At 39.0% G+C, this 40542-nt stretch carries 29 protein-coding genes and 6 tRNA genes (1 of these 35 cut by a window edge); 29 read left to right on the forward strand and 6 right to left on the reverse strand.

Features of this window, described 5'->3' with window-relative positions; genetic code table 11:
* The 3 genes from H6A61_RS02295 to H6A61_RS02305 all read right to left on the reverse strand — a co-directional run.
* Nucleotides 1-1680, reverse strand: partial view of a SusC/RagA family TonB-linked outer membrane protein gene (locus H6A61_RS02295; RefSeq protein WP_239469073.1) — the 5' portion only. Its footprint begins 1608 nt before the window's first position; 1680 of the gene's 3288 nt are visible here — the first part of the coding sequence; its start codon is at nucleotides 1678-1680; its stop codon lies off the left edge, out of view.
* 320 nt (nucleotides 1681-2000) lie between these two features.
* Nucleotides 2001-2396, reverse strand: coding sequence for a LytR/AlgR family response regulator transcription factor (locus tag H6A61_RS02300; protein ID WP_239469068.1), 396 nt, complete (start codon nucleotides 2394-2396; stop codon nucleotides 2001-2003).
* A complete protein-coding gene (locus H6A61_RS02305; protein WP_204390618.1) occupies nucleotides 2383-3228 on the reverse strand; it encodes a sensor histidine kinase in 846 nt (281 codons plus the stop codon). The genes H6A61_RS02300 and H6A61_RS02305 overlap by 14 nt, the downstream gene beginning before the upstream one ends.
* 174 nt (nucleotides 3229-3402) lie before the next feature.
* On the opposite strand from H6A61_RS02305, the gene H6A61_RS02310 reads away from it, so the two are divergent.
* The 3 genes from H6A61_RS02310 to H6A61_RS02320 are packed head-to-tail and all read left to right on the forward strand — an operon-like array spanning nucleotide 3403 to nucleotide 9052.
* Entirely contained in the window at nucleotides 3403-4512 is a 1110-nt protein-coding gene (locus tag H6A61_RS02310; RefSeq protein ID WP_204390620.1) for an efflux RND transporter periplasmic adaptor subunit, read from the forward strand.
* Nucleotides 4513-4523: 11 nt separating this feature from the next.
* Complete coding sequence (locus H6A61_RS02315; RefSeq protein WP_204390621.1) at nucleotides 4524-7679, forward strand: efflux RND transporter permease subunit; 3156 nt, start codon at nucleotides 4524-4526, stop codon at nucleotides 7677-7679.
* Between the two features lie 5 nt (nucleotides 7680-7684).
* On the forward strand, nucleotides 7685-9052 hold the full coding sequence (locus tag H6A61_RS02320) for an efflux transporter outer membrane subunit (RefSeq protein WP_204390622.1): 1368 nt from the start codon (nucleotides 7685-7687) through the stop codon (nucleotides 9050-9052).
* 61 nt (nucleotides 9053-9113) lie between these two features.
* Here H6A61_RS02320 and H6A61_RS02325 read toward each other — a convergent pair whose 3' ends face one another.
* Nucleotides 9114-10157 carry a mannose-1-phosphate guanylyltransferase gene (locus H6A61_RS02325; protein ID WP_204390623.1) on the reverse strand — a complete coding sequence of 348 codons (1044 nt, stop codon included), beginning with the start codon at nucleotides 10155-10157 and terminating at the stop codon, nucleotides 9114-9116.
* Nucleotides 10158-10325: 168 nt separating this feature from the next.
* Here H6A61_RS02325 and H6A61_RS02330 point away from each other — a divergent pair.
* A tRNA-Leu gene (locus H6A61_RS02330) sits at nucleotides 10326-10409 on the forward strand.
* Nucleotides 10410-10672: 263 nt separating this feature from the next.
* Complete coding sequence (locus tag H6A61_RS02335) at nucleotides 10673-11455, forward strand: 4Fe-4S binding protein (RefSeq protein WP_204390624.1); 783 nt, start codon at nucleotides 10673-10675, stop codon at nucleotides 11453-11455.
* 247 nt (nucleotides 11456-11702) lie between these two features.
* Here the strand turns inward: H6A61_RS02335 and H6A61_RS02340 are convergent, their stop codons facing one another.
* Nucleotides 11703-13481 (reverse strand): aminopeptidase P family protein, encoded by a 1779-nt coding sequence (locus tag H6A61_RS02340; protein WP_204390625.1) that lies wholly within the window; start codon nucleotides 13479-13481, stop codon nucleotides 11703-11705.
* Nucleotides 13482-13651: 170 nt separating this feature from the next.
* Between H6A61_RS02340 and rpsU the strand changes: the two genes are divergently transcribed.
* From rpsU to rpoC, 17 genes are all read left to right on the forward strand, one after another.
* A complete protein-coding gene (gene rpsU, locus H6A61_RS02345; RefSeq protein WP_154043738.1) occupies nucleotides 13652-13843 on the forward strand; it encodes a 30S ribosomal protein S21 in 192 nt (63 codons plus the stop codon).
* A 75-nt stretch (nucleotides 13844-13918) separates the two neighbouring features.
* Nucleotides 13919-14800 (forward strand): tyrosine-type recombinase/integrase, encoded by an 882-nt coding sequence (locus H6A61_RS02350; protein ID WP_204390626.1) that lies wholly within the window; start codon nucleotides 13919-13921, stop codon nucleotides 14798-14800.
* A gap of 16 nt (nucleotides 14801-14816) precedes the next feature.
* Nucleotides 14817-15116 (forward strand): ribosome hibernation-promoting factor, HPF/YfiA family, encoded by a 300-nt coding sequence (gene hpf, locus H6A61_RS02355; RefSeq protein WP_154043740.1) that lies wholly within the window; start codon nucleotides 14817-14819, stop codon nucleotides 15114-15116.
* A gap of 93 nt (nucleotides 15117-15209) precedes the next feature.
* Nucleotides 15210-15283: transfer RNA gene (locus H6A61_RS02360), tRNA-Thr, on the forward strand.
* 8 nt (nucleotides 15284-15291) lie between these two features.
* Nucleotides 15292-15374, forward strand: a tRNA-Tyr gene (locus H6A61_RS02365).
* Between the two features lie 11 nt (nucleotides 15375-15385).
* Nucleotides 15386-15458, forward strand: a tRNA-Gly gene (locus H6A61_RS02370).
* A 22-nt stretch (nucleotides 15459-15480) separates the two neighbouring features.
* Nucleotides 15481-15552: transfer RNA gene (locus tag H6A61_RS02375), tRNA-Thr, on the forward strand.
* Between the two features lie 51 nt (nucleotides 15553-15603).
* A complete protein-coding gene (tuf, locus tag H6A61_RS02380; protein ID WP_154043741.1) occupies nucleotides 15604-16788 on the forward strand; it encodes an elongation factor Tu in 1185 nt (394 codons plus the stop codon).
* A 59-nt stretch (nucleotides 16789-16847) separates the two neighbouring features.
* A tRNA-Trp gene (locus H6A61_RS02385) sits at nucleotides 16848-16920 on the forward strand.
* Nucleotides 16921-16936: 16 nt separating this feature from the next.
* On the forward strand, nucleotides 16937-17131 hold the full coding sequence (gene secE / locus H6A61_RS02390) for a preprotein translocase subunit SecE (protein ID WP_204390628.1): 195 nt from the start codon (nucleotides 16937-16939) through the stop codon (nucleotides 17129-17131).
* 12 nt (nucleotides 17132-17143) lie between these two features.
* Complete coding sequence (nusG, locus tag H6A61_RS02395) at nucleotides 17144-17686, forward strand: transcription termination/antitermination protein NusG (RefSeq protein ID WP_154043743.1); 543 nt, start codon at nucleotides 17144-17146, stop codon at nucleotides 17684-17686.
* A 59-nt stretch (nucleotides 17687-17745) separates the two neighbouring features.
* Complete coding sequence (rplK, locus tag H6A61_RS02400; protein ID WP_154043744.1) at nucleotides 17746-18189, forward strand: 50S ribosomal protein L11; 444 nt, start codon at nucleotides 17746-17748, stop codon at nucleotides 18187-18189.
* Nucleotides 18190-18205: 16 nt separating this feature from the next.
* Nucleotides 18206-18904: a 50S ribosomal protein L1 gene (gene rplA / locus H6A61_RS02405; protein ID WP_204390630.1), complete on the forward strand. Its 699-nt coding sequence runs from the start codon at nucleotides 18206-18208 to the stop codon at nucleotides 18902-18904.
* Between the two features lie 14 nt (nucleotides 18905-18918).
* Nucleotides 18919-19434 carry a 50S ribosomal protein L10 gene (rplJ, locus tag H6A61_RS02410; RefSeq protein ID WP_154043746.1) on the forward strand — a complete coding sequence of 172 codons (516 nt, stop codon included), beginning with the start codon at nucleotides 18919-18921 and terminating at the stop codon, nucleotides 19432-19434.
* Between the two features lie 78 nt (nucleotides 19435-19512).
* Nucleotides 19513-19890 carry a 50S ribosomal protein L7/L12 gene (gene rplL, locus H6A61_RS02415; RefSeq protein ID WP_007567329.1) on the forward strand — a complete coding sequence of 126 codons (378 nt, stop codon included), beginning with the start codon at nucleotides 19513-19515 and terminating at the stop codon, nucleotides 19888-19890.
* 135 nt (nucleotides 19891-20025) lie between these two features.
* Nucleotides 20026-23838: a DNA-directed RNA polymerase subunit beta gene (gene rpoB, locus H6A61_RS02420; RefSeq protein ID WP_204390632.1), complete on the forward strand. Its 3813-nt coding sequence runs from the start codon at nucleotides 20026-20028 to the stop codon at nucleotides 23836-23838.
* 20 nt (nucleotides 23839-23858) lie between these two features.
* Nucleotides 23859-28145, forward strand: a complete 4287-nt coding sequence (gene rpoC, locus H6A61_RS02425) for a DNA-directed RNA polymerase subunit beta' (RefSeq protein ID WP_204390635.1) — start codon at nucleotides 23859-23861, stop codon at nucleotides 28143-28145.
* A gap of 86 nt (nucleotides 28146-28231) precedes the next feature.
* On the opposite strand, the gene H6A61_RS02430 is transcribed toward rpoC, so the two are convergent.
* Complete coding sequence (locus tag H6A61_RS02430; RefSeq protein ID WP_154043749.1) at nucleotides 28232-29242, reverse strand: ATP-dependent 6-phosphofructokinase; 1011 nt, start codon at nucleotides 29240-29242, stop codon at nucleotides 28232-28234.
* Between the two features lie 145 nt (nucleotides 29243-29387).
* Between H6A61_RS02430 and H6A61_RS02435 the strand changes: the two genes are divergently transcribed.
* From H6A61_RS02435 to H6A61_RS02465, 7 genes are all read left to right on the forward strand, one after another.
* Nucleotides 29388-30893: a GH3 auxin-responsive promoter family protein gene (locus H6A61_RS02435; protein WP_204390637.1), complete on the forward strand. Its 1506-nt coding sequence runs from the start codon at nucleotides 29388-29390 to the stop codon at nucleotides 30891-30893.
* Between the two features lie 49 nt (nucleotides 30894-30942).
* Nucleotides 30943-32880: an Ig-like domain-containing domain gene (locus H6A61_RS02440; protein ID WP_204390640.1), complete on the forward strand. Its 1938-nt coding sequence runs from the start codon at nucleotides 30943-30945 to the stop codon at nucleotides 32878-32880.
* Nucleotides 32877-33683 (forward strand): DUF3108 domain-containing protein, encoded by an 807-nt coding sequence (locus H6A61_RS02445; protein WP_204390642.1) that lies wholly within the window; start codon nucleotides 32877-32879, stop codon nucleotides 33681-33683. The genes H6A61_RS02440 and H6A61_RS02445 overlap by 4 nt, the downstream gene beginning before the upstream one ends.
* A gap of 51 nt (nucleotides 33684-33734) precedes the next feature.
* Nucleotides 33735-34715, forward strand: coding sequence for a lytic transglycosylase domain-containing protein (locus H6A61_RS02450; protein ID WP_204390644.1), 981 nt, complete (start codon nucleotides 33735-33737; stop codon nucleotides 34713-34715).
* Between the two features lie 57 nt (nucleotides 34716-34772).
* Nucleotides 34773-37883, forward strand: coding sequence for a glycoside hydrolase family 2 TIM barrel-domain containing protein (locus H6A61_RS02455; RefSeq protein WP_204390646.1), 3111 nt, complete (start codon nucleotides 34773-34775; stop codon nucleotides 37881-37883).
* A 383-nt stretch (nucleotides 37884-38266) separates the two neighbouring features.
* Entirely contained in the window at nucleotides 38267-39397 is a 1131-nt protein-coding gene (glf, locus tag H6A61_RS02460; protein ID WP_204390648.1) for a UDP-galactopyranose mutase, read from the forward strand.
* A gap of 107 nt (nucleotides 39398-39504) precedes the next feature.
* Nucleotides 39505-40539, forward strand: coding sequence for a glycosyltransferase family 2 protein (locus H6A61_RS02465; protein WP_204390650.1), 1035 nt, complete (start codon nucleotides 39505-39507; stop codon nucleotides 40537-40539).
* Nucleotides 40540-40542: the final 3 nt, after the last annotated feature.

The following is a 40542-nucleotide window of genomic DNA, read 5'->3' on the forward strand; positions in this document are numbered from 1 at the left end:
ATAGTTGAAGTTTAACATCACATCACCATATACTATGTCATATCTTCTGTTTATGTTCTGGAAACTTCCGCTAGGATCATACAGGGAATTAGGACGTTCTGTACTCTTTTCCAATGTCTGTTTTACGTCGGTTATATCTGTTGCAATCTGTGCTCTCAAGTTCAGCCAGTTGGTAATCTGGAATGTCGGTCTTACCATTCCCAAAATTCTGTTTTCTGTTTCTTTACTGTTCTGATAGTACATATTCCACAGCATATCTCTTACTCCTGTAAGATAACTTGGGTCATAAGCCCAGGCTTCATCCGGTGTGAGAGTGGCATCACCGCCAACGAATGTATTTTTATATCCCAGACTTGTAGCGTATGTACTTTTTAGATACGGTATATCTAGGAAGGTTGAAAATGCATTACTGAAACTGCCATATAGTCCAAGTGAAGTTTGTGGCCTGTTTTCTATATCCTGTATAATGTAGTTCAATGAATATTCCACAGTAAGAGGCTTACCTATCTTATATGATCCGGTGAGCTTGAAGTTGTGCTTGTTGTATGAACCGGTCAAAGCATTTGGAATTTCATCAGTGAATGTATATGAAAATCTGTTGCTGGAATTTTCTGTACCTTGCGATATGGCAACAGAATAGTTTTGTGTCCAGCCTGTACGGAATAATTCGTTCCATGGATTATCAGTCTGTGGAAGATACGGTCTTACCTTGCCATCCCAATACAGTACTTCGCTTCCATCGTATTTAGGACCGAATGACTGGGTGGTACTTCTTAAACTTTTATAAGTCTGGCCGTTGTATGTCCTTTGATAGAACCCTCCTGTCTGCTTTTCATAATCACTATAGTTGATGTTATATGTTCCCGGTCCGTATTCTGTCTGCACTTTTGGAAGGTATGCAGGAAGATTAGCCATGACTTGGGCTGTAAAGTCAACTGTTACTTTTCCGGCTTTTGCTCGCTTGCTGGTTATGACTACTGCTCCATTGGCCGCTTCCGAACCGTATAAGGCTGTAGCCGATGCACCTTTCAGGATGGTGATACTTTCTATATCTTCCGGGTTTATATCTACAAGTCCGTTTGAGCGGATACGTCCGTCGTTCCCAAATTCCGCAAAGTCAGTACTTTTACCAGTACCACCATTTCTGATAGGAACACCGTCCATGATAATTATAGGTTGGTTGTTTCCTGTTATAGAGGTAAGTCCTCTGACGTTTATTGATACTGCTCCGGAAGAACCTCCCTGTGTCTGGTTTATTCTTACACCTGGAGCCTTTCCGTACATTGCTGAGGCAAAATTTGTTGCTCCTGCTTTTATCAGGTCTTCAGAAGATATGGTACTCACTGCATATCCCAGCTTTCTGGTATCCTTCTGAATACCCATTGCTGTGACAACTACCTCTTTAAGTTCCTGTGTGTTTTCCATTAGTCTTACCCTCATCTCACCTTTTCTTTTTCTTTTGGCAAGACTAATTTCTTTTGGGGTAAAACCTATGTACGAGAATGATAATACAGCGTCAGATGGAGCATTCAAAGTGAATTTGCCATCTACGTCGGTTATTACACCATAATTTGTATCTTTAACCATCACACTGGCTCCTATAAGAGGTTCGCCTGTATTGTCAAGTACGTATCCTGTAATGGATTTTGTCTCTTGAGCCGATGCACATATTGGTATCATCAATACCAACAAGCATCCTATAAAAACGTAAAAGTTTAATTCGATCTTCATCTGCATAACAATATTTTTTCGATATTGGCATGCAAATAATGTGCATATATATTTATTTTATAGATAAAATATGTAAAGTCTTGTAAATATGAGCGTTATCAATAACTTATTTTGTGAAGATTTTAAAAAGATTGTGGAATAGTGTGGAAATAATCTACATTTTATTTCCCCAATGTATCCATAACAGATGCCACATATTGGCTTCCAATCGGTAATTCCCCAACATTGCCTTCAATTTCAACTTTTGAGCGTGAAAAGGAGACTACAGATTATATTGGAATAACATACGAACGATGAATACGGAGAAAGTCATGTACAGGGAGGAGATCTGTTATTGCTTTCAGATTTGTACGTGTGAGAACATGTCCGCCTGATTTACGGAATATTTTTACGTAGTTTCCTAACGCCTCAATATACAGGATGTCCGACAGGGGTATGCTTACGTTGTTATATTCCTGTTTGACTATCAGATATTCGGGACTATGATGTCGTTTTGATTCTATGCGTCGAATAGCTTTTTCAACAGCCACTTCGAAACGTTCGTAAGAAAAAGGTTTGTGCAGAAAATCTACTGCATCAAGATTGAAACCTTCCAATGCATACTGGGCATATGCGGTGGTGAATATAAAACAACATTTTTCCGGTAGAGTGTCAGCTATTTCCAATCCGTTTGTTTATGTCTATTTTAATATCTATTTTACAGTCTGTGTCTGATGAAGTTCCGTATTTGAATGCATTTTCTACAAATGTGATGAGTATCATTGGTGGAATAAGGATTTTTCCTGATGAAGCATTTATTGATAAAAAAACATTTGTATGGTGATTCAGGCGCAATTTCTGCAGGTCAACATATTGACGTATATAGTTCAGTTCATCTTCTGCAGGAATTAGTTCTGATTCGTTTTGTGAATACATATATCTTAATATACCGGAGAATTTAACAAAAGCAGATTCGGTTTTTTCTGAACCTGACAAAACAAGAGCATAAAGTGTATTTAAAGTATTGAAAAGAAAGTGCGGATTTATCTGTGCCTTGTAAAGTGATAATTCGGCCTTGTTCTTTTCAGCTTCTATTTCCTGCTTGGATATTATTTGTCTGAACAACTCAAAAGTCAGTTCTATAGCCAGTGAGAATCCGGTTACAATAAGAAAAAAGAACCATATGGTCTGTTTCCTTATATTCATTTTCGCCGTCATCTGCCTTATGTCGTCTGTTATATGTTCTGCAGGTATCGGGAAATATGTAAGAAGTTCAGTTACCGAGGTAAGGATAATCAGTAGGACGAATATCCTGATATATTTCTTCTGCATGAAGAGCTTGGGAATACACGACAGACGATATACAAAATATAATATATATACATATGCCACTAATGTTATAAGAAAAGCGGTGTTATTGGCCATCCAGCGGTCAACTGGTAATAACATTATGGCAAGGGGTATAATGACAAGACAAAACAGCAGGTCTATATACAATGTGATACGGTTCCTTTTCATTGCTTAATATTTTATATTGCAAAGATACTATATTTATATAAAGCATTCCAGCTTTTGAATTTGTGTTCATCACCACATATACATGGTTCGTCACCACACCTTATATATTATTGTCTATTCTGTGTAAGTTTGTATTTAACATTATCGCTTATTATTAATATAAAAAATAACAATATGAAAAATTACATCTATCTTATGTTATGCATCTTGCCATTGCTAAGTTCTTGTAAAGGGGAAAAACAGGAAATGCCCGGTGAGAAATACAGAATATTTACAGTTTCAAAAACCAATCAGACATTGTTGTCTGAATATCCTGCAACGCTACGCGGGCGCCAGTCTGTAGAAATACGTCCTCAGGTGAGTGGAACAATTACAAGAATATGTATTAATGAAGGAGATATAGTAAAGCAGGGACAGGTATTGTTCGTTATAGACCAGGTTCCATATAAAGCTGCTCTTGAAACAGCACTGGCGAATGTGAAAAGCGCTGAGGCTAAACTTCAGACTGCAAAGCTTACGGCTGACAGCAAAGAAGAACTTTACAAGGAAAATGTAGTATCCGATTTCGACAGGCAGACTGCACGCAACCAATTACTTGAAGCCGAAGCTGCTTTGGCTCAGGCAAAAGCCGAAGAGACCAATGCGCGAAATAATCTTTCATATACCGAAGTCAAAAGTCCGGTTGACGGTGTAGCCAGCATGATACCATATAGGGTAGGGGCACTGGTTAACAGCAATATAGAAGAACCGCTTGTAATGGTATCTGATGATGATGAGATATTTGCATATTTTTCCATGGCGGAAAATCAGATGCTTGATATGATTATGCAATACGGTTCGCTGCAAGAGGCATGTAAAAAGATGCCGCCTGTACGTCTAGTGATGAGTAACGGTAAGGATTATGACACAGCTGGACAAATAGATGCTATAAGCGGAACTGTCGATCAGGGAACTGGTGCTGTTACATTGCGTGCCGTATTCCCTAACGAAGGACATTTGTTGCGTAACGGTGGAAGCGGAACAATAGCTGTTCCAACTGAATATAAGGATTGTATCGTAATTCCTCAGAGCGCCACTTATGAATTGCAGAATAAAGTATTCACATGGAAGGTAGTTGACGGAAAGACAAAATCTACTCCAATAAATGTATATAAATATAATGACGGTAAAACATATATTGTATTATCAGGTCTTACGTCCGGTGATATAATAATAGCCGAAGGAGCAGGGCTTATGCGTGAAGGAACAGCCGTCAACACAGATACTACAACAACCACAAAATAACGGGCAGAAGTATGAAAATTAGAACATTTATTGACCGACCGATCCTGGCAGGAGTAATATCGGTGCTTATATTAATTCTTGGATTTATCAGCTTGTCACAGCTGCCTATCGAACAGTTTCCGGAAATAGCGCCTCCAACGGTAAGTGTATCTGCCACATATACCGGAGCGAATGCAGAAACAGTGTTGAAAAGTGTTGTAGTGCCATTGGAAGAAGCTTTGAATGGTGTTGAAAACATGATGTATATGACTTCAACATCTTCCAACAACGGTTCTGCCAGAATTACCGTATATTTCCGTCAGGGGACAGACCCGGATATGGCGACAGTCAATGTACAGAACCGTATAGCAACGGCTGAAGGTCTTCTGCCTGCTGAAGTTACCAAGAGTGGTATTACTGTAAGAAAACGTCAGACAAGTAATATAAAACAACTTGCGGTTTACAGTCCTGATGATTCGTTCGACCAGGCATTCCTTACCAATTACATGAAGATAAATATAGAACCAAGACTGTCACGTATCGCCGGTGTTGGTGAGGTGAATGTTTATGGCTATGACTATTCCATGCGTATATGGCTGGACCCTAATAAGATGCAGAAATATTCTCTTATCCCGTCGGATATATCTACGGTATTGGACGAACAGAACATCGAAGCTGCAACCGGAACATTGGGAGCCGAATCGGATAACACATTCCAATACGTACTTAAATATAGGGGACGATATGAGAATGAGGTGGATTATGAGAATATGGTTATAAAATCTTTGCCTAACGGTGAGGTACTACGTCTGAAAGATGTGGCTACCATTGAACTGGGAACACGTGCATACGACTATATCGGAGAGGTAAACGGACATCCGGGATGCAATATAATGATAGCCCAGACATCCGGTTCGAATGCAAATGAGATTATTGAAGAAATAGACCGCACTGTGGATGAAATATCAAAGACACTGCCGAAAGGTATAAAGATTGTCGATCTGATGAGTACAAAGGACTTCCTTGACGCATCAATAAAAAGCGTAATCAAGACCCTCGTTGAGGCTATCATATTGGTAGTACTGGTGGTGTATGTATTTCTTCAGAGCCTACGTTCCACGTTTATTCCTGCTTTATCCATAATTGTTTCGTTGGTCGGTACTTTTGCCTTTATGTCTGCGGCCGGTTTCAGTCTGAATATGCTGACGTTGTTTGCATTGGTGTTGGTTATCGGAACTGTTGTGGACGATGCCATAGTGGTGGTTGAGGCTGTTCAGGCAAAGTTTGATGAAGGGTATAAATCCTCTTATCTGGCCACGATTGATGCTATGGACGGTATTACTTCCGCTTTGGTTACAACTACATTCGTATTTATGGCTGTATTCATTCCTGTAAGTTTTATCGGCGGAACAACAGGTACATTCTATACACAGTTCGGTCTGACTATGGCAGCTGCAGTGGCAATATCATTGGTCAATGCTCTTACACTCAGTCCTGCATTGTGTGCCCTTATTATGACTCCGCATGCTACAGGTGAGAACGGAGAGAAGCTAAGTTTCTCATCACGTTTCCACATAGCGTTCGATACGGCTTTCCATCGTTTGGTGACAAAATATAAGGTAGGTGTGGTATTCATGCTTAAAAGAAAATGGCTGGCCGGTGCATTCCTTATATTCGCTTGTGGCGGTTTCGCATTTCTTATGATGACTACAAAGACGGGACTTGTTCCAAATGAAGATATGGGAACTGTATTTATCGACGTACGTACTTCTCCTGGAAACAGTGTTCAGGAAACACGCAAGGTGATGGAACAGGTTGACAGCTGTTTGCGTACAATCCCTCAGGTGGAGTTATACTCCAACATTACCGGTAACTCAATGTTGAGCGGTCAGGGAGCATGTAATGGTATGTTCACAATACGTCTGAAGGACTGGAGTGAAAGACCTGACAAGGAAGATGCCATCGACGCCGTTATCCAAGAGATTAGTCATAAGACAGCATTTATATTCAGTGCTGACATTATGCCGTTTACTCGTCCTATGATTCCGGGATATGGTGTGAACAGTGGTTTTGAGGTGTATGTACAGGATCAGAAAGGAGGTACAACAGAAGATTTGCTTAAATATACCAGACAGTTCCTTGACGAATTGAACAAACGTCCGGAAATAGGCAGGGCCACTACATCTTTCGATACCAAGTTCCCGCAATATCTAGTTGAGGTTGACGCGGCCAGATGTAAGCGAAACGGAATATCTCCTTCGGATGTCCTCAGTACTCTTGCCGGATATATCGGAGGTAGTTATGCTTCCAATATGAACCGTTTCTCAAAACTTTATCGTGTAATGGTGCAGGCTTCACCGGAGTTCCGACTTGACACCGAATCACTGAACAGTATCTATGTCCGTAATGATTCTGGCGAGATGAGTCCTATTAGCCAATATCTGAAACTGACACGTGTATATGGTTCTGAAGTACTGACACGTTTTAACCTGTTCTCTGCCATACAGGTAAATGGTGCCGCTGCATCCGGATATAGTTCCGGTCAGGCTATCAAGGCTGTTCAGGAAGTTGCCGCACAGACATTGCCTACAGGATACGGATTTGAGTTCGGCGGAATGTCGCGTGAAGAGTCAAATACAGGAAACACCACTACTTTGGTATTTGTCATTTGTGTGGTTTTCATATATCTCATTCTTTGTGCATTGTATGAAAGTCTGTTCGTACCTCTTGCAGTTATACTCTCTGTGCCGTTCGGACTGGCGGGCAGCTTCCTGTTTGCAAAGATGTTCGGACTTGAAAACAATATATACTTGCAGACAGGTCTGATTATGCTTATCGGTCTTCTTTCAAAAACAGCGATATTGCTTACAGAGTATGCTTCCGAGCGCCGTCGTCATGGTATGACTATAATGCAGGCTGCGGTTTCTGCGGCACAGGTACGTTTGCGTCCTATTCTGATGACTTCGCTTACTATGATATTCGGTATGCTCCCGCTTATGTTTGCTACTGGTGTAGGTGCCAATGGAAATATATCTATCGGTGTAGGAACGGTAGGAGGTATGTTGATAGGTACGATTGCATTGCTGTTTATTGTACCTCCGTTGTTTATGGTATTCCAGTATCTGCAGGAAAAGTTTATGCCTGAACGCCAGTTGCCAAATATTGAGAAAAATAACATCAAAGAATAAAGTGTATGATAAGAAATATAATAATAGTTTCAGTAGTTTCCATTGTGATGAGCGGATGCCATATATATCGTGCATACGAGCGTCCGGATGTTACGTCGGTAGTCGATAGCATTTACCGTCAGCCTGTAGCTGTCGATGATACCGTTTCGTTGGCTTCTTTGTCTTGGGAACAGCTTTTTACGGACGCTAATCTGCAAGAGTTAATAAGGTACGGTCTTGATAATAATACTGATTTAAGTGTTGCCAGGCTGAAAGTGGAAGAAGCAGAAGCACTTCTTATGACTTCAAGGCTGTCATATCTGCCTTCAATAACATTGTCGCCTGAGGGTACAATAACAAGCGTTGGCGGTGGAGAAGCTTCAAAGAAATATAATATTGCGGCATCTGCAGATTGGGAGATAGACCTCTTTGGCAAATTGCTCAATGCCAAACGTGGTGCACATGCCGCTTTGGAGCAAAGCGATGCTTATCGTCAGGCTGTACAGACCCAACTGGTGGCTACCATAGCCAACAGCTATTACACGCTGCTTGTTCTTGACGAACAATTAAAGATAACTCAGGAAACAGCAGAGACATGGACTGAGAGTTTGCGTACGATGAAGGCATTAAAACGTGCCGGACAGGCAACGGAGATGGCTGTTGCACAGACGGAGGCGGCAAAACTGTCTGTAGATGCTTCTGTATTGTCGATACAGCGTCAGATATCGGAAATGGAAAATTCTCTGTCAGCCCTGTTGGGAAAAGCTCCACTGGCTATAGTACGTGGAACATTAAGCGAGCAGATATTTCCTGATTCACTGTCAACGGGTGTTCCTTTGCAATTGTTAAGCCGTCGTCCTGACGTGCGTCAAAGCGAAGCACAGTTGGCTGTGGCATATTACGCTACGAATTCTGCGCGTTCGGCATTTTATCCGAGTATAACATTGGGAGGTTCGGCAGGATGGACAAACTCCGCCGGTGCGGTTGTAGCCAATCCGGGTCAATGGCTGTTGACAGCCGTCGGTTCATTGGTACAACCCATATTCAATAAAGGCAAGAACATAGCGAACCTGAAAATAGCAAAGGCACAGCAGGAAGAGGCATTATTGATGTTCAGACAAAGCTTGCTTGATGCGGGAACAGAAGTCAATGACGCTTTAGTACAATGGCAGACAGCAAAAGAACGGATTATATTGGATGAACAGCAGGCTGCGTCACTGAAATCTGCTTTAAAGAGTTCCGAGCTGTTAATGAAATACAGCTCTCAGAATTATCTGGAAGTTATAACAGCCAGACAGTCACTTCTGCAGGCTGAACTGAATACGGTTGCAGACCGTTTTGATGAGATTCAGGGAGTAATAAATCTCTATCATGCCTTGGGCGGTGGATACTGATTATAAACAATAAGAGCCGGATTGTTACTGTCCGGCTCTTATTGTTTATAATGCTTTTTTGTTATACATATTCATCTCCGAATTTCATTTCCACATCATTTACAAATTTGCGTATGGAGTTCTGGTCGTCTTTCTTGCATATCAAAAGGACATTGTCATGTTCCGCAATCAGATATCCTTCCAGACCTTCGGCTACTACCAGTTTACCTTTTGGCATCAGGATGATGTTTTCATTGCAATCGTACAAGAGTGAATTGCTGTTTAAAATGACATTGTGGTTAATGTCTTTAGGTGATGCGTCGTATAATGATTGCCATGTACCTATATCAGCCCATCCGAAATCACACATTTGTACATAAACATTATCTGCTTTTTCCATGATACTGTAATCTATAGAAATATTCGGACATGCAGAGAAATCGGGAGTTTCACATTCTAGTCGTGGACACACCTCTGTCATGTTCTCATGGAAAGCCTTCATAATTGTTGTAACATGCCAGATAAATATTCCGGAGTTCCAATAAAACTCATTGTCTTCCACAAATACTTTTGCAAACTCCAATGCTGGTTTCTCAATGAATGTCTTTACCTTACAGAAATCTCCGTCTCTTTCTTCTTCCTCAATCTGTATGTAGCCATAACCGGTTTCCGGCCTTGTCGGTTTAATACCTATATTAATCAGTCTGCCTGATGTAGCTGCATAATCCAACCCTTTTAAAATTGATGACCGGAAACTGTCAATATTCAGTATAAGTTGGTCGGAAGGCATGACTACTATGGTAGCGTCGGGATTTATTTTCTGTATTAGATATGAAGCGTATGCCAGCGAAGGTGCTGTGTTTCTTCTTTCTTCTTCTATTATAATCTGTTCGTCTTTTATTTCAGGAAGAATCTTTTTTACAATATCTTTATAATCAATGAATGTGGAAATATAGATATTCTGTGGTGATATTAATCCTTTGCATCTGTCGAATGTGATACGTAACAAGGTTTCACCTGTGCCGAAGAAATCAAGAAACTGTTTTGGCAATTGTTTCCTGCTGTATGGCCAGAATCTTCTCCCCATTCCACCTGCCATTATTATGCAATAGTAGTTATTGTTCATGGTAATATAGTTTGTGTTATTAACTATGCTAAGATACTGATTATTTTAGAAAATCGGACTTTAATAGTTTCTAAATAGTGTTAGACATAAAAAATATTACATTTTCTAGGCGAAAAGTATTGCAGATATGAAAATTATGTTTACCTTTGCAACGCAAAATAAAAATAAGCCCAGATGGCGGAATCGGTAGACGCGCTGGTCTCAAACACCAGTGGAGTAACATCCATCCCGGTTCGACCCCGGGTCTGGGTACGAGGAAAAGAGCTAAATGTTTGACTTGCAAATATTTAGCTCTTTTCTTTTTACGAAGTATTCCCAATATCCCCAATAAAATCAGTAAAATAGGTAAATGGGTAATGGGTTGAGAAATACTTTGGCAGGTAAAATCTTTTTATATATTGGTAATATATTTCGTTTGTTGGGAAATTCTTATAAAAAACTTATAATATTATTATTTGGTTACACTTATTTGCTTATTTTTGTAACATAATAAGTAATCTACAAAACATAAGTTTATGAACAATATAATAAATTCCGTAAATCTGATTTATTATTCACCAACCGGAACGTCAAGAAAAATAGCTCGTGCCGTAGGTGATGGATTGAAGGTGAACAATCTGACCGAATCGGATATTACGTTGGATAATAATAATATAAAAAGTTTCCCGAATGATTCTCTTACGGTTTTCGTGTCACCCGTTTACGGAGGTCGTATCCCTTCAATATTTTTTGAGCGTTTAGGTACATTGAATGGGAACGGAGCTATGTGTGTAGTAGTGGTGGTGTATGGAAACAGACATTATGATGATGCGTTGCTTGAGCTGAAAAACGAGATGACCAATAGAGGATTCCGTGTATCGGCTGCTGCTTCATTCATAGGCGAACATAGTTTCAGTAGAGAGAATATGCCTGTTGCAGCCGGAAGACCTGATTTCTATGATTTGGGTATGGCCGAGCATTTTGGAAAAGAGGTTATGGATAAAATAACAACAGTTCCTGATTTTGGGGATTTGTTTGTGCCGGGAAATTATCCATATAAGGAAGTAAAACCTAAACAGCCTGCCGCTCCAATAAGTACGGAAGATTGTTGCTCGTGTGGATTGTGTGTTTCTTCTTGTCCGACTCATGCTATATCTTTGGACGCATCGGGAAATGTATGTACAGATATTTATAAATGTACATTATGCTGTGCGTGTGTTAAAGTGTGTCCTCAAGGAGCAAGAATATTTGATACACCGTTTACCAAATTCTTGTATGATAACTTCAGGGAAAGGAAAAATCCTGAGTTCTATTTTTGAATCTAATAGTGTAAGTGATATTGTGGAAAAGAACGTGGTCGCAATAGGTTCCACGTTCTTTTTTTGTCTTAATAGTTCCTTTCTTTTATCCGTTTTTTAGGTCCTAAAATGTAATTTTCAAAGCGTGCGCACATTCAACTTTAAACGTGCGTCCATTCAACTTTAAATGTGCGTCCATTTTACCTAAAACGTGCGCATGTTTTTTACGATTTGTTTTACTTGTATTCTTGTAAATTTTTCTTACCTACTAAATAGGAGAGGTCATTGTTTTGAGCCAGGTATTTTCTTCATTTGTGAGGTATGGCGAAAGTTTTTCGTAAACCGTTGCATGGTAATTGTTCAGCCATAAGATTTCCTCGTGTGACAACATTTCTTTTATTATCGGATCTTTGGATATAGGGCACAGTGTAAGTTGTTCGAACTTATAGAATGTTCCGAATTCTGTCTCTTTCCCCGGTACTATAAGCATTGTGTTTTCTGTGCGTATTCCATATTGTCCGCTTCTGTATATTCCCGGTTCGTTTGTAATTGTCATTCCCGGTTTTAATATGGTTGGTACATTGTTCATTCTTATCTGATGCGGTCCTTCATGGACGTTCAGGAAATGTCCCACTCCGTGTCCTGTTCCATGGCCGTAGTTAACTCCTTCTTTCCACATTGCAATTCTTGCCAGTACGTCAAGCTGAGTTCCGCATGTTCCGTCAGGAAATTCTGCCATTGCAAGCTGAATAAATCCTTTTAGGACTAAAGTATAGTCTTTCTTCTGGGCGTCTGATATAGCTCCTAGCGGTATGGTACGTGTTATGTCGGTAGTACCGTCCAGATATTGTGCGCCGCTGTCAAGGAGTAGAAGGCCTTCCGGTTTGAGAGTTGAAGCGGATTCTTCAGTAGCCTCGTAATGTACTATTGCTCCATGTTCCTGATAGCCGGCAATTGTGTCAAAACTGATTCCCTGGAAGTACTCCATTTCAGAACGGTATTTGTATAGCTGCTTGTCTATGCTTGTTTCTGTCTGGTCGCCGTTTTTTACGGATTTGTCCAGCCACATTAGGAATCTTACCATAGCTATACCATCGCGTATCATTGCATTGTGGAAGCCGGATATTTCAGTCTTGTTTTTTATCGATTTGAATTCGCATACAGGCGAATTGGTAAGGTTTACAATGTTTTGTCTTATTGCTGCATTATATATTGCAAAATTTATTGTTGGCGACATCCATATGTTATAGTTATGGCATGACATAATATCGCTTTCTATCTCTTCATAGGCTTTGATGGTTATATTGTACGATGTTAAGTAAGCTTCGACATCCTCCGACAGTTTCTCCTTATTTATATATAATACGGCATAATCTTTTAATATGAGCAGATATGACACAAAAAGAGGGTTGCAATGTATGTCATTACCGCGCATATTTAGTGTCCATGCAATCTCGTCAAGCGAAGATAAGAGTACAGCTTCATTTTCTTTTAATGAAAGCTTGCTCCTGATTCTTGAAAGTTTGATGTCTGTGTTTTCGCCGGAAAACTTTTCGTCTAGAATGAACGGCTTGTGGGTTGGTATTTCAGGCCTGTCGTTCCATATCAGTTTATACGGGTCTTCTGTCATGACCAGTCTTATCCCTTGGGCTGCTAGATTTTCTTCCAAATCTTTTATAACACTTACTGATGTCGTATAACCGTCAAAACCGACTTTATCTCCCTCTTTCAGAACACTGCATAACCATTCGCTTATTGACGGAGTGCCGGCTATACGTTCCTTGAACAATTTAAGTCCGCTTCCGGCAAGCTGTTCTTCAGCCTGTAAAAAATATCTTGAATCAGTCCATAAGCCTCCGCCGTCTTTTGTTATAACTGCTGTTCCCGCGGAACCGGTGAATCCTGTTATCCATTTTCGTGACTCCCAGTGTGCAGGCACGTATTCGCCTGAATGTGGGTCTGTGCTGAATGTTATATATGCTGATAAGTCATTTCTTTTCATGAATTGCCTTAATGAGGCTATCCTTCCTATAATTATATCTTTCATTAGTATATTGGTTTTAGTAATTATTTGATTTACAAAGATAGTGCTATTTATGTGTTTTGTGGAAAAAATGCGTGGAAAGTTTTGTATATTAAGAAAGTATGTGTAATTTTGCACCGCAATTTTGACTGCGGAAAAATATTTAACAACAACATAATTAATTTTTTAAAAACATGATCGTAGTTCCAGTAAAAGAAGGCGAAAACATTGAAAAAGCGCTGAAAAAATTTAAGAGAAAATTTGAAAAAACAGGTGTTGTAAAAGAACTTAGAAGCAGACAGCAGTTTGATAAACCGTCTGTTTTGAAAAGATTGAAAATGGAACGTGCTATTTACGTTCAGAAATTACATCAGGTAGAAGAATAATAATTTCGCAAAGTTCTTTGAATTATTGAATTCTTTTTCATATATTCGTTGCTGAATTAATAATGCAATGTTTCTATGACAGTAGAGTCTTTTCTTCATTACCTAAGGTATGAACGCAACTATTCTGAGAAGACAATTGTTTCTTATGGAATAGACTTGAAGGAATTTCAAGGGTATTTGAATGGATTAGACAGCGAGTTGAAACTTGAAAACGTTGATTCTGACATAGTACGAGGATGGGTTGTGAAACTCATGGAAAGCGGGATGTCCGGGGCTTCGGTAAATCGTAAGCTTAGTGCGTTGAGAACTTTCTATAAGTATCTTTTGAAGAAAAAGATGATAACAGTCGATCCGATGTCTATAGTGAAAGGTCCTAAAAGAAAGAAACCTTTGCCAACCTTTGTAAGGGAGGAAGATATGGATAAACTTTTGGATGGTGATTTTTTTGATGATTCGTTTGAAGGTGTTCGTGATAAGCTTATAATGACCATGTTTTATGAAACTGGTATGCGACTTTCCGAATTGATTTCGCTTGATGATGCTGACATAGATTTGTTTTCCAATGTTATCAAAGTAACAGGGAAACGAAATAAACAGAGGCTGATACCTTTTGGAGAGAATCTGAAATGTGAAATACAGTCTTATTTGGAATGTAGAAATATTGCTGTAGGCTGCTCTTGTGAAGCTTTTTTCGTGAGAAAAAATGGAAAGAGACTTTATCAGATGTTGGTCTATAAATTGGTGAAGCAAAACCTGTCGAAAGTCGTTGTGTTGAAAAAAAGAAGTCCGCATGTGCTCAGACATTCATTTGCAACAGCGATGCTTAATAATGATGCAGAGTTGGAAGCAGTAAAAGAGTTGTTGGGTCATGAAAGTGTTACGACTACTGAAATATATACTCATACGACTTTTGAAGAATTAAAAAAAGTATATAAACAAGCTCATCCAAGAGCGTAAAGAAAAGGAGGTTTTTATGGAAGTAAGAATTCAATCAATTCATTTCGATGCATCAGAAAAATTGGAGGCTTTTATTCAGAAAAAAGCTGAAAAGCTCGAGAAGTTTTGCGACGATATAAAGAAAGTTGAGGTGTCTCTTAAAGTAGTAAAACCGGAAACAGCAATGAATAAGGAAGCCGGAGTTAGAATCTTGGCTCTAAATTCCGAGTTTTACGCAGAAAAAGTATGCGATACATTCGAAGAAGCTATAGATACATGTATGGATGCTTTGTCGAAACAATTGCAGAAAACAAAAGAAAAACAGCAAATTAAATAAAAAAAATAAGAGTATTTATTTTGTGATTTAAAAATTATATCTAACTTTGCAGCCGCAAACTACCGCTTTGCGGTTGCAAAGTTCTTTTAATAAGCCTCTTTAGCTCAGTTGGCCAGAGCACGTGATTTGTAATCTCGGGGTCGTTGGTTCGAATCCGACAAGAGGCTCAAACAAAGGGCAAATACCAGAGTGGCCAAATGGGGCAGACTGTAAATCTGCTGGCTTACGCCTTCGGTGGTTCGAATCCATCTTTGCCCACAAAAGAAGATGCGGAAGTAGCTCAGTTGATAGAGCATTAGCCTTCCAAGCTGAGGGTCGCGGGTTTGAGCCCCGTCTTCCGCTCTCTTTAATGATAAAATCCATCGCTGTTATAGCTCAGCGGTAGAGCACTTCCTTGGTAAGGAAGAGGTCCCGGGTTCAAGTCCCGGTAACAGCTCATTGAGATAGAAAAGCTGATTATTAATCAAAATAAATAACAAGTAAAGCTATGGCTAAAGAGAAATTTGAACGTTCGAAACCGCATGTAAACATCGGTACAATTGGTCACGTTGACCACGGTAAAACTACTTTGACTGCTGCTATCACAACAGTATTGGCAAAGAAAGGTCTTTCAGAAATGCGTTCATTCGATTCTATCGATAACGCTCCAGAAGAAAAGGAAAGAGGTATCACTATCAACACTTCTCACGTAGAATATCAGACTGCAAATCGTCACTATGCTCACGTTGACTGTCCGGGACACGCCGACTATGTAAAGAACATGGTAACTGGTGCTGCTCAGATGGATGGTGCTATCATCGTAGTTGCTGCTACTGATGGTCCTATGCCTCAGACTCGTGAACACATTCTTTTGGCTCGTCAGGTAAACGTTCCACGTCTTGTTGTGTTCTTGAACAAGTGTGATATGGTTGATGATGAAGAAATGTTGGAACTTGTAGAAATGGAAATGCGTGAATTGCTTTCATTCTATGATTTCGATGGTGACAACACTCCTATCATCCGTGGTTCTGCACTTGGTGCATTGAACGGTGTTCCACAGTGGGAAGAAAAGATTATGGAACTTATGGATGCAGTAGATACATGGATTCCACTTCCTCCACGTGATATTGATAAACCATTCTTGATGCCTGTTGAAGACGTATTCTCAATCACTGGTCGTGGTACAGTTGCTACAGGTCGTATCGAAGCTGGTGTAATCAAGGTTGGTGATGAAGTTGAAATTCTTGGTCTTGGTGAAGATAAGAAATCAGTTGTAACTGGTGTTGAAATGTTCCGCAAATTGTTGGATCAGGGAGAAGCTGGTGATAACGTAGGTTTGTTGCTTCGTGGTATCGACAAGAATGAAATCAAACGTGGTATGATCCTTTGCCACCCAGGACAGGTTAAAGCTCACTCTAAATTCAAAGCTGAGGTTTATATCTTGAAGAAAGAAGAAGGTGGTCGTCACACTCCATTCCACAACAAATACCGTCCTCAGTTCTACTTGCGTACTATGGACTGTACTGGTGAAATCACATTGCCAGAAGGAGTTGAAATGGTAATGCCAGGTGATAACGTTACAATCAACGTTGAACTTATCTACCCAGTAGCATTGAACGTAGGTCTTCGTTTCGCTATCCGTGAAGGTGGACGTACAGTAGGTGCTGGTCAGATTACTGAACTTCTTGACTAATACAAGTCAATAATATAACAATATTTAGTTCCCGAGATTTATTTTCGGGAACTATTTTTACGGGAATAGCTCAGTTGGTAGAGCATCGGTCTCCAAAACCGAGTGTCGGGAGTTCGAGCCTCTCTTCCCGTGCTAAAATTGATAGGATATGTTTAAAAAGATAGCTAATAATTTTAAGGAATCATACAACGAACTAGTCCATAAAGTTACATGGCCTACGAGTAAAGAGCTTTCTAGCAGTGCAGTGGTTGTTTTAACTGCTTCCCTACTCATTGCACTGGTTGTTTTTCTTATGGATTCTGCTTTCCAGTTTTTAATGGAAGATATTATCTATCCGCACTAAAAATAAGAAAAGATGTCTGAGATTGTAAAAAAATGGTACGTACTTCGTGCCGTAAGCGGAAAAGAAGCTAAGGTAAAGGAATATCTTGATGCCGATTTAAAGCACAATGAACTTAGCGAATTCGTATCTCAGGTATTGATTCCTACCGAAAAATATGTTCAGGTTCGCAATGGTAAAAAGATTGTGAAAGAAAGAAGTTATCTTCCTGGATATGTTTTGGTTGAAGCAGCTCTGGTAGGTGAGGTTACTCATTATTTGAGAAACATCCCTAACGTGATTGGCTTCCTTGGTGGTCAGGAAAATCCGGTGCCACTAAGACAATCGGAAGTGAATCGTATTTTAGGTACGGTAGATGAATTGCAAGAAGTGGAAGAGGATTTGAGTATCCCTTACACAGTAGGCGAAACAGTGAAAGTTTGTGTTGGACCGTTTACTGGTTTCAGTGGTCTCATTGAAGAAGTAAATTCGGAAAAACGTAAGTTGAAAGTAATGGTCAAAATCTTCGGGCGTAAAACTCCGCTGGAATTAGGCTTTACGGATGTGGAAAAGGAATAACTCATTCTGTTACGTGATGTTGTTCTATTCGTTATTCAATTATATTAAATCTAAAAAAAATGGCTAAAGAAGTTGCTGGACTAATCAAATTACAGATTAAAGGAGGCGCTGCAAATCCATCACCTCCCGTTGGACCTGCTTTGGGTTCTAAGGGTATTAATATCATGGAATTTTGCAAGCAATTCAACGCCAGAACCCAGGACAAGGCAGGTAAAGTATTGCCTGTTATCATTACCTACTACACAGACAAGTCTTTTGATTTCGTAATCAAAACTCCTCCTGTAGCAATACAGTTGTTGGAAATGACTAAATTGAAGAGCGGTTCTGCTGAACCTAACCGTAAGAAAGTTGCTGAACTGACTTGGGATCAGATTCGTACTATCGCTCAGGACAAGATGGTTGACTTGAACTGCTTTACTATTGAAGCTGCTATGAGAATGGTAGCTGGAACAGCTAGAAGTATGGGTATCGCTGTAAAAGGTGACTTCCCGGGTAATAACTAATTAACTTCAATTGAGAATGGGTAAACTGACAAAAAATCAAAAGTTAGCTGCAGAAAAAATTGAAGCAGGGAAAGCATACTCACTAAAGGAAGCTTCTCAGTTGGTAAAGGAAATTACTTTTACAAAATTTGATGCTTCATTAGATATTGACGTACGTTTAGGTGTTGACCCTCGTAAGGCAAACCAGATGGTAAGAGGTGTTGTTTCTCTTCCTCATGGTACAGGTAAGCAGGTTAGAGTGCTTGTTCTGTGTACACCTGATGCTGAAGCTGCTGCAAAAGAAGCTGGTGCTGACTATGTTGGTCTTGATGAATATATTGAAAAGATCAAAGGTGGATGGACTGATATTGATGTGATAATCACTATGCCGTCTATCATGGGTAAGATCGGTGCTCTGGGTCGTGTGCTCGGTCCTCGTGGATTGATGCCAAACCCTAAGAGTGGTACTGTAACTATGGATGTAGCTAAGGCTGTTAAGGAAGTTAAGCAAGGTAAAATTGATTTCAAGGTTGATAAGAGCGGTATCGTTCATACTTCAATCGGTAAAGTATCATTTACTGCTGACCAGATCCGTGAAAATGCGAAAGAATTTATCGCTACAATCATAAAACTGAAACCTACTACAGCTAAAGGTACTTATATAAAGAGTATTTATCTTTCAAGTACAATGAGTAAGGGTATTAAGGTTGACCCTAAATCAGTGGACGAAATTTAAAATAAGGAGTAATCATGAGAAAGGAAGATAAAGGCGCAATTATAAGTCAGTTGGCTGATACAGTTAAGCAATACGGACATTTCTACTTGGTTGATACAACTGCAATGGATGCAGCTTCTACAAGTGAACTTCGTAGAAAATGTTTTAATGCTGGTATTAAGCTGATGGTTGTGAAGAATTCTTTGCTTCACAAGGCATTGATGAGTTTGGATGTTGATTTCTCTCCATTGTATGACTCTTTGAAGGGTACAACTTCAGTAATGTTTACAGAAACTGCAAACGTTCCTGCAAAATTACTTAAGGAATACAAAGAGGGAGTTCCTGCATTGAAAGCTGCATATGCAGAAGAAGGTTTCTATGTAGGTGCTGATCAACTCGATGCACTCGCTACAATCAAGAGCAAGAACGAAGTTATCGCAGATATCATTGCATTGTTGCAATCTCCTGCGAAGAATGTTGTTTCAGCTCTTCAGTCTGGTGGTAACACCATTCACGGAGTTCTTAAGACTTTGGGCGAACGTGCTGAATAATACAGCGGTTCAACCATTAAGAACAAAAAATAATTATTTATATTCAATTTAGTAACAAACAATTAAATTCATACAAAAATGGCAGATTTGAAAGCTTTTGCAGAACAATTAGTTAACTTGACAGTAAAAGAAGTTAATGAACTTGCAACTATCCTTAAAGAAGAATATGGTATTGAACCTGCTGCTGCAGCTGTAGCTGTTGCTGCTGGTCCTGCTGCTGCTGGTGCAGCTGCTGCTGAAGAAAAAACATCTTTCGATGTAGTTTTGAAGAGCGCAGGTGCTGCTAAGTTGCAGGTAGTTAAGGCCGTTAAAGAAGCTTGTGGTCTTGGCTTGAAAGAAGCAAAAGACATGGTTGACGGTGCTCCTAGCGTAGTTAAAGAAGGTTTGGCTAAAGACGAAGCTGAATCTTTGAAGAAAGTATTGGAAGAAGCTGGAGCTGAAGTTGAGCTTAAATAAGATTATCCTGTAAATCAGGTAGTTCGGTTAAGAGTCCTCGTCATTGAGGATTCTTAACCTTTTTGCGTCTCACAGCGTATCGTTGTCTTAACAACAGAAAAATATAATTATTTTTAATTCATAATTGAATTACAGATGTCTTTAAACACTCAAAATCAAAGAATTAATTTTGCTTCTATTAAGAATCCGATGCAGTATCCGGATTTCCTGGAAGTACAATTGAAGTCGTTTCATGACTTCCTGCAACTGGACACACCGCCTGAATTGCGTAAGAAGGATGGACTCTACAAGGTATTCTCTGAGAATTTCCCTATTGCAGATACACGCAACAACTTCGTGCTCGAGTTCCTCGATTACTATATAGACCCGCCACAATATTCTATTGATGAATGTCTGGAAAGAGGTCTTACATATAGTGTCCCTTTGAAAGCTAAAATGAAGCTTTATTGTACAGACCCCGATCACGAGGATTTTGATACAGTAATTCAGGATGTATTCTTAGGCCCGATCCCATATATGACACCAAAGGGTACATTTGTTATAAATGGTGCAGAACGAGTTGTCGTTTCTCAGTTACATCGTTCTCCTGGTGTATTCTTCGGACAGAGCATACATGCTAATGGTACAAAACTGTACTCAGCACGTATTATCCCGTTCAAGGGCTCATGGATTGAGTTCGCTACTGATATCAACAATGTCATGTATGCTTACATCGACCGTAAGAAAAAGTTGCCTGTAACAACATTGCTACGTGCCGTTGGTTTTGAAAACGATAAAGACATTCTTGAAATCTTCAATCTGGCAGAAGAAATTAAGGTTAATAAGCAGAACCTTAAGAAAATCGTAGGCAGAAAGCTTGCTGCACGTGTTCTTAAAACCTGGACAGAAGATTTCGTTGATGAAGATACTGGTGAAGTTGTATCTATAGAACGTAATGAAGTAGTTATCGACCGTGAAACAGTTATCGAACCGGAGCATATTGATACTATACTTGAATCCGGAGTACAGAACATTCTTGTACATAATGATAACGCTAACACTTCTGACTACTCAATTATATATAATACACTGCAGAAAGACCCGTCAAACTCTGAGAAGGAAGCTGTATTGTACATCTACAGACAGTTGAGAAATGCTGACCCTGCTGATGATGCCAGCGCAAGAGAGGTTATCAATAACCTGTTCTTCTCTGAAAAACGTTATGACTTGGGTGATGTAGGTCGTTACAGAATTAACAAGAAGTTGTCACTTGATACATCAATGGATGTTAGAGTGTTGACTAAACAAGATATTATCGAAATCATCAAATACCTTATTGAGCTTATTAACTCTAAGGCTGACGTTGATGATATCGACCACTTGAGTAACCGTCGTGTACGTACCGTGGGAGAACAGCTTTCAAACCAGTTCTCTATCGCTTTGGCACGTATGAGCCGTACTATTCGTGAACGTATGAATGTACGTGACAATGAAGTGTTTACTCCGATAGACTTGATCAACGCCAAGACTATTTCATCTGTTATCAATTCATTCTTCGGTACAAATGCTTTGTCACAGTTCATGGACCAGACAAACCCATTGGCTGAGATTACACACAAGCGTCGTCTCTCTGCTCTTGGTCCTGGTGGTCTTTCACGTGACCGTGCCGGATTCGAAGTACGTGACGTTCACTATACTCACTACGGACGTTTGTGTCCTATTGAAACTCCTGAAGGTCCGAACATCGGTTTGATTTCTTCTTTGTGTGTATATGCAAAGATCAACGACCTTGGATTTATCGTAACTCCTTACCGTAAAGTTAAGGATGGCGTAGTTGACTTGTCACCAGAAGGTATCGAATACCTTTCAGCTGAAGAGGAAGAAGATGTAGTAATTGCACAGGGTAATGCTCCACTTAATGACGATGGTACATTTATCCGTGAAAAAGTTAAGGCTCGTCGTGACGCTGACTATCCAGTAGTAACACCGGATCAGGTACAGTTGATGGACGTTTCTCCTCAGCAGATTGCATCTATAGCAGCTTCTTTGATTCCGTTCCTTGAACATGATGACGCTAACCGTGCGTTGATGGGATCAAACATGATGCGCCAGGCTGTTCCATTGTTGCGTACTGAAGCACCTATTGTAGGTACTGGTATTGAAAAACAGCTTTGCGAAGATTCAAGAACTCAGATTGCTGCTGAAGGTGATGGTGTTATTGACTTTGTTGATGCTACTACAATACGTATATTGTACGACCGTACAGAGGAGGAAGAGTTTGTAAGCTTCGATTCTGCTTTGGTTGAATATAAAATACCTAAGTTCCGCAAAACTAACCAGAGCATGACTATTGACTTGCGTCCTATCTGCTCAAAAGGTCAGCGCGTGAAGAAGGGTGATATCCTGACTGAAGGTTATTCAACAGCAAACGGCGAGTTGGCTTTGGGTAAGAACCTGCTTGTAGCATACATGCCATGGAAGGGATATAACTATGAGGATGCTATCGTATTGAACGAACGTGTAGTAAGAGAAGATATCCTTACTTCTGTACACGTTGATGAATACATCCTTGAAGTGCGTGAAACAAAACGTGGTATGGAAGAGCTTACTGCAGATATTCCTAACGTAAGCGAAGAAGCAACTAAAGACCTTGATGAGACAGGTATCGTACGTATAGGTGCACGTATCGAACCGGGAGATATACTTATCGGTAAGATTACTCCTAAGGGTGAATCTGATCCTTCTCCTGAAGAAAAACTGTTGCGTGCAATCTTCGGTGATAAGGCTGGTGACGTTAAGGATGCTTCTCTGAAGGCTTCACCATCATTGAGAGGTGTGGTAATAGACAAGAAACTGTATTCACGTGTAGTCAAGACTCGCAGTGAAAAGAATGCAGATAAACTTATCTTGCCTAAACTGAATGAGGAGTTTGAAGAAAAAGTAGCAAAACTTAAAGATATACTTGTTGAAAAATTGATGGTTCTTACTAATAACCTCGTTTCTCAGGGTGTAAAAGATTATCTGGGAACAGAAGTTATTGCTAAGGGTGCTAAATTCAACAAACGTGATCTTGAAATTCTTGACTATACTGTTATCCAGCTCAGCTCATGGACTTCTGATGAACATAAGAATGGCATGATACGCTCATTGATTATGAACTTCATCAAGAAGTATAAGGAATATGATGCTGAATTAAAGCGTAAGAAATTCGCTCTTACTATTGGTGATGAGTTGCCATCAGGTATTATGCAAATGGCTAAAGTTTACATTGCCAAGAAGCGTAAGATCGGTGTCGGTGATAAGATGGCCGGTCGTCACGGTAACAAGGGTATTGTATCAAGAGTTGTTAGACAGGAAGATATGCCATTCTTGGCTGACGGTACTCCGGTAGATATAGTATTGAACCCATTGGGTGTGCCTTCACGTATGAACATCGGACAGATATTCGAAGCCGTATTGGGACGTGCAGGAAAAGAACTTGGACTCAAATTTGCAACACCAATCTTCGATGGTGCAACACTTGAGGATCTTGATAAATGGACAGACAAGGCAGGTTTGCCACGTTATTGCAAGACTTATTTGTATGATGGTGGTACTGGTGAACAGTTTGACCAGCCGGCAACAGTTGGTGTAACTTACATGCTTAAACTTGGTCACATGGTTGAAGACAAGATGCATGCTCGTTCAATCGGTCCATATTCGTTGATTACGCAGCAGCCACTTGGTGGTAAAGCTCAGTTTGGTGGTCAGCGTTTCGGAGAAATGGAGGTTTGGGCTATCGAGGCATTCGGTGCAGCTCACATTCTTCAGGAAATTCTGACAATCAAGTCAGACGACGTTGTAGGACGTTCTAAGGCTTATGAAGCTATTGTCAAGGGTGAACCAATGCCTACACCGGGCATACCAGAGTCACTGAACGTATTGCTTCATGAATTGAGAGGTCTGTGCTTGAGCATAACAATGGAATAAACAAAAAAACAAATTTAAGTATGGCTTTTAGAAAAGATACTAAAATAAAAAGTAATTTCTCTAAGATTACTATTGGTTTGGCTTCACCAGAAGAGATTCTTGAAAACTCTTACGGTGAGGTTCTGAAACCAGAAACCATTAACTACCGTACCTATAAGCCTGAACGTGATGGCTTGTTCTGCGAGCGTATATTCGGTCCGGTAAAGGATTACGAATGTCACTGTGGTAAATACAAACGTATTCGATATAAAGGAATTGTCTGCGACCGTTGTGGTGTTGAAGTAACAGAAAAGAAAGTACGCCGTGAACGTAGTGGACATATACAGTTGGTTGTACCGGTTGCTCATATCTGGTACTTCCGTTCATTGCCTAATAAAATCGGTTATCTGCTCGGCTTGCCTACAAAGAAGCTTGATGCAATCATTTATTATGAACGCTATGTCGTTATACAACCGGGTATTAAGGCTGAAGACGGATTGAGCAAGTATGATTTGCTTGAAGAAGGCGAATATCTTGATATCATGGAATCACTTCCTAAGGAAAACCAGTTCCTTGACGATAGTGATCCTAACAAGTTCATCGCTAAGATGGGTGCTGAAGCTATCTACGATCTTCTTGCAGGATTGGATCTTGATGCTCTTTCATACGAGCTTCGTCATAAGGCTAACAATGATTCGTCTCAACAGCGTAAAAATGAGGCTTTGAAACGTTTGCAGGTTGTTGAATCGTTCCGTGCTTCTAAGGGAAGAAACAAACCGGAATGGATGATCATCAAGAACGTACCTGTTATTCCGCCAGAATTGCGTCCGCTTGTTCCATTGGATGGTGGACGTTTCGCAACTTCTGACTTGAATGATTTGTATCGTCGAGTTATTATACGTAATAACCGTCTGAAGAGACTTATTGAAATCAAGGCTCCTGATGTAATCTTACGTAATGAAAAGCGTATGCTTCAGGAAGCTGTTGACTCATTGTTCGATAACTCTCGTAAGGCAAGCGCGGTTAAGACAGACGCTAACCGTCCTTTGAAATCTCTTTCTGATAGCTTGAAAGGTAAGCAGGGACGTTTCCGTCAGAACTTGTTGGGTAAGCGTGTTGACTACTCTGCACGTTCTGTAATTGTCGTTGGTCCTGAATTGAAGATGGGTGAGTGCGGTATTCCTAAGTTGATGGCTGCCGAACTTTACAAACCATTTATCATCAGAAAACTTATTGAAAGAGGTATCGTCAAGACTGTAAAATCAGCGAAGAAGATAGTTGACCGCAAGGAAGCTGTTATTTGGGATATCCTTGAACATGTAATGAAAGGACATCCGGTATTGCTGAACCGTGCGCCGACACTTCACCGTTTGGGTATCCAGGCATTCCAGCCTAAGATGATTGAAGGTAAGGCTATCCAGTTGCATCCATTGGCATGTACTGCGTTCAACGCCGACTTCGACGGTGACCAGATGGCCGTTCACTTGCCTTTGAGCAATGAAGCTATTCTGGAAGCTCAGATGTTGATGTTGCAGTCACACAACATCCTTAACCCAGCAAACGGTGCGCCTATCACTGTGCCTGCACAGGATATGGTTCTTGGTCTTTACTATATCACTAAGTTGCGTAAGGGAGCTAAAGGTGAAGGACTTATATTCTACGGACCTGAAGAAGCTCTTATCGCATACAATGAAGGTAAAGTAGATATTCATGCAATAGTTAGCGTAGTAGCTAATGACTTGGATGAAAATGGAAATATTGTCAAGAAGATGATTAAGGAAACTTCTGTAGGACGTGTAATCGTAAATGAAATCGTTCCTGACGAATGTGGTTACCTTAATACAATCATATCTAAGAAGTCATTGCGTGACATCATCAGCGACGTAATCAAGGCTGTGGGTGTTGCACGTGCTTGTGAATTCCTTGACGGTATCAAGAACCTAGGTTATAAGATGGCATTCGAAGGTGGTCTGTCATTCAACCTTGGTGATATCATCATACCGAAGGAAAAAGAAGAACTGGTAAGACGTGGTAACGAAGAAATTGAACAGATTATGATGAACTATAATATGGGATTCATCACTGACAATGAACGTTACAACCAGGTAATTGATACTTGGACACACGTTAACAGTGACTTGTCTGATATTCTGTACAAGACTATCAAGAACGACGACCAGGGATTCAACTCAGTATTTATGATGCTTGATTCAGGTGCCCGTGGTTCTAAGGAACAGATCCGTCAGTTGTCTGGTATGCGTGGTTTGATGGCTAAACCTCAGAAAGCAGGTGCCGAAGGTGCTCAGATCATTGAAAACCCTATCCTTTCTAACTTTAAGGAAGGTCTTTCCGTGTTGGAGTACTTTATTTCAACTCACGGTGCTCGTAAGGGTCTTGCCGATACTGCGTTGAAGACTGCCGATGCCGGATACTTGACTCGTCGTCTTGTTGACGTATCACACGATGTGATTATCAACGAAGAAGACTGTGGTACATTGCGCGGACTTGTTTGTACAGCATTGAAGAATAACGATGAAGTTATTGCTACACTTTATGAACGTATTTTGGGACGTGTTTCTGTACACGACATTATACATCCTACAACTGGTGAGCTTATTGTTGCTGCCGGTGAGGAAATAACAGAAGCAATAGCCGAAGAAATAGAAAAATCACCTATCGAAAGCGTAGAAATCCGTTCTGTGCTTACTTGTGAGTCTAAGAAGGGCGTTTGTGCTAAATGTTACGGACGTAACCTTGCTTCAAGTAAGATGGTTCAGAAAGGTGAGGCTGTGGGTGTCATCGCTGCACAGTCAATCGGTGAACCGGGTACACAGCTTACTCTTCGTACATTCCACGCCGGAGGTATCGCCGGTAACATGGCTGCTAATGCATCTATCGTTGCCAAGAACCCTGCTCGTCTGGAATTTGAAGAATTGCGTACTGTAGATGCTGTTGAAGAAACAGGCGAACCAGTTAAGATTGTTGTAGGTCGTCTGGCTGAAGTTCGTTTCGTTGATATCAATACAGGTATCATATTGTCAACTCACAACGTACCTTACGGTTCTAAGCTTTATGCAGCAGACGGTGAAATTGTTGAACAGGGTAAACTTATTGCAAAATGGGACCCATTCAACGCTGTAATCGTAACTGAAGTTGGTGGTAAGATAGACTTTGAATCAGTAATCGAGAACGTAACTTATAAGGTTGAATCTGATGAAGCAACCGGTTTGCGTGAAATCATCATTACTGAGTCTAAGGATAAGAACAAGATCCCATCATTGCATATACTTGACGAAAACGGTGGTATCCTGCGTACATACAACTTGCCTGTAGGTGGTCACGTAGTAGTAGAGGATAAGGAAAACGTTAAGGCCGGTGACATTCTTGTTAAGATTCCACGTGCGGTAGGTAAGGCTGGTGATATCACCGGTGGTCTTCCACGTGTAACAGAGTTGTTTGAGGCTCGTAACCCATCTAACCCTGCTGTGGTATCAGAAATTGACGGTGAAATCACAATGGGTAAGATCAAACGTGGTAACCGTGAAATCATCGTGACATCCAAGACAGGTGAAGTACGTAAGTATCTGGTAGCATTGTCTAAGCAGATTCTTGTACAGGAAAACGACTATGTACGTGCCGGTACTCCATTGTCTGATGGTGCTATTACTCCAGCTGATATCCTTGCTATTAAGGGTCCTACAGCTGTACAGGAATATATCGTTAACGAAATCCAGGACGTTTACCGTCTGCAGGGTGTGAAGATCAACGATAAGCACTTCGAAATTATCGTACGTCAGATGATGCGTAAGGTACAGATTGACGAACCGGGTGATACAAGATTCCTTGAACTTCAGGTTGTTGACCGCCAAGAGTTCAATGAAGAAAATGATAGAATCTGGGGTAAGAAAGTTGTAGTAAGTGCGGGAGATTCTCAGAACCTTAAACCAGGTCAGATAGTAACAGCACGTAAGTTGAGAGATGAAAACAGCTTGTTGAAACGTCGTGACCTCAAACTGGTAGAAGTTCGTGATGCTATCCCTGCTACATCAACTCAGATACTTCAGGGTATCACTAGAGCAGCTCTTCAGACTTCAAGCTTCATGTCGGCTGCTTCCTTCCAGGAAACGACTAAGGTGCTTAATGAAGCTGCAATAAACGGTAAGGTTGACCGTCTGGAAGGTATGAAGGAAAATGTGATCTGTGGTCATTTGATCCCTGCAGGTACCGGACAGCGTGAATTCGAAAAGATTGTGGTAGGTTCTAAAGACGAATACGATAGAATCCTTGCTAATAAAAAGAATATATTGGACTATAATGACGTAGAATAATCTATTCTTAATATATAAAAAGAGAGCAGTAACTTAATTGAATAATATTGAGTTACTGCTCTTCTTTTTTTGTTATATCTGATATTTTATCCGAAACAAATTCCCATTCTTCTGCCTTGTTCCACCAGTTCATGATTTTCTGTTACCAAACGTAGTTTCCCTGCAGTTTCATAAAGAGGTATGGATGATATCTTGCTGCCTTGCAATGCCACCATTCTGCCGTATTGCTTATTTGAGATTAATTCTACAGCATGACCTCCCATCAGTGTTGCAAGATTTCTGTCGAATGCCGTAGGGCTTCCACCACGTTGGATATATCCAAGAACAGTTTCCCTAGTTTCGAAACCTGTTTCGTATTCTATTTCCTCGGCTATATATTGCGCGGCTTTTTTACCTTCAGGGGTGTTTATTCCTTCTGCTACTACTACTATTGAGTAAGGTTTGCCTTTTTTTAATCTGTTGATTATGGTATCACCTATCCTGTGAATATCAAATGGAATTTCAGGCATTAATATAATATCTCCGCCACCTGCCATACCTGAATACAGGGCCAACCATCCGGCTTTATGTCCCATGACCTCTATAACCATTACCCTTTGATGTGAACTGGCCGTAGAATGTAGCCTGTCTATCGCGTCGGCGGCAATTGAAACTGCTGAATCAAAGCCAAATGATATGTCTGTACCCCATACATCATTATCAATGGTTTTAGGGATGCTTACTACATTTATACCTACTTCCATTAATTTGGCAGCAGTCTTTTGTGTTCCGTTCCCGCCAATACAGACAAGACAGTCTATGCCATAATCCTTGATGGTATTTATGATCATTGATGGCTTGTCATTGTTGATCGAGGCTGAGGCTTTTTTGAATGGTTTCTCACGTGATGTTCCGAGTATGGTACCACCTAATGTGAGTAAACCTGATATTGAATCTTCTGTAAGACGGTTTACATGTCCGTCCATTAGCCCACGGAACCCGTTGTGAATGCCGTAAACTTCCATTCCATAATGATTTAGTGCACTTTTGCATACACCGCGTATCGTTGCATTTATACCAGGACAATCGCCTCCTGATGTCAGTATTCCTATTTTCATATGGCAAACAATTAATTTATGATGTAAAGTTATTAAAAAAACAAGATTTACTCGATTTTAATAAAAAATAATCCTGCCAAACATATATATAATAATAAAAAACATACCTTTGCAATAATATCAAAAACAGAAAATTGTAATCAATATGAATCCAACCAAATTGATTGACAGAATATTTGAACCACGTAGAAAGCAGATTGAAAAGTATTCGGAACATGCCGAAGAAATACAGGAAAAGGTCTTGAACAGACTAGTAACTTCTGCTTCGTGTACAGAGTGGGGAAAACGTTATAATTACAAGAATATAAAAGATTATTCCGGATTTAATAAACTTCCAATTCAGACTTATGAGGATGTAAAAGAGTATATTGACCGCATGCGCCATGGCGAAAAAGATATATTGTGGCCTGGGCAGGTTAAATGGTATGCGAAATCGTCCGGTACAACTAATGATAAAAGCAAGTTTATTCCTGTCTCAAAAGACGGACTTAAAAACATTCATTACAAAGGAGGCAAAGATGCCGTTGCCTTATATCTCGGTGAGAATCCTGACAGCCATTTCTTCGAAGGTAAGGGACTGATACTAGGTGGAAGTCATGCGCCTAATTATAATCTGAAGGATAGTCTGGTTGGCGATTTGTCTGCTATACTTATACAGAATGTGAGTCCTTTGGTAAATCTTATACGTGTACCAAGCAAGGAGATAGCATTGCTGAGTGAGTTCGAGGAGAAAGTTGAAAGAATTGCTTCTTCTACTGTTAATGAGAATATTACTAATATTTCCGGTGTTCCTTCGTGGATGCTTGCTGTCATAAAAAGAATATTGGAAAAGACAGGAGCAAAAACTTTGGATGAAGTATGGCCAGGATTGGAAGTATTCTTCCATGGTGGAGTATGTTTTACTCCTTATAGGGAACAGTATAAGGGCCTTATAAAATCAGACAAGATGCATTATATGGAGACTTATAATGCAAGCGAAGGCTTTTTCGGGCTTCAGAGTTCTTTGTCGGATCCTTCTATGCTTCTGATGATTGATTATGACGTCTTTTATGAATTTATTCCTTTAGATGAGTTTGAGAATGAAAATCCTACCGTAGTTCCGTTATGGGGAGTAGAAGTAGGCAAAAACTATGCAATGCTTATAAGTACTTCTTGTGGATTGTGGAGATATGTCATAGGTGATACTGTGAAATTTACTCAGAAAAATCCATATAAGTTTGTCATAACAGGACGTACCAAACATTTTATAAATGCTTTTGGAGAGGAATTGATGGTTGATAATGCAGAAAAAGGACTGCAGATAGCTTGTCGTGAAACAGGTGCACAGGTCTTGGAATATTCGGCAGCACCGGTATTTATGGATGCTGAGGCTAAATGCCGTCATCAATGGCTGATTGAATTCAGCTGTATGCCTGATTCTGTTGAACATTTCCGTCATGTGCTTGATAAGGCCCTTCAGAGTATAAATTCTGATTATGAAGCCAAAAGGCATAAAGACATTACATTGCAGGAATTGGAGATTATTGTAGCTCGTCCGGGATTGTTTCATGATTGGCTCAAACAGAAAGGGAAATTAGGCGGTCAGCACAAGATTCCACGTTTAAGTAATAATCGAGAATATATTGAGAGTATGTTAACTCTTAATATGTAAGCAATGTTTGTTTGAATTAATATCATTTACACCATAGTAAAGTTTTACGATGAAATTATCTACACTACATATTTTGCCAATTGCAGTAATAATATTGATGATATATGCATGTGCAAGTACGGGTACTCCGGATGGAGGACCATATGATGAGACTCCTCCAAAATTTGTACGTTCTACTCCCGAACCTAATGCTATAAACAATAAACGGAAGAAAGTATCATTAGAGTTTGATGAGTTCATCAAAATTGAAAATGCTGCAGAAAAGGTAATAATCTCGCCACCACAGGCAGAAATGCCGGAAGTAAAGGCTAGCGGAAAAAGAGTTTTAGTAGAGTTTTTTGACTCTTTAAAAGCAAATACTACCTATACAATAGATTTTGGCGATGCTATTGTAGATAATAATGAGGGAAATCCTATGGGAAATTTCTCTTATGCTTTTTCAACAGGAGAGACAATAGACACAATGGAAGTCTCGGGTACTGTTCTTAACGCTCAGGATTTGGAGCCTATAAAAGGTATCCAGGTTGGATTGCACAAAAATCTGGACGACTCGGCTTTCGTGAAAATACCTTTCGACAGAATTTCGCGTACTGATAGTAGAGGACGATTTTCAATTAAGGGAATAGCTCCTGGAAAGTATAGAATATTTGCATTGAAAGATGGAAACCAGAATTATCTGTTCGATTCGAAAACAGAAATAATTGCATACAATGATTCTGTTATAGTTCCTTCTATGGAAGCTGCTGTAAAGAATGATACTGTATGGAACTCTATTGATACCTTAAAAATTGATACTGTTCTGACGGTGCATTATACTCATTTTATGCCTGATGATATTGTCCTAAGGGCTTTCAAAGAAGTAAATACAATGCAATATCTTGCTAAAAGCGAGAGAGAACAGCTAAACAGATTTTCACTCTATTTCAGCGCCAAGGCAGATACTCTGCCTACAATTACAGGAATTGATTTCGATGCGAAAGATGCCTTTATAATTGAATCTTCTGTTAACAACGATACAATAAGATATTGGATAAAAGATACTGTGCTTTGTGAAAGAGATACATTGACTCTTCAAGTAGATTATCTTTATACTGATACCTTGGGTAAACTTGTGCCGAAATGCGATACATTGATCATGATGAACAAGGTGAACAAGGCTAAACGTATGGCTATGGCAAAAGAAGAAATGGAGAAGAAAGAGAAGGAATTGAAGAAAAAAAGGAAGAAAGGAGATACTATAAATGTGGTTGAAACAAAATTCTTCAACATGAATGTTGATGCTCCTTCTTCAATGGATATAAACAGAAATTTATGCTTGAAATTCGATGAACCGGTATTGAGTATTGATACTTCTGCAATTCATGTTGACGTGAAAGTTGATACCTTATGGGAAAATGAACGTTTCATATTGATGGCAGACAGTGTAGTGCCACGTCAATATTATATACTGAGCGATTGGAAGCCCGGAAACGAATACAGGCTCAGAATAGACTCTACTGCAATAAAGAGTATTTATGGACTTCATACCAACAAGGTGGAAAATACTGTCAAGGTGAAAACTCTTGAGGAGTATGGAACTCTTTATTTGAATATAAGCGGAATAGAAGGTAATGATGCTTATGTGCAGTTGTTGAATTCAAGTGATGCTGTAGTAAGAGAACAGAAAATAAAGAAAAACAATACATGTGACTTTTATTTCCTTCAGCCAAATACGAAATATTACATAAGAATGTATATTGACAGGAATGGCAACGGAAAATGGGATACAGGCGAGTATGATAAAAAAATACAGCCTGAGGAAGTTTATTATTTCCCTAAAGTATGGGAAATGAAAGCAAACTTTGAGTTTGAAGAAAATTGGGATGTTAAGGCTGTGCCTTTGGAAAAACAGAAACTTGATGAGATAAAGAAGCAGAAGCCTGAGGAAGCCAAGAAAATAAAAGATAGAAATAAGGAACGTGCAAAAAAATTAGGACTGACATCATGATAAAACGTATATATATATGCATATTATTGTTCCTGTTTACTGGAATATGTGCTAATGCACAATGTGGCGCTGTAAATGACGCAATCAAGCCCGGTGAAGAACTCTCATATGAACTGAAATTCAACTGGAAGTTTATATGGATAAATGCCGGCTGGGCTAAAATGACAGTTGACACTACCACATATAATGGAATGAAATGTCTTAGGACAGATTTGGAGTCGTTTACAAACAAGAGGATTGATATGTTTTTCAGAATGCGTGATACTCTTACTTGTATTACGTCAGATGAACTTGTGCCGTTATATTTCCGTAAAGGAGCAGCAGAAGGCAAAAGATATAGTGTGGATGATGTAAAGTTCAGTTATAGGAATGGAAAGTGTATAGTAGATCAGTATAGGATAGTAAATGGAAACTTGAGAAAGAACTATCAGGAATCATCCGTTTGCGTTTATGATATGCTCAGCATACTTTTGCAGGCACGTTCTTATGATGCCACAAATTATAATATCGGTGATAAAATCCTGTTCTCTATGGCTACAGGAAAAGATGTAGATAAACAGACTCTTATCTACAGAGGAAAGGATGTTTATAAGGCAGAAGACGGATGTAAATATCGTTGCCTTGTATTTTCGCTTGTGGAATATGTAAAAGGAGAAGAAAAGGAAGTTATTACATTCTATGTGACAGACGACCGGAATCATTTGCCTGTGCGTCTGGATATGTATCTGAACTTCGGATCTGCCAAGGCATTCCTGACAAAGATAAAAGGTAATAAGTATCCGTTGGATTCTTTGGTGGAATGACGATTTTGGCATAACTGGTTTCAATAACCTAATAATTAAAATCCATATATTATGATTAACAAATTGAAGAAAGAGCTTTCAGGAATATACAAAGTATTGATTTTGGTATGTGTATTGCCTTTTCTTGTAAGTGCATACTGTATTGGCTCTGATAATAGAGAAGGGCAAACTGAGGATGATAGATATACATGTGTTGATGTTCCGAGATATACTGTATTTTGTGGAGATACAATAGATTTGACAAGATATGACAGGCATGAACGTATGGATAGGGAATTGTTGGCATTCTCGTTTATGCACAGCACATCTATCCAGACTATTAAAAGAGCGAACAGATATTTCCCTGTGATTGTCCCTATCCTTAAGGAAAAGGGAATACCTGAAGATTTCAAGTATCTTATGGCAATAGAAAGTGCTTGCAACCCGCTGGCACGTTCAGGTGCAGGTGCAGCCGGATTATGGCAGTTTATGCCTGCTACCGGAAAGGAATATGGGCTGGAGGTTAACTCTCATGTAGATGAAAGATACCATGTGGAGAAAGCTACTTATGCCGCATGTGAATATCTGAAGGAAGCTTATAATAGATTTGGCGATTGGGTAAGTGTTGCAGCTTCTTATAATGCAGGACAAGAAAGAATTTCACAGCAACAGGAGAAGCAATATACAGATGAAACCTTGGATCTTTATCTCGTGGAAGAAACCGCCAGATATATATATAGGATTTTTGCGGTTAAAATGTTGTTTGAAAATCCTACCGATTTCGGTTTTTACTTGAGATCATCTGATTTATATCCGCAAATTCATTATAGAACTGTAAAAGTGTCTGAAACTATAACAGATTTGGCACGTTTTGCAAAAAGTCAGGGAACGACTTATGCGCTTTTGAAAAATCTGAACCCTTGGCTCAGAAGTACATCTCTTCCATGCAAGAACGGAAAAGAGTATGAAATAAAGCTTCCGGACAAAAACAATATGAATTATAATCCGGATTTTACAATGCCATACAGCAGGAATTGGGTGATTGATAAATAAGTCGCTGTATGGTAATTATCTAATATCTGAAAACATAATATCATAAATAAAATAACCATGAGAAACTTTTTATTATTAGGCACAATGTGTGTATGTGCATTATCTGTGTCTGCCCAGTCATTTAAGGAGTGGCAGAATCCGGAGGTAAATGCCATTAATCGTGCTCCTATGCATACAAGTTTTTTTGCTTATGAGAACCTTGAAACAGCAAATAAAGGAGTAAAAGAAGAATCTGATAATTTCATGACGCTTAACGGTAAGTGGAAATTCCTGTGGGTTGAAAGTGCGGATAAAAGACCTAATGACTTTTTCCGTGTAGGATATGATGATAACGGATGGGATGATTTCCGTATTCCGGCAGTCTGGGAGCTTAACGGATATGGTGATCCTATTTATGTCAATATAGGTTATGCTTGGCGAAACCAGTATAAAAATAATCCTCCTTACGTTCCTGTTGAAAAGAATCATGTGGGTTCCTACCGTAAGGAAATTGTTGTTCCTGCCAATTGGAAAGGAAAAGACATAATAGCTCATTTCGGTTCTGTTACATCAAATATGTATTTATGGGTGAACGGAAAGTTTGTGGGTTATAGTGAAGACAGTAAACTGGAAGCCGAATTCGATATCACTAAATACCTTGTTCCCGGCAAGAAAAACCTTATAGCATTCCAAGTGTTCAGATGGTGTGACGGTACTTACCTGGAGGATCAGGATTTCTTCAGATATAGCGGTGTGTCACGTGATTGCTATTTATACACACGCAATCGTAATCGTATAGACGATATTCGTGTTACTCCGTCATTGGACGATGAATATAAGAATGGAATTCTTGATGTGGAATTAAGCCTTAAAGGTAACAATAACGTTAGTCTGGAACTTCTTGACGCTGACAACAATGTTGTACAGGCGAAGGAAGTAAAGGGCTCTGGAACAGTTAAAGCAGAGTTTAATGTTGAAAATCCTAGTAAATGGACAGCAGAAACTCCATATTTATATACACTTCGTGCGAGCCTGGTTAATGGAGGTAAAATTACAGAAATTGTTCCGTTGAAAGTCGGTTTCAGAAGAATCGAGATAAAGAATGCCCAGGTTCTTGTAAACGGACAGCCTGTTTTATTCAAAGGCGCCAACCGTCATGAAATGGATCCTGACGGTGGATACGTGGTATCACGCGAACGTATGTTGCAGGATATTCAGATAATGAAAAAGTTCAATATAAATGCAGTTAGAACATGCCATTATCCGGATGATCCATATTGGTATGAGCTTTGTGACAAGTATGGTATTTATATGGTTGCTGAGGCTAATATTGAATCACATGGAATGGGATATGGAGAAACTACGTTGGCGAAAGTTGATTTCTATAAAAAAGCACATATAGAGAGAAACATGCGCAATGTACAACGTAATTTTAATCATCCTAGTATCATATTCTGGTCTTTAGGAAACGAAGCCGGATATGGATCTAATTTTGAGACTGCATATCATTGGGTGAAGAATGAAGATAATAGCCGTCCGGTACAATATGAACGTGCCGGATATTCCGGATTGACCGATATCTTCTGTCCAATGTATTATGGTTACGACGCTTGCGAGAAATATTCTGAGGATGACAGCAAAAACAAACCTCTTATTCAGTGTGAGTATGCTCATGCTATGGGTAATTCAGAAGGAGGTTTCAAGGAATATTGGGATCTGATACGTAAATATCCGAAATATCAGGGAGGCTTTATTTGGGATTTTGTAGATCAGTCATGCCGTTGGACCGGTAAGAATGGAGAAATGATATATGCTTACGGTGGTGATTTCAACCGTTTTGATGCCAGTGACAATAATTTCTGTGATAATGGATTGATTAGTCCTGATCGTATTCCTAATCCACACATGTATGAAGTAGGATATTTCTATCAGAACATATGGACAACCCCTGGTGATATTGCTAACGGAGAAATAAAGATATACAATGAGAATTTCTTCAGAGACCTTTCCGCTTACCGCATGCAATGGGAGGTAATAAACAATGGTAAATCTGTTCGTACCGGAATCGTTGAAAATCTTGATGTAGCACCACGTCAGACGGTATCATATAAAATAGATTTTGGTAAGCTTGATGAATCGGGTGAGTGGCTTCTGAACGTGAAATATATACAGAAGACAAGTGAAAATCTTGTTCCTGCAGGACATGTAGTTGCAAAGAATCAGATAGTATTGAAAGGTTATGATGCTTCGGATATGAAATTCGAGAATATAGCAGAGAAGAATATTCCTGTTATAGCGCCTGTAGCTAATGATGAAAATGTTAATTGTCTTGAAGTCAGTGGCGAAACATTCAATATTCAGTTCAATAAGCAAAACGGATTTATGGACAGTTATTGTGTCAATGGTACACAAATGATAAACGAAGATGCTCAGCTGACTCCGAATTTCTGGCGTGCTCCTACTGACAATGATTATGGTGCAGGTTTGCAGAATAAGTATGCAGTATGGAAAAATCCTGAGATTAAACTTGTTTCCATGAAACACGAATCGGTGAATGATATGATTGTAGTATCTGCAGAATATGATATCGCAAGTGTTTCAGCCAAGTTATATCTCACTTATACCATAAACAATCAAGGTGCTGTGAAAGTAACACAGAAGATGGTTGCTGACAAATCGGAAAAAGTATCTGATATGTTCCGTTTCGGAATGCAGATGCCAATGCCCGAATCGTTTGAGAATATTGTATATTATGGTCGTGGCCCTGTTGAGAATTATATAGATAGAAATCACAGTACAGATATAGGTATTTATTCTCAGACAGTCACTGAGCAGTTCTATCCATATATCCGTCCTCAGGAAAATGGAACCAAGACAGATATACGTTGGTGGAAGCTGTTTAATGAAGAGGGTAAGGGATTAATGTTTGTTGCCGAGAAACCATTCTCTGCGTCTGCTTTACATTATACAATGGAGTCTCTTGATGATGGCAGTGAAAAGAATCAACGCCATTCTAATGAGGTCGTTCCGTCGAAGCTCACAAACTTGTTGATTGATAAAGTACAGCAAGGTTTGGCTTGTGTTGACAGTTGGGGAGCAATTCCGCGTCCTGAATATAGAATCCCATATGATGATTATGAATTTACATTCATAATGACTCCTATATCCAGTATGGTGATTATGAAATAATGGTTAAAGCTGTCTCAAAATCCGGTTGATGATTTTGGGACAGTTTTTTTATATTATCGTATGTTTATATATACCTTACTATAGGATTATTATAGATTTTGGGTATTATGCATTGAAAAAACGAAAGAAGTTTTGAAATAAGCAACTAATAAACTATATTTGATGTCGGTTTATATTAATCATTTAAATTTAACAAAATAAAATATAAGGATGGTTGCTATTACAAAGTAACATAAATGGTGTACCATGTTAATCACAATAAATTAATATATGTTTTTACTTTAATGCAGACTTAAAAGAATATTTGGCTTTTCATGAATTTGTATTTGAGTTTAAACATTGGACTTATAAACTGATATATAAAATATTTAATTCATTCACATATGTATAAATTTGATTATTTGATAGTTGGAAGTGGCTTGTTCGGTGCTACTTTTGCTTACAGAGCAAAGCAAGCAAACAAGAAATGTTTGGTTATAGATAAACGTAATCATATTGGTGGTAATATATATTGTGAGAATAAACATGGAATAAATGTTCATAAATATGGTGCACATATATTTCATACATCAAATAAAAAAGTATGGGATTTTGTAAACAGCATTGTTGAATTTAACAGATATACTAATTCACCGGTAGCAAATTATAAAGGAAAGTTGTTCAATTTGCCTTTTAATATGAATACTTTCTATCAAATGTGGGGAGTAATTACGCCAGCCGAAGCTCTTGATAAAATAAACAGCCAGAGACAGGAAATGTTGGAGAAGATTTCATTATCTGAAACAAAAGAACCTGCAAATCTGGAAGAACAGGCAATATCTCTGATAGGTGTTGATATTTACGAGAAACTTATTAAAGGCTATACAGAAAAACAATGGGGAAGAAAATGTACTGAACTTCCATCTTTTATTATCAAGAGACTTCCGGTTAGATTCGTTTATGACAATAATTATTTTAGTGATAAATATCAGGGTATTCCAATCGGCGGATATAATAAACTGATAGAAGGCTTGCTGAAAGATATTGAAGTCATAACTGATACCGATTTCTTTGAGAACAGAGAATACTGGGAACAAATGGCTGAAAAGATAGTATTCACAGGTAAAATAGATGAATTCTACGATTATAAGTTTGGAAAGCTTGAATATAGAACAGTCTATTTTGAAGAGGAAGAGTTGGATTGCTCAAATTATCAGGGAAATGCTGTTGTCAATTACACTGATATAGACGTTCCTTATACAAGAGTAATAGAACATAAACATTTTGAGATGTTTGGAGATGAGGTTGATAAGTGTAAAAAAACGGTTATCTCTAAAGAATACTCTATTGAATGGAATGAAAATCTTGAACCATATTATCCTATAAACAATCCTAAGAATAACGAATTATATCAGCAGTATAAATTGCTGGCAGATAAAGAAACAAGGGTAATTTTTGGCGGAAGATTGGCTGAATATAAATATTACGATATGGCTCCAATCATAGAAAAAGTTCTTAATATGGATATATTTTGAAAATTATAAGGGTGGGTAAATATTAGTTGTGCCCGTAAAGCAGTAAATATAAATTATCTGCATTTTATATATTGATATTTTGTAACATTTTAATATGATTTAAATATATGAAGTTATTATCATTAGTTGTTCCAACGTATAATATGGAGAAATATATAGCAAGATGTCTGGATACAGTAACAGATGCTATAGTTCCATCTACTTTGGAGGTAATCGTTGTCAATGACGGAAGCAAGGACAAATCGCTTGAAATCATCCGTAGTTATGAAAAGAAGCGTCCGGATATAATTACGGTAATTGATAAGGCAAATGGTCATTATGGCTCTTGCATAAATGCTGCACTTGCAATAGCTAAAGGTAAATATTTCAGAATGCTTGACGCCGATGACTGGTTCGATACAAAAGCTCTTGTAGAACTGTTAAGAAGATTGGAAACATGTGATACCGATTTGTTTGTTACATTAAGAACAGAGTACAGAGTAAAGAAGAATGGTAGTGTAGATATAAAGAAATTTCCTTTCAACACGGTTGAATATAATAAAGTCTATCAAATGCAGGAATTCGAAATAGAGCCTCATGTAGTTGGTAGAGAATTCAATATGCATAGTATGGCATACAAAACCGAAATCTTGAGAAAGGTTGGATTAAAGCATATAGAAGGTATATGTTATACTGATATCCAGTACTGTTTTCTTCCTATAGACAGGATAAAGGACTTTATTGTATTTGATTTGTATTTGTACTATTATTTTATTGGACGTGATGATCAGTCAACAAGCGCTGTTTCTTTGTTAAGAAACTATCAACACGTAGTTAAGGTAATAAGCTTTGTGCTTGACTATATGGATAAGTCATATAGTAATAATAGTGAGATTACAGTATCAAATCAGAGATATTTTCTATCGGAGATTTATAATATGTTCATTAATAGTCTTAGGTGGCATAAACCGCTTACTGATGATGAATATTCTGTAGTTGAAAATATTATAGTCAGAGCTGAGAAGTATAAGGCGGAAAGTAAAATCATGAGTAAGTTCTATTTTAAACTATATAAAATAGTTAAAAGTAGAATAGTCTTGAATATGATTATCTTTTTATATCAAAACGTTCATTACCAAAAGAAAAGACGTTTTAAAGTTTAATAT

It is taken from the genome of Bacteroides caecigallinarum (assembly GCF_016901995.1).
Lineage (GTDB): Bacteria > Bacteroidota > Bacteroidia > Bacteroidales > Bacteroidaceae > Phocaeicola > Phocaeicola cellulolyticus.

Excerpts from the sequence above, each read along its gene's own strand:
- H6A61_RS02305 (WP_204390618.1), bottom strand. The coding sequence starts at position 3,228 with ATGAAAAGGAACCGTATCACATTGTATATAGACCTGCTGTTTTGTCTT.
- H6A61_RS02310 (WP_204390620.1), top strand. The coding sequence starts at position 3,403 with ATGAAAAATTACATCTATCTTATGTTATGCATCTTGCCATTGCTAAGT.
- H6A61_RS02315 (WP_204390621.1), top strand. The coding sequence starts at position 4,524 with ATGAAAATTAGAACATTTATTGACCGACCGATCCTGGCAGGAGTAATA.
- H6A61_RS02320 (WP_204390622.1), top strand. The coding sequence starts at position 7,685 with ATGATAAGAAATATAATAATAGTTTCAGTAGTTTCCATTGTGATGAGC.
- H6A61_RS02325 (WP_204390623.1), bottom strand. The coding sequence starts at position 10,157 with ATGAACAATAACTACTATTGCATAATAATGGCAGGTGGAATGGGGAGA.
- H6A61_RS02335 (WP_204390624.1), top strand. The coding sequence starts at position 10,673 with ATGAACAATATAATAAATTCCGTAAATCTGATTTATTATTCACCAACC.
- H6A61_RS02340 (WP_204390625.1), bottom strand. The coding sequence starts at position 13,481 with ATGAAAGATATAATTATAGGAAGGATAGCCTCATTAAGGCAATTCATG.
- rpsU (WP_154043738.1), top strand. The coding sequence starts at position 13,652 with ATGATCGTAGTTCCAGTAAAAGAAGGCGAAAACATTGAAAAAGCGCTG.
- H6A61_RS02350 (WP_204390626.1), top strand. The coding sequence starts at position 13,919 with ATGACAGTAGAGTCTTTTCTTCATTACCTAAGGTATGAACGCAACTAT.
- hpf (WP_154043740.1), top strand. The coding sequence starts at position 14,817 with ATGGAAGTAAGAATTCAATCAATTCATTTCGATGCATCAGAAAAATTG.
- tuf (WP_154043741.1), top strand. The coding sequence starts at position 15,604 with ATGGCTAAAGAGAAATTTGAACGTTCGAAACCGCATGTAAACATCGGT.
- secE (WP_204390628.1), top strand. The coding sequence starts at position 16,937 with ATGTTTAAAAAGATAGCTAATAATTTTAAGGAATCATACAACGAACTA.
- nusG (WP_154043743.1), top strand. The coding sequence starts at position 17,144 with ATGTCTGAGATTGTAAAAAAATGGTACGTACTTCGTGCCGTAAGCGGA.
- rplK (WP_154043744.1), top strand. The coding sequence starts at position 17,746 with ATGGCTAAAGAAGTTGCTGGACTAATCAAATTACAGATTAAAGGAGGC.
- rplA (WP_204390630.1), top strand. The coding sequence starts at position 18,206 with ATGGGTAAACTGACAAAAAATCAAAAGTTAGCTGCAGAAAAAATTGAA.
- rplJ (WP_154043746.1), top strand. The coding sequence starts at position 18,919 with ATGAGAAAGGAAGATAAAGGCGCAATTATAAGTCAGTTGGCTGATACA.
- rplL (WP_007567329.1), top strand. The coding sequence starts at position 19,513 with ATGGCAGATTTGAAAGCTTTTGCAGAACAATTAGTTAACTTGACAGTA.
- rpoB (WP_204390632.1), top strand. The coding sequence starts at position 20,026 with ATGTCTTTAAACACTCAAAATCAAAGAATTAATTTTGCTTCTATTAAG.
- rpoC (WP_204390635.1), top strand. The coding sequence starts at position 23,859 with ATGGCTTTTAGAAAAGATACTAAAATAAAAAGTAATTTCTCTAAGATT.
- H6A61_RS02430 (WP_154043749.1), bottom strand. The coding sequence starts at position 29,242 with ATGAAAATAGGAATACTGACATCAGGAGGCGATTGTCCTGGTATAAAT.
- H6A61_RS02435 (WP_204390637.1), top strand. The coding sequence starts at position 29,388 with ATGAATCCAACCAAATTGATTGACAGAATATTTGAACCACGTAGAAAG.
- H6A61_RS02440 (WP_204390640.1), top strand. The coding sequence starts at position 30,943 with ATGAAATTATCTACACTACATATTTTGCCAATTGCAGTAATAATATTG.
- H6A61_RS02445 (WP_204390642.1), top strand. The coding sequence starts at position 32,877 with ATGATAAAACGTATATATATATGCATATTATTGTTCCTGTTTACTGGA.
- H6A61_RS02450 (WP_204390644.1), top strand. The coding sequence starts at position 33,735 with ATGATTAACAAATTGAAGAAAGAGCTTTCAGGAATATACAAAGTATTG.
- H6A61_RS02455 (WP_204390646.1), top strand. The coding sequence starts at position 34,773 with ATGAGAAACTTTTTATTATTAGGCACAATGTGTGTATGTGCATTATCT.
- glf (WP_204390648.1), top strand. The coding sequence starts at position 38,267 with ATGTATAAATTTGATTATTTGATAGTTGGAAGTGGCTTGTTCGGTGCT.
- H6A61_RS02465 (WP_204390650.1), top strand. The coding sequence starts at position 39,505 with ATGAAGTTATTATCATTAGTTGTTCCAACGTATAATATGGAGAAATAT.